Annotated in this window: 55 protein-coding genes (2 of these 55 running past the window's edge); 34 read left to right on the top strand and 21 right to left on the bottom strand. The window is 70.2% G+C overall.

Annotated elements, in window-relative coordinates:
- Positions 1-319, bottom strand: partial view of an STAS domain-containing protein gene (locus AB0J58_RS06065; protein WP_364210902.1) — the start only. 545 nt of this gene lie to the left of the window's left edge; only the first 319 of its 864 coding nucleotides appear in the window; its start codon is at positions 317-319; its stop codon lies off the left edge, out of view.
- A gap of 743 nt (positions 320-1062) precedes the next feature.
- On the opposite strand from AB0J58_RS06065, the gene hutI reads away from it, so the two are divergent.
- From hutI to AB0J58_RS06085, 4 genes are all read left to right on the top strand, one after another.
- The gene (hutI, locus tag AB0J58_RS06070; protein ID WP_343979893.1) at positions 1063-2271 is read left to right on the top strand and encodes an imidazolonepropionase; all 1209 of its coding nucleotides are present in this window, start codon (positions 1063-1065) and stop codon (positions 2269-2271) included.
- A 58-nt stretch (positions 2272-2329) separates the two neighbouring features.
- Positions 2330-3163, top strand: a complete 834-nt coding sequence (locus AB0J58_RS06075; protein WP_364210905.1) for a DegV family protein — start codon at positions 2330-2332, stop codon at positions 3161-3163.
- 414 nt (positions 3164-3577) lie between these two features.
- On the top strand, positions 3578-4249 hold the full coding sequence (locus AB0J58_RS06080; RefSeq protein ID WP_364210908.1) for a ComEA family DNA-binding protein: 672 nt from the start codon (positions 3578-3580) through the stop codon (positions 4247-4249).
- Between the two features lie 26 nt (positions 4250-4275).
- Entirely contained in the window at positions 4276-6750 is a 2475-nt protein-coding gene (locus AB0J58_RS06085) for a ComEC/Rec2 family competence protein (RefSeq protein ID WP_364210911.1), read from the top strand.
- On the opposite strand, the gene AB0J58_RS06090 is transcribed toward AB0J58_RS06085, so the two are convergent.
- Positions 6747-6902 (bottom strand): hypothetical protein, encoded by a 156-nt coding sequence (locus tag AB0J58_RS06090; RefSeq protein WP_343979879.1) that lies wholly within the window; start codon positions 6900-6902, stop codon positions 6747-6749. The genes AB0J58_RS06085 and AB0J58_RS06090 overlap by 4 nt on opposite strands.
- A 109-nt stretch (positions 6903-7011) precedes the next feature.
- On the opposite strand from AB0J58_RS06090, the gene holA reads away from it, so the two are divergent.
- Positions 7012-7983 carry a DNA polymerase III subunit delta gene (holA, locus tag AB0J58_RS06095; RefSeq protein WP_364210914.1) on the top strand — a complete coding sequence of 324 codons (972 nt, stop codon included), beginning with the start codon at positions 7012-7014 and terminating at the stop codon, positions 7981-7983.
- A gap of 118 nt (positions 7984-8101) precedes the next feature.
- Here holA and rpsT read toward each other — a convergent pair whose 3' ends face one another.
- Together rpsT and AB0J58_RS06105 are read right to left on the bottom strand one after the other, a co-directional pair.
- The gene (gene rpsT / locus AB0J58_RS06100) at positions 8102-8377 is read right to left on the bottom strand and encodes a 30S ribosomal protein S20 (protein WP_364210917.1); all 276 of its coding nucleotides are present in this window, start codon (positions 8375-8377) and stop codon (positions 8102-8104) included.
- Positions 8378-8545: 168 nt separating this feature from the next.
- A complete protein-coding gene (locus AB0J58_RS06105; RefSeq protein WP_364210919.1) occupies positions 8546-9547 on the bottom strand; it encodes a hypothetical protein in 1002 nt (333 codons plus the stop codon).
- Positions 9548-9621: 74 nt separating this feature from the next.
- Between AB0J58_RS06105 and lepA the strand changes: the two genes are divergently transcribed.
- Positions 9622-11460, top strand: a complete 1839-nt coding sequence (gene lepA, locus AB0J58_RS06110; RefSeq protein WP_343980027.1) for a translation elongation factor 4 — start codon at positions 9622-9624, stop codon at positions 11458-11460.
- A 95-nt stretch (positions 11461-11555) separates the two neighbouring features.
- A complete protein-coding gene (locus AB0J58_RS06115; RefSeq protein ID WP_364210922.1) occupies positions 11556-12191 on the top strand; it encodes an MOSC domain-containing protein in 636 nt (211 codons plus the stop codon).
- A 76-nt stretch (positions 12192-12267) separates the two neighbouring features.
- Here AB0J58_RS06115 and AB0J58_RS06120 read toward each other — a convergent pair whose 3' ends face one another.
- A complete protein-coding gene (locus AB0J58_RS06120) occupies positions 12268-13545 on the bottom strand; it encodes a glycoside hydrolase family 18 protein (protein ID WP_364210925.1) in 1278 nt (425 codons plus the stop codon).
- Positions 13546-13723: 178 nt separating this feature from the next.
- Between AB0J58_RS06120 and hemW the strand changes: the two genes are divergently transcribed.
- Positions 13724-14935, top strand: a complete 1212-nt coding sequence (hemW, locus tag AB0J58_RS06125) for a radical SAM family heme chaperone HemW (RefSeq protein WP_364210928.1) — start codon at positions 13724-13726, stop codon at positions 14933-14935.
- 13 nt (positions 14936-14948) lie between these two features.
- Here the strand turns inward: hemW and AB0J58_RS06130 are convergent, their stop codons facing one another.
- From AB0J58_RS06130 to AB0J58_RS06140, 3 genes are read right to left on the bottom strand one after another with little or no spacing between them, the layout of a single operon-like run.
- Positions 14949-15563 carry a DUF4870 domain-containing protein gene (locus AB0J58_RS06130; RefSeq protein WP_364210931.1) on the bottom strand — a complete coding sequence of 205 codons (615 nt, stop codon included), beginning with the start codon at positions 15561-15563 and terminating at the stop codon, positions 14949-14951.
- A 24-nt stretch (positions 15564-15587) separates the two neighbouring features.
- Positions 15588-16403, bottom strand: a complete 816-nt coding sequence (locus AB0J58_RS06135; protein WP_343979855.1) for a DUF3097 domain-containing protein — start codon at positions 16401-16403, stop codon at positions 15588-15590.
- Between the two features lie 58 nt (positions 16404-16461).
- A complete protein-coding gene (locus AB0J58_RS06140; RefSeq protein ID WP_364210934.1) occupies positions 16462-17202 on the bottom strand; it encodes a hypothetical protein in 741 nt (246 codons plus the stop codon).
- A 183-nt stretch (positions 17203-17385) separates the two neighbouring features.
- Here AB0J58_RS06140 and hrcA point away from each other — a divergent pair, with 183 nt between their 5' ends.
- From hrcA to AB0J58_RS06155, 3 genes are all read left to right on the top strand, one after another.
- Positions 17386-18399, top strand: coding sequence for a heat-inducible transcriptional repressor HrcA (gene hrcA / locus AB0J58_RS06145; RefSeq protein WP_030903995.1), 1014 nt, complete (start codon positions 17386-17388; stop codon positions 18397-18399).
- A gap of 14 nt (positions 18400-18413) precedes the next feature.
- Positions 18414-19553, top strand: a complete 1140-nt coding sequence (gene dnaJ / locus AB0J58_RS06150) for a molecular chaperone DnaJ (protein WP_343979848.1) — start codon at positions 18414-18416, stop codon at positions 19551-19553.
- 66 nt (positions 19554-19619) lie between these two features.
- Positions 19620-20351, top strand: a complete 732-nt coding sequence (locus AB0J58_RS06155; protein ID WP_364210937.1) for a 16S rRNA (uracil(1498)-N(3))-methyltransferase — start codon at positions 19620-19622, stop codon at positions 20349-20351.
- A 136-nt stretch (positions 20352-20487) separates the two neighbouring features.
- Here the strand turns inward: AB0J58_RS06155 and AB0J58_RS06160 are convergent, their stop codons facing one another.
- A complete protein-coding gene (locus tag AB0J58_RS06160) occupies positions 20488-21183 on the bottom strand; it encodes a hypothetical protein (protein ID WP_364210940.1) in 696 nt (231 codons plus the stop codon).
- The gene (locus AB0J58_RS06165; RefSeq protein ID WP_043655278.1) at positions 21180-21659 is read right to left on the bottom strand and encodes a SigE family RNA polymerase sigma factor; all 480 of its coding nucleotides are present in this window, start codon (positions 21657-21659) and stop codon (positions 21180-21182) included. Before AB0J58_RS06165 ends, AB0J58_RS06160 begins: the two co-directional genes overlap by 4 nt.
- Positions 21660-21941: 282 nt before the next feature.
- On the opposite strand from AB0J58_RS06165, the gene AB0J58_RS06170 reads away from it, so the two are divergent.
- The 7 genes from AB0J58_RS06170 to era all read left to right on the top strand — a co-directional run bounded on the left by AB0J58_RS06170 (position 21942) and on the right by era (position 27640).
- Positions 21942-22292, top strand: a complete 351-nt coding sequence (locus AB0J58_RS06170; RefSeq protein WP_364149410.1) for a histidine triad nucleotide-binding protein — start codon at positions 21942-21944, stop codon at positions 22290-22292.
- A gap of 92 nt (positions 22293-22384) precedes the next feature.
- Positions 22385-23449 carry a PhoH family protein gene (locus AB0J58_RS06175; protein ID WP_364210943.1) on the top strand — a complete coding sequence of 355 codons (1065 nt, stop codon included), beginning with the start codon at positions 22385-22387 and terminating at the stop codon, positions 23447-23449.
- Between the two features lie 67 nt (positions 23450-23516).
- Positions 23517-23999: an rRNA maturation RNase YbeY gene (gene ybeY / locus AB0J58_RS06180; RefSeq protein WP_343979833.1), complete on the top strand. Its 483-nt coding sequence runs from the start codon at positions 23517-23519 to the stop codon at positions 23997-23999.
- Positions 23996-25297, top strand: a complete 1302-nt coding sequence (locus AB0J58_RS06185; protein WP_364210946.1) for a hemolysin family protein — start codon at positions 23996-23998, stop codon at positions 25295-25297. Before ybeY ends, AB0J58_RS06185 begins: the two co-directional genes overlap by 4 nt.
- Positions 25298-25727: 430 nt before the next feature.
- Entirely contained in the window at positions 25728-26288 is a 561-nt protein-coding gene (locus tag AB0J58_RS06190; RefSeq protein ID WP_364210949.1) for a hypothetical protein, read from the top strand.
- 81 nt (positions 26289-26369) lie between these two features.
- Complete coding sequence (locus tag AB0J58_RS06195; protein WP_343979824.1) at positions 26370-26702, top strand: cytidine deaminase; 333 nt, start codon at positions 26370-26372, stop codon at positions 26700-26702.
- A 17-nt stretch (positions 26703-26719) separates the two neighbouring features.
- Positions 26720-27640, top strand: a complete 921-nt coding sequence (gene era, locus AB0J58_RS06200; protein WP_364210952.1) for a GTPase Era — start codon at positions 26720-26722, stop codon at positions 27638-27640.
- 52 nt (positions 27641-27692) lie between these two features.
- On the opposite strand, the gene AB0J58_RS06205 is transcribed toward era, so the two are convergent.
- From AB0J58_RS06205 to AB0J58_RS06230, 6 genes are read right to left on the bottom strand one after another with little or no spacing between them, the layout of a single operon-like run.
- Positions 27693-28502: an urease accessory protein UreD gene (locus AB0J58_RS06205; RefSeq protein ID WP_364210955.1), complete on the bottom strand. Its 810-nt coding sequence runs from the start codon at positions 28500-28502 to the stop codon at positions 27693-27695.
- A 3-nt stretch (positions 28503-28505) separates the two neighbouring features.
- Positions 28506-29174 carry an urease accessory protein UreG gene (gene ureG, locus AB0J58_RS06210; protein ID WP_364210958.1) on the bottom strand — a complete coding sequence of 223 codons (669 nt, stop codon included), beginning with the start codon at positions 29172-29174 and terminating at the stop codon, positions 28506-28508.
- Between the two features lie 27 nt (positions 29175-29201).
- Entirely contained in the window at positions 29202-29927 is a 726-nt protein-coding gene (locus AB0J58_RS06215) for an urease accessory UreF family protein (RefSeq protein ID WP_364210961.1), read from the bottom strand.
- A 27-nt stretch (positions 29928-29954) separates the two neighbouring features.
- Positions 29955-31670, bottom strand: coding sequence for an urease subunit alpha (locus tag AB0J58_RS06220; protein ID WP_364210964.1), 1716 nt, complete (start codon positions 31668-31670; stop codon positions 29955-29957).
- Positions 31660-31986: an urease subunit beta gene (locus AB0J58_RS06225; RefSeq protein ID WP_364210967.1), complete on the bottom strand. Its 327-nt coding sequence runs from the start codon at positions 31984-31986 to the stop codon at positions 31660-31662. The genes AB0J58_RS06220 and AB0J58_RS06225 overlap by 11 nt, the downstream gene beginning before the upstream one ends.
- A gap of 22 nt (positions 31987-32008) precedes the next feature.
- Positions 32009-32311: an urease subunit gamma gene (locus tag AB0J58_RS06230; protein WP_343978549.1), complete on the bottom strand. Its 303-nt coding sequence runs from the start codon at positions 32309-32311 to the stop codon at positions 32009-32011.
- A gap of 330 nt (positions 32312-32641) precedes the next feature.
- On the opposite strand from AB0J58_RS06230, the gene urtA reads away from it, so the two are divergent.
- The 7 genes from urtA to AB0J58_RS06265 all read left to right on the top strand — a co-directional run bounded on the left by urtA (position 32642) and on the right by AB0J58_RS06265 (position 39904).
- Positions 32642-33877: an urea ABC transporter substrate-binding protein gene (gene urtA / locus AB0J58_RS06235; protein WP_364210970.1), complete on the top strand. Its 1236-nt coding sequence runs from the start codon at positions 32642-32644 to the stop codon at positions 33875-33877.
- 117 nt (positions 33878-33994) lie between these two features.
- Positions 33995-34861: an urea ABC transporter permease subunit UrtB gene (gene urtB, locus AB0J58_RS06240; RefSeq protein ID WP_030903954.1), complete on the top strand. Its 867-nt coding sequence runs from the start codon at positions 33995-33997 to the stop codon at positions 34859-34861.
- The gene (urtC, locus tag AB0J58_RS06245) at positions 34858-35967 is read left to right on the top strand and encodes an urea ABC transporter permease subunit UrtC (RefSeq protein ID WP_364210974.1); all 1110 of its coding nucleotides are present in this window, start codon (positions 34858-34860) and stop codon (positions 35965-35967) included. The genes urtB and urtC overlap by 4 nt, the downstream gene beginning before the upstream one ends.
- A gap of 5 nt (positions 35968-35972) precedes the next feature.
- The gene (gene urtD, locus AB0J58_RS06250) at positions 35973-36722 is read left to right on the top strand and encodes an urea ABC transporter ATP-binding protein UrtD (protein WP_364211059.1); all 750 of its coding nucleotides are present in this window, start codon (positions 35973-35975) and stop codon (positions 36720-36722) included.
- Positions 36700-37389, top strand: coding sequence for an urea ABC transporter ATP-binding subunit UrtE (urtE, locus tag AB0J58_RS06255; RefSeq protein ID WP_364210977.1), 690 nt, complete (start codon positions 36700-36702; stop codon positions 37387-37389). Before urtD ends, urtE begins: the two co-directional genes overlap by 23 nt.
- Positions 37390-37502: 113 nt before the next feature.
- A complete protein-coding gene (locus AB0J58_RS06260) occupies positions 37503-38855 on the top strand; it encodes a transporter substrate-binding domain-containing protein (RefSeq protein WP_364210980.1) in 1353 nt (450 codons plus the stop codon).
- A complete protein-coding gene (locus AB0J58_RS06265; RefSeq protein ID WP_364210983.1) occupies positions 38852-39904 on the top strand; it encodes a hypothetical protein in 1053 nt (350 codons plus the stop codon). Before AB0J58_RS06260 ends, AB0J58_RS06265 begins: the two co-directional genes overlap by 4 nt.
- Here the strand turns inward: AB0J58_RS06265 and AB0J58_RS06270 are convergent.
- Positions 39898-40143, bottom strand: a complete 246-nt coding sequence (locus AB0J58_RS06270; protein WP_343978524.1) for a DUF2630 family protein — start codon at positions 40141-40143, stop codon at positions 39898-39900. The genes AB0J58_RS06265 and AB0J58_RS06270 overlap by 7 nt on opposite strands.
- Before the next feature lie 293 nt (positions 40144-40436).
- On the opposite strand from AB0J58_RS06270, the gene leuA reads away from it, so the two are divergent.
- The 5 genes from leuA (at position 40437) to AB0J58_RS06295 (ending at position 47096) form a co-directional block, all read left to right on the top strand.
- Positions 40437-42149, top strand: coding sequence for a 2-isopropylmalate synthase (gene leuA, locus AB0J58_RS06275; protein WP_364210986.1), 1713 nt, complete (start codon positions 40437-40439; stop codon positions 42147-42149).
- A 201-nt stretch (positions 42150-42350) separates the two neighbouring features.
- Positions 42351-44006: an FUSC family protein gene (locus AB0J58_RS06280; protein ID WP_364210989.1), complete on the top strand. Its 1656-nt coding sequence runs from the start codon at positions 42351-42353 to the stop codon at positions 44004-44006.
- A 13-nt stretch (positions 44007-44019) separates the two neighbouring features.
- Positions 44020-44523, top strand: coding sequence for a MarR family transcriptional regulator (locus tag AB0J58_RS06285; RefSeq protein WP_364149144.1), 504 nt, complete (start codon positions 44020-44022; stop codon positions 44521-44523).
- Positions 44524-45240: 717 nt separating this feature from the next.
- Complete coding sequence (locus AB0J58_RS06290; protein ID WP_364210992.1) at positions 45241-45549, top strand: SSI family serine proteinase inhibitor; 309 nt, start codon at positions 45241-45243, stop codon at positions 45547-45549.
- Between the two features lie 251 nt (positions 45550-45800).
- Complete coding sequence (locus tag AB0J58_RS06295; protein WP_364210995.1) at positions 45801-47096, top strand: FAD-binding protein; 1296 nt, start codon at positions 45801-45803, stop codon at positions 47094-47096.
- 117 nt (positions 47097-47213) lie between these two features.
- Here AB0J58_RS06295 and AB0J58_RS06300 read toward each other — a convergent pair whose 3' ends face one another.
- The gene (locus AB0J58_RS06300; RefSeq protein WP_364210998.1) at positions 47214-49385 is read right to left on the bottom strand and encodes a DUF262 domain-containing protein; all 2172 of its coding nucleotides are present in this window, start codon (positions 49383-49385) and stop codon (positions 47214-47216) included.
- A 204-nt stretch (positions 49386-49589) separates the two neighbouring features.
- Positions 49590-50288: a TetR/AcrR family transcriptional regulator gene (locus tag AB0J58_RS06305; protein ID WP_364211001.1), complete on the bottom strand. Its 699-nt coding sequence runs from the start codon at positions 50286-50288 to the stop codon at positions 49590-49592.
- 113 nt (positions 50289-50401) lie between these two features.
- On the opposite strand from AB0J58_RS06305, the gene AB0J58_RS06310 reads away from it, so the two are divergent.
- The 3 genes from AB0J58_RS06310 to AB0J58_RS06320 all read left to right on the top strand — a co-directional run bounded on the left by AB0J58_RS06310 (position 50402) and on the right by AB0J58_RS06320 (position 52687).
- Positions 50402-50746: a YrdB family protein gene (locus tag AB0J58_RS06310; protein WP_364211004.1), complete on the top strand. Its 345-nt coding sequence runs from the start codon at positions 50402-50404 to the stop codon at positions 50744-50746.
- Positions 50747-50759: 13 nt separating this feature from the next.
- Positions 50760-51704, top strand: coding sequence for an NAD-dependent epimerase/dehydratase family protein (locus AB0J58_RS06315; protein ID WP_364211007.1), 945 nt, complete (start codon positions 50760-50762; stop codon positions 51702-51704).
- A 92-nt stretch (positions 51705-51796) separates the two neighbouring features.
- Positions 51797-52687, top strand: a complete 891-nt coding sequence (locus AB0J58_RS06320) for a Gfo/Idh/MocA family oxidoreductase (protein ID WP_364211010.1) — start codon at positions 51797-51799, stop codon at positions 52685-52687.
- 25 nt (positions 52688-52712) lie between these two features.
- Here the strand turns inward: AB0J58_RS06320 and AB0J58_RS06325 are convergent, their stop codons facing one another.
- On the bottom strand, positions 52713-53996 hold the full coding sequence (locus tag AB0J58_RS06325) for a Glu/Leu/Phe/Val dehydrogenase (RefSeq protein WP_364211013.1): 1284 nt from the start codon (positions 53994-53996) through the stop codon (positions 52713-52715).
- A gap of 255 nt (positions 53997-54251) precedes the next feature.
- On the opposite strand from AB0J58_RS06325, the gene AB0J58_RS06330 reads away from it, so the two are divergent.
- Positions 54252-55787 carry an alkaline phosphatase D family protein gene (locus AB0J58_RS06330; protein WP_364211016.1) on the top strand — a complete coding sequence of 512 codons (1536 nt, stop codon included), beginning with the start codon at positions 54252-54254 and terminating at the stop codon, positions 55785-55787.
- A 286-nt stretch (positions 55788-56073) separates the two neighbouring features.
- Here the strand turns inward: AB0J58_RS06330 and rocD are convergent, their stop codons facing one another.
- Positions 56074-56328, bottom strand: the end of a protein-coding gene (rocD, locus tag AB0J58_RS06335) for an ornithine--oxo-acid transaminase (protein WP_364149138.1). It continues 957 nt past the right edge of the window; the window shows 255 of its 1212 coding nt (coding positions 958-1212); the start codon falls outside the window, past its right edge; the stop codon is at positions 56074-56076.

A 56328-nucleotide genomic window follows, 5' to 3' on the forward strand; every position in this document is an offset into this window, starting at 1 on the left:
CCTCCTCGGCCGTCTCGTAGAGCGCCTCCTTCAGGCCGAACACCACGATCGCGGTCTCAGTCGGGGTGAACCCCTGGCGGGCGCGGTCGCGGGACAGCTCGGCGAGGAGGCCGTGCAGGTCGCTGAGGTCGCCGGAGCCTTCGAACGACTGACGCAGCGCCTGGTAGAGATCACGTAGCTGGTCGACCAACCCTCCGCGATCCACCTGGCTGCCGGTGGCGGAGATGGCGATCTCAAGCCAGCGCTTGAGGACGCGGTCCTCGTGCTCCTGGAGAAGTGCTTCGATGCGACGCCGACCGGCGTCCGCAGGGACAGACAAGGCGACTCCTATACGTGTGACCTGGGGACAACTCGCAGGAAAGGCTACCCGCAGTGTCCTGCCCATGGCCTTTTCCGGGATTTGACGGGTGGATCGTGACCGGGAGCCGGGATGTCGAGCCGTCGCCCCGGGTGCTCTCACGGTGACGCGACGGCCCGTCGCCGAGGTGGAGGCGGTCAAGGATCACGGTCCGAGCCTCCCGATTATCAGCCTAGGTTGATCGCGAATCGCGTTTCAACGACGGGGCTTGCGCTGGACGGCTCCCTGAGATGCACTGTGATTGCGAAAGCGTACAAAAGCCGCGAAAGCCGCAGTGGTCGGCCGGGGTTTAGATTGCTACCATAAGGCAAATCTAGCGAGATGTTATGACGCAAGTTGCTCTGGTGACTACTGTTACGGACGATGAAGAAGTAGTCTGAGCTGTGGAAAGGTGCTCAACGTCACGCGTGACCGCCGAGCCGGCGGGCGAGGTGCGGTCGCGGTGAGGCGGCGTTCTTCCCAATTAGCCTGTACAGCGGGCTGACTTGTGAAATAACGTAACTGAACTGAAATCGCCCGATCATGATCTCGGCGATACTGTCGCCGCACAACAGATACGCGGATGAGAGCAGGAGACCCCCGATGCCGTCCGGAGTCACAGCGGGCTTGAAGGGCACGGTGCCCGGCAGTGTCAGGGGCGACTCGTCCCGTCCGGGTGTGGTCCTCCTCCAAGCGTCTTCCCCTGAACACAAGGCGGTGATGCGATGACGGTCCGCCTTCTGACCAACATCGGCCGGCTCTGGACCGGAAACGATGTGTTCAGCAACGCGGCGATCCTCGTTCACAACGACAGGATCGCCTGGGTCGGCCGAGCCGCGGACCTGCCGCAGAGCGTGCCCGGGGTCGTCGACGACATCGTCGACGTCGACCACGTCGAGAACCTGGGCGGCGCGCTGGTCACCCCCGGCCTGATCGACGCGCACACCCACCCGGTCTACGCGGGCAACCGCTACGCCGAGATGGCGATGCGCTCCGGTGGTTCCACCCCCTCCGCGATCACCGCGGCGGGCGGCGGCATCGGTTCCACCGTGACGGTCACCCGGGGCACCGATCCCTGGACGCTCTGCAACGGTGTCCGTGAGCGGCTCCGGGACTGGCTGCTCAGCGGCACCACCACCATCGAGGCCAAGACCGGCTACCACCTCACCCGCGACGGCGAACTCGCCGACGTGCGGCTCCTGCGCGAGCTGGAGAAGGAGCCGATGATGCCGCGGGTGCACGTGACCTTCATGGCCGCGCACGTCGTCCCGCCCGAATACTTCGGCCGCCAGCGCGACTACGTCGAGGCCGTGGGCTCCTGGTGCGCCGACGCCGCGGCGGCGGGGGCCGACAGCGTCGACGTCTACTGCGACGAGGGGCACTTCACCGCGGAGGAGGCCCGCTGGGTCCTGGCCTCCGGGCGCAACGTCGGCCTGCAGCCCCGCGTGCACGCCGGCGCGTACACCCGCAGGGGCGCCGTCCAGCTCGCCGCCGAACTCGGCTGCGCCTCCGCCGACCTGCTTCACCACACCACCGACGAGGACATCGCGATCCTGGCCCGCTACGGAGTCCCCGCCGTGGTCTGCCCCGGAACCGCCCTCCAGCGTGGCAGCCTGCCTCCCGTCCGCCGGATGCTCGCCCAGGGGGTCACCGTGGCCCTCGGCAGCGATCACAACCCGGGCCACTGCGGCATCACCTCGATGTCACTGGTCATCAGCCTCGCGGTGGCGGCCTTCGGTATGAGCGTCGGCGACGCTCTTCGCGCCGCCACCCTCGGCGGTGCCACGGTCCTGGGGGCTTCCGACCGCGGTGTTCTCGCCCCGGGTCGCCTCGCCGACATCGTCCAGTGGGACGCCGACCACGAGGGCGCCTTCGCCTGGGCCTTCGGCCTCAAGCCCCGCCGGGTCTGGCGTGGAGGCACCCCCGTCCAGTAGGTCCGATGTCCGTGACTCCGCCCTTCTTCGTCTGATCTTCTCCGAGTAACCTCTGGACATGTCGCCATCGGTCGCCGTCGTCACCGACTCCACCGCCTACCTTCCGCGAGAGCGGGTCTCCCGCCTGGGCATCATCGTGGTACCGCTCCAGGTGGTCGTGGGAGGCAGGTCGCTCGACGACAGGGCGCTGGACGACGTGCCCGGGGAGCGGGCTCCGGTGACGACCTCCAGGCCCGCCCCGCGGCGTTTCGCGGACGCCTACGACCAGGCGGCGGCCCGGGGCGCGACCGGCATCGTCTCCATCCACCTGTCGGCGGAGATGTCCGGCACGGTCGAGGCCGCCCGCGCGGGAGCCGAGGATTCACCGGTTCCGGTCGACGTCATCGACAGCAGGTCCATCGGCATGGGCCTGGGATTCCCCGTCCTCGCCGCCGCGGGTGCCGCCGCCGCGGGCGCGACCCGGACGGAGGTGGCGGATGCCGCCCGCCGCCGCGCGGAGTCGATCCGCAGCTTCTTCTACGTCGACACCCTGGAGTACCTGCGCAGGGGAGGCCGGATCGGCGCGGCGGCGACCCTTCTCGGCTCGGCATTGATGATCAAACCGATCCTGCACATCCGTGACGGCGCGATCGTTCCCCTGGAGAAGGTCCGTACGGCGAGCCGGGCCATCGCCCGTCTCGAGGATCTCGCGGTCGAGGCCGCGGGCACCGCCCCGGTGGAGGTCGCCGTCCAGCATCTCGGAGCAGCGGCCCGTGCCGAGGCGCTGGCGGCGCGCCTGCCCCGGCGCATCCCCGCACTCGTCGAGGTCACAGTCGTCGAGGTCGGTTCGGTCGTCGGTGCCCACGTCGGCCCCGGGATGCTCGGTATCACCGTCTCCTTCCCGCCCTCCTGACACCCGTGGGCGGGACGCCGTCCACAACCTGACCGCGTGGCTGGCCGGATATCCACAGAACGGTGTTCGGCGAGGATGTTCCCGGTGCCGCCCCGTAGCGTCCTGCGGGTGCGGACCACAGGCCAGAACATCGAGCGGTTCCGGGCCGAGTCGCGGCTGCGGATCCTGACAGGGCGTGGATCACCTGCCGCCGTGCCCCTCCCGCGCGGGTCGGCCGACCTGCTCGCTCTGCCGCGGCCCAACGATCGGTTCTCGCCGTTCCGGCCGGCAAGCCCTGCCGATCCGGGAGATCCGCTCCCTCACGGGGAGGACGAGGCCGTTCCGCCCTGTTCGGCGGGGGATGCGTGGGCCGGTGGGCGGGGTCGGCCGCAGGATGTCGCCTCCCTCGACGGTCCCGCCGCGCGTGTGCGTTCCATGCCGTCTCCCCCGGCCTTCGAGGCGCTGCGCAAGGTCGTGGCCGCACAGGGACAGGCTCTCGGTCCGGACAGGCCGGGGTTGCGCCTCCTGCTGCTCGTCGCCCTGACGGCCGCCGTCGCCGGCGGCGTGTACGCCTGGAGATCCCAGCCGGAGCCCGAGCCGCTGGCCCCGCCGGCGCCGATCTCCGGGACTCCGCCGCCGGAGCCTGGTAATGCCGCACGGCTCCGGCCCGCGCCGGCCACCGAGCTGACGGTTCACGTGACCGGAAAGGTCCGTCGCCCCGGGGTGATCACATTGCCCGGAGGTTCCCGGGTCGCCGACGCGGTCCGGGCGGCCGGGGGCGTTCGGGGGGCGGCCGCCACGGGTTCGCTCAACCTGGCGCGCAGGCTCGTCGACGGCGAGCAGATCGTCGTCGGCTCGGCCGGCCCCGCCGCCGCGGCGGCACCCGCCCCGATGGATCCGGCGGACCCCGCCACCGCCGTCGTCGACCTCAACACGGCCACGATCGAGCAGCTCGAAGGGCTGCCGGGCGTGGGCGAGGTGCTCGCCCGGCGCATCACCGAGTACCGCGCCGCCCATGGCGGTTTCCGCGCCGTTGAGCAACTCCGCGACGTGAGCGGCATAGGCGACCGTAAGTACGCCGAGATGCGCGACAGGGTCCGGGTGTGATCCGCAGGTCGGGGAGGGCGGTCGGGATGCGAGCCGGCCCGGTCGTCGAGGTCGGGCGCGCCGGGGCCACCGAGAGCCCTGACGGTTCCGGTGCTCCCGGGAAGGCCGGTGGTGTCAGGGATTCCGGAAAGGGGCGGGGCGCGCATGCCGCGCATCTGCTCCTGCCCGCGGCGGCATCGTGGGTGATCGCCCTGGTCCTGCTGGGCTGTCCGGCGGCGACGGGTGCCGTGGTGGCCGGTCTGCTGGCCGTGGGTGCCCTGGCCGTGGCTGTTCTGGTCCGGGCGGGGAGGGCGGCGGGCCGGCGTAACGCGGTGATCGCGGTCCTGGGGTGCGCGGCCGCGGTGGCCGGGTCGGTGGCCCTCCGGGTGCACGCGGCCGGTACGGGACCGGTCGCCGAGCTGGCCGGAAGGCATGCCTCGGCAGTGGCGGAGGCGGTGGTGACCGACGACCCCCGGGAGGTGGCCCGGCGTGGCGGGCTGTTCCGGCGGGAGAGCTTCGTGGTGCCCGCCCGGGTCGAGTCGGTCGGGACGGGAGCGGACAGGGTGAGGCTGCGGGCTCCGGTGCTGCTTTTCGTCTCCGGCGCGGAGTGGCGTTCGCTGCTGCCCAGCCAGCGGGTCGAGGTCAGCGGGCGCTTCGGCCCGGCGGACCCCGGTGAGCTGCTCGCGGCGGTGGTGCTGGTCAGAGGGGCGCCGCGAGTCCTGAGCGGACCCTCCTGGGAGCAACGCGCGGCCGGAGCGCTCAGATCGGGGCTGAGGAAGGCGGCCGAGGTGTTGCCGCCGGCGCAGCGCGGGCTGCTGCCCGGCCTGGTGGTCGGTGATGTGTCCCGGATGGACGACCAGGTCAGAGCCGACTTCAAGGCGGCCGGCCTCAGCCACCTGCTCGCCGTCTCCGGGGCCAACCTCGCCGTCGTGGCCGGTGCGGCGGTCGCGGTGGCCAGGACGGCCGGTCTGCCACTCGCGGCGCGGGCGGTGCTGGCGATCTCGGCCATGGTCGCCTTCTCGGTCGTCGCCCGGCCCTCGCCCAGTGTGCTCAGGGCTCTCCTGATGGGCGGGGTCGCCGCCGTGGCACTCGGTACGGGCCGCTCGCGCGACGGCGTCGCGGCTCTGGCGGCGACGGTTCTGGGACTGATCTTCTTTGTCCCCGACCTCGCCCGCTCCTACGGCTTCGCCCTGTCGGTCTTCGCCACCGCGGGCATTCTGGTCCTCGCACCGCGCTGGCGCGACCGGCTCTCGGCCCGAATGCCCCGATGGGCCGCGGAGGCGATCGCCGTGGCCGCCGCCGCCCAGGCCGCCGTCACCCCCGTCCTGGTGCTCATGTCCGGGCAGCTCGCACCGGTGGCGATCCCGGCCAACCTGCTCGCGGGCCCGGCCGTGGCCCCGGCCACCCTGCTCGGCTTCGTGGTGGCGCTGGTCGCCCCCCTGCACATGGGGCTCGCTCAGCTGCTGGTCCGGCCGGCGGGTCTGGCCACCGGATGGATCATCGAGGTGGCCGGGCACACCGCCGGGCTCCCGTGGGGCGTGCTCCCGTGGCCGGGCGGCGTCACCGGGCTGCTCCTGCTGGCCGCTGCCGTCCCGCTCGCCGTGCTGGTGCTGCGGCACCGGAGGATACGCCTGATCGCCCTGGCGGCCGTCGCCGGCCTGGTTCTCGCCGTGACGGTGGCCGCGCCGATCGTGGCTCGCTGGCCGCCTCGCGGATGGTTGCTGGTGGCCTGCGATGTCGGCCAGGGAGACGCGCTGCTGGTCGCGGCAGGGCCCGGGCGAGCCGTGGTGGTGGACGCGGGGCCCGATCCCGTCCGGGTGGACCGCTGTCTGCGTTCCATGGGAGTCGAGGAGGTGCCGCTGGTCATCCTCACCCATCCGCACCTCGACCATGTGGGAGGGCTCGACGGTGTCTTCCGCGGGCGGGCGGTGGGAGCGGTGCTGGTGACCCCGCGCGGCACCGGAGACGACGCCGGGGAGCATGAGGGGGCGAGGCTGAGCGAGGATCTCGCCCGCCGCCGCGTGGCCGAGTGGGCGGCGAGTCCGGGGGCGAGCTGGCGGTTCGGGCCCTCCGAGCTGACGGTCATCGGCCCGGTGGCCGAGGTGTCCCGGACCGGTGCGGGGAAGGGGGCGGCCGTCAACAACGCCAGCGTCGTGGTGCATGTTCGCTGGGCCGCGGGGTCGGCTCTGCTCAGCGGCGACATCGAGACCGAGGCCCAGGCGGAGCTGCTCCGCAGGGGCCTGCCGCGCGCCGAGATCCTCAAGGTTCCGCATCACGGATCCGGCAGGTACGACCCGGCCTTCTTCGCCGCCATCGGTGCTCGTGCCGCCCTCATCAGTGTGGGGGCGGACAACGACTACGGCCATCCCGCGCCGTCGACCCTGGCCACGCTGTACCGGCTCGGTGTGCGCGTCCACCGGACGGACCTGTCGGGAGACCTCGCCGTGGTGGACAGCGGGGGAGCCCTGTCCGTCATTCCCCGAAGGAGCGCTCCGGCCGGAGGGGCTCCGGTACGGGACTAGGACGTGACCTTGGCCGGGCGGCGGAACTCGGTGTCCACGTCGGCGGCGTAGACCGACCGGCTGCAGCGCGCGCAGCGGTACATGATCGGGCCCTCGTCGAGGGACGTTCCGCAGCGCGGGCAGGCGTGGCGGCGAATGGTGGAGTTCGTCATGGTTTTCACCTCCTGTGAGGTTCCCAGGGTGCCTCAGGGCACCTGCATTTCGATTGCGAACGACTTGCCGATGCCCCTCCCGTCACCGGGACGTGGCATGCTGCTCGGCATGGCGGCAACCGATCCGGCACCCGTGATCCTGATACTCGGCGACGAGGAACTGCTGGCCGACCGCGCGGTGAGTGAGGTGACCTCGGCGGCCAGGGCGGCCGACCCGACCGCCGAGGTGCACGATCTCCCCGGCGCGAAGATGGAGCCCGGGGAGCTCACCCGTATGACGTCGCCCTCGCTGTTCGGCGACAGGTCCGTGGTGGTCGTCCGCTCGGCCCAGGACCTCGGCAAGGACGTCATCGCCGAAGTCGTCTCCTATGCGGCTCACCCGGCCGAGGAGACCGTGCTGATCCTCGTCCATCCGGGGGGCGTCAAGGGGAAGGCGCTGGTCGACGGGGTCAAGAAAGCCGGGGCGCAGGTGGTCCCGGTCACCAAAATGACCAAACCGGCCGAGCGGCTGGCGTTCGTCAAGGCGGAGCTGAAACGGGCCGGGCGCACCATCGGGGCGGACGCCGCCGCCGCGCTCCTCGACGCCGTGGGCAACGACCTGCGCGAGCTCGCCGCCGCCTGCAGCCAGCTCGCCTTCGACACCCCCGGCAAGGCGATCGACGAGGCCGCAGTGGCGCGCTACCACCGGGGCAGGGCCGAGGTCAGCGGGTTCACCGTGGCCGACTCGGCAGTCGAGGGGCGCCTGGGCGAAGCCCTGGAACAACTGCGCTGGGCCCTGGCGACCGGTACGGCACCGGTCCTGCTGGTGAGCGCGCTCGCCGGAGGTCTGCGCTCGCTGGCGAAGGTGGGCGGTGCGCCCCGCAACCTGAGGGGCGGTCAACTCGCCGGTCGGCTCGGCATGCCGCCCTGGAAGATCGAACGGGTTCAGCGGCAGCTGAACGGCTGGGGGCCCGAAGGCCTCGCCCGCGCGATCCAGGCCGTCGCCACCGCCGACGCTCAGGTGAAGGGCGGCGGCGCCGACCCCGCGTACGCGCTGGAGCACATGGTCCAGACCGTGGTCGCCAGCCGCACCGGACGCTAGCCGGGCAGGGAGACGCTCGGCCCCGCGGTTGTCCGCAGCGGTGCGCCAAGCGTCACGGGCGGTTGAAACGCAAGAACGCCGCACCCCGTGAGGGGGGCGGCGTCCGCGAAACCTGGAACTACTTGGCGGCCGTCGACAGGGCGGCGGCGCGCTGGGCGATCGCCGACTTGCGGTTGGCGGCCTGGTTCTTGTGGATGACGCCCTTGCTGGCAGCCTTGTCCAGCTGACGGGCGGCGGCGCGCTGGAGCACAGCGGCCTGCTCGACGTCACCCTGGTCGGCGGCCTCGCGGAACTTGCGGATGGCCGTCTTCAGGGAAGACTTGACAGCCTTGTTACGCAGCCGGGCCTTCTCGTTCTGCCGGTTGCGCTTGATCTGGGACTTGATGTTCGCCACGAAGAAGCCTCGGTGAATGTCGTTGGATGGGGCGCGCGGGCAGAGAGGGCGCGCCACACGCAGTTGACTAGGCTACCAACTGCCGAGGTCGTCGCTCAAATCGACAGGCCGGGCAGAGGGATGCCCGATCAGTTTAGCGTGTGATTTTGATCGCTCGGACCGTAATCCTCACGGCTTGAACCAGAACTTGTCGTACTCGGCCCAGTCCTCCTTGGTGGCGGCGAAGTCGACGTAGATCGCCAGCCCGAACCGCTCACGGCGCTTGCCGTACGAGGTCAGCGCCAGCCGGGCACCCCTGGCCGCGTTCTCGACGCTCTCGGCCTCGTCGGCCCATGGGGCGTCGTGATCGTGGTAGGCGGGGGCGCCGATCAGCACCGTCTTCTCCTCGGGGACGAGTTCCAGCGCCAGCGTGCTCTGCCGCACGACGTAGCCGCCGTAGACGGCGGGGAAGGGGAGATATGAGTCGTAGGTCATGATCGCTACCTGGTCGGTAAGGTTCACCACCTGGCGGAAGTAGTCGGGCGACCAGTACTTGTCACGACCGAGGGCGGCGCGTGCGACCGGGCGGACGAGCGGGAACGGCTCGATCTGCGGGGTCGAGGTGGAGAGCAGGCCGTCGCCCACGATCACGCGGGTCCGGGTCAGCAGGTCGAGGAACTCGGTGTCGCCGTCGCCGATCGGCTCGAAGTTGTAGTGCACGCCGTCGAAGCCGAGCGCCATGATCGCGCGTGCGCCGTCCAGCACACGCTGCCTGGAGGCCGCGTCGTCGAGGTCGAGGGTGCCGTCGACCTTCTGGCCGAGCCAGGCCGAGATCCTGACCTTCGGCAACTCCTCGCGCCACCACTTCAGAAGATCGACAGCCCTGGGGTATCTCTCGATGGGCAACGTCCCGTCGCGGTCGAACGGTCCCGAGTGGAGGTAGACGTCCTTGATGCCGGTCTTGCGGAGCCTGGCGGCGAGCGTCCGCACGTCGTCGTGGGTCTTCCTGCCGTCTACCCACGCGTGGCCGAGCCACAGGGCGTCGTGGCCGGTCGTCTTCGCCCACGGGGCGGGTGTCCCGGTAAACTGCAGGGTGAGGGTGGCCACGGCCAACCCTGGAAGCGCAAGGAGCAGGGCCGCCACCACGGCGAGAAAACGCAGGCCGAGTCGTGCTCTGGTCCGGGCTATCACCCGGACATGTCACCATGGAAGGCGGCTGGCATGCCAGCCGTGTGATCGTCATCAATCTGTTGAAACGGACCCCGGTGCGCATTCAGCCTGGCCAGACCGACCCCGCGGTGCTCCGCAACTTCTGCATCATCGCGCATATCGACCATGGCAAGTCGACGTTGGCCGACCGCATGCTGCAGATCACCGGAGTGGTCGACGACCGTTCCATGCGCGCTCAGTATCTCGATCGGATGGACATCGAGCGCGAGCGCGGCATCACGATCAAGTCGCAGGCGGTCAGACTGCCGTGGCGGGTCGGCGAGACCGACTACGTCCTCAACATGATCGACACTCCCGGGCACGTCGACTTCACCTATGAGGTCTCCCGGTCGCTCCAGGCGTGCGAGGGCGCGATCCTGCTGGTCGACGCCGCGCAGGGGATCGAGGCGCAGACCCTGGCCAACCTCTACCTGGCCATGAACAACGACATGACGATCATCCCGGTGCTCAACAAGATCGACCTGCCCGCCGCCCAGCCGGAGAAGTACGCCGCGGAGATCGCCCACCTCATCGGCTGTGACCCGGAGGACGTGCTGAGGGTCTCCGGCAAGACCGGTGTGGGCGTTCGCGAGCTCCTGGACCACGTGGTCGAGAACATCCCGGCCCCGGTCGGCGACGCCGACGCGCCCGCCCGCGCGCTGATCTTCGACTCGGTCTACGACACCTACCGAGGTGTGATCACCTACGTCCGGGTCATGGACGGGCACCTGGGCAAGCGTGAGCGCATCCTGATGATGTCCACCGGCGCGGCCCACGAGACGCTGGAGATCGGCGTCATCTCGCCCGAGCCGAAGATCGCCGACCAGGGGCTGGGCGTCGGTGAGGTGGGCTATCTGATCACCGGCGTGAAGGACGTCCGCCAGTCGCGGGTCGGTGACACGGTGACCTCCGTGTCGAGGCCGGCCGCCGAGGCGCTCAGCGGATACCAGCACCCCAAGCCCATGGTCTTCTCGGGCCTGTACCCCATTGACGGTGACGACTACCCCGAGCTCCGCGAGGCGTTGGACAAGCTCCAGCTCAACGACGCGGCCCTGGTCTACGAGCCGGAGACCTCCGCCGCCCTGGGCTTCGGCTTCCGCTGCGGCTTCCTCGGCCTGCTCCACATGGAGATCGTCCGCGAGCGGCTGGAGCGCGAGTTCAACCTCTCGCTCATCTCCACCGCGCCCAACGTGGTCTATCGAGTGATCATGGAGGACGGTAAGGAGGTCGTCGTCACCAACCCCTCGGAGTTCCCCACCGGCAAGGTGGACAAGGTCTTCGAGCCGATGGTGAAGTCGACGGTGCTCGTCCCCTCGGAGTTCATCGGCGCCATCATGGAGCTCTGCCAGAACCGCCGGGGCAACCTGCAGGGCATGGACTACCTGTCCGAGGACCGCGTCGAGATCCGCTACACGATGCCGCTCGGCGAGATCATCTTCGACTTCTTCGACCAGCTCAAGTCCCGTACGCGCGGCTACGCCTCGCTGGACTACGAGCCCTCGGGTGAGCAGGAGTCCGACCTGGTCAAGGTCGACATCCTGCTCCAGGGCGAGGCCGTGGACGCCTTCAGCGCCATTGTTCACCGGGAGAAGTCCTACGCCTACGGCGTCGAGATGGCCAAGAAACTGCGCGAGCTGATCCCCAGGCAGCAGTTCGAGGTGCCGATCCAGGCGGCCATCGGCGCCCGGGTCATCGCCCGTGAGAACATCCGTGCCATCCGCAAGGACGTCCTCGCCAAGTGCTACGGCGGCGACATCTCCCGCAAGCGCAAGCTGCTGGAGAAGCAGAAGGAGGGCAAGAAGCGGATGAAGATGGTCGGCCGCGTCGAGGTGCCCCAGGAGGCGTTCGTCGCCGCGCTGTCCACCGAGTCCTCCGCGGACAAGTCCAAGAAGTAAAGGACGTCGAGGGCCCGGCCGGGCTTGGCACCGAGTAGGAAGAATCGGTGGATATCGGTTCGCCTTCCGGTTGAGGGCTCCGATACCGTCCGGTCATGCAGATTGCCTCGGTGAACGTGGGCCGTGCCGTCGACGCGGAGTGGGCCGGTCGTCTCAGGCGCACCGCGATAGACAAGACCCCCGTGGACGGCCGGGTCGGGGCCTCGGAGAGCGGTCTGGCCGGGGACGAGAGGGCCGATCTGGAGCACCACGGCTCTTCCGATCAGGCGCTCTACGCCTACGCGCGGGAGGACTACGACTGGTGGCGGGCCGAGCTGGGCCGGGAGCTGCGCGACGGCATGTTCGGGGAGAACCTCACGACGGTGGGGCTCGACGTCAACGGGGCCAAGGTCGGGGAGCGCTGGCGGATGGGCACGGTGCTGGCCGAGGTGACCGGCCCGAGGGTGCCGTGCTCGGTGTTCCGCGGCTGGATCGGGGAGCCGGGCTGGCTCAAGACCTTCACCCGGGCCGGGCGGGTCGGTGCCTACCTGCGGGTGGTCGAGCCGGGCGAGCTGGGCCGGGGCGACGCCGTCGAGATCGTCTCGCGCCCCGAGGGCAGCGTCACGGTCACCGAGTCCTTCCGTGCCTACCACGGTGACAGAGACCTGCTGCGCCGCCTGCTCGCCCATCCAGGGCACCCCGAGAAGTGGGACAGGGTCGCTGAGCGGGTGCTGGGGCGCGTGCGCGGTTAGGCGTCCGGGGACGAACGCGCGGGCGGGGCCGCAGATGACCCAGATCCTGCGGCCCCGCCCGGTATGAGAGGGTCGCTCAGCGCAGGATCCTGTAGAGCGCCGAGGTGAGCGACGCCGAGGTGTCGTCCTGGTCGATGGACCACATCATCGAGCCGCCGAGGCCCTTCAGGCGGATGTAGGCCGCCTTCTGGGCCAGCGAGGCCGGGTCGTCGTAGGACCAGAACTCGTTGCCGTCGTAGAGCCACACGGTTCCGGTCAGCAGGTCGCGGTAGCGCTTGCCCGGCTTGTTCACCAGGATCTTGTAGTCCTCGCTTCCGGCGGCGAAGGTGCCCGGCGCGGGACCGGTGGCGGTGCCGTACAGGCCGTTCCTGCCGCCGGTGACGCCGGTCCAGCCCTGACCGTACGCGGGCACGCCCACCACGATCTTCTTGGCCGGGGCACCGCGCGTCAGGTAGTCGCGGACCGTCTGGTCCACGCTGTATTTCACCGGGTTGGGGTCGCGCCGGTCGTTGAACAGGTTGCCGTTGTGGCCGGTGCTGTTCTCCCACGGGCCGTGCAGGTCATAGCCCTGGATCGTGGCGAAGGTGAGCTGCTTGAAGACGTCGCGGACCTCGAAGCCCGCGTCGATCTTCGCGGCGGCGGCGGGCAGGAAGGCGGTCAGCTCGGTGCGCCGGTCGAACTCGTTCATCTGGCGGCGCAGTTCGGCGACGAACAGGGTGAAGTTCCGCTTGTCCTCGGGACGGATGATGTTGCCCTCGTTGCCGGAGGAGCCCGGCCACTCCCAGTCGAGGTCGATGCCGTCGAACACGCCCGCTCCGGTGCCGGGGGCGGTGCCGGGCAGGTTGCCCCTGAGCCACAGATCGATGCAGGAGGAGGCCAGTCTGGCGCGCCCGGAGGGGGTCAGCACCGCGTCGGAGAAGTATTTTGAGCCGGTCCAGCCGCCGAGGGAGATCAGCGTCTTGAGGCCGGGGTGCTTGGCCTTGAGCTTCTTCAGCTGGTTCAGGTTGCCGTTCAGGGCCTGGCCCTCGGCATCGCCGACGCCGTCCACGCTCTGCTCGGCGGCCACCGGGCGCTGCCAGTCGGCCCACGGGTCGGCGGAGTAGCAGTCGCCCTCGGCGTTGACGAAGCCGAAGGCGTAGTTGATGTGGGTCAGCTTGGCGGCGGCGCCGCTGCTCTCCATGTCCTTGACGTGGTAGTCGCGGCCGTAGACGCCCCACTGGATGAAGTAGGCCACCCGCTTGAAGCGGTCACCGTTCCCTGAGGGGGTCTGGGCCTGGGCCGGGGCCGGTAAGGCCACCGCCGCGAGACCCGCGGCGAGGGCTGCCGCGATCATGTTCCGGAGGAGTCTCTGCACGGGCTTCTCCACTGCTCGGAATAGTAACTTATAGGAAACTTTCCTTTAAGTTTTCCCGGATCGTAGACCTGTGCGATCTGTCCGTCAACGGTACGCGGCGGTTTGACCGGTGGGCGGCCGGCCTTCCACAGCCGGGGCGACGTCCCGGGCATCGCGCGGGGAGCGGCAGACTTGGGGCGTGCCATCCACACTTCCCGACGGGGATCCCGTACCCGCCTCGGGCGAACTCCCCGAGAGCGCGCTCGCCGGACTCGGCGAGCGGCCCTTCGGCTTCTACGTTCACGTGCCCTTCTGCGTGACCCGGTGCGGTTACTGCGACTTCAACACCTACACGGCCTCGGAACTCGGTCCCGGCGCCGCGCAACGGGACTACGCGGACACCGCCGTCGACGAGGTGCGGCGGGCGCGGGCCAACCTCGGCGCCGCGCGCCTCCCGGTCGAGACCGTGTTCTTCGGCGGGGGCACCCCGACCCTGCTGCCGGCCGGAGACCTGGTACGGATCCTGGGGGCGATCGAGGAGGAGTTCGGGCTTGCTCCCGGCGCCGAGGTGACCACCGAGGCCAACCCCGAGTCGGTGGACCCCGCCTACCTGGCGGAGCTTCGCGAGGGTGGGTTCAACCGGATGAGCTTCGGGATGCAGAGTGCCCGCGAGCACGTGCTCGCGGTGCTGGACCGTCGCCACACCCCCGGACGCCCGGCGCGGGCCGTACGGGAGGCGAGGCAGGCGGGGTTCGAGCACGTCAACCTTGACCTGATCTACAGCACGCCAGGGGAGAGCGACGACGACTGGCGCGCTTCGCTGGCCGCGGCGATCGAGGCGGGACCCGACCATGTCTCCGCGTACTCGCTGATCGTCGAGGACGGGACGAGGCTGGCCGCCAGGATCAGGCGGGGCGAGCTCCCGATGCCCGACGACGACGTGGCCGCCGACCGTTACCTGATCGCCGACACCATGCTGGCCGAGGCGGGGTTCGAGTGGTACGAGGTGTCCAACTGGGCGACCTCCGAGGCCGGGCGATGCCGGCACAACCTGCTCTACTGGACCGGCGGAGACTGGTGGGGCGTCGGTCCGGGGGCGCACAGCCACGTCGGCGGCACCCGCTGGTGGAACGTCAAGCACCCCGCCGCCTACGCCCGGCGACTGGCCGCGGGCACCTCGCCCGCCCAGGCGCGAGAGGTGCTGGGGCCCGGGGACAGGGCGGTGGAGCGGCTGATGCTGGAGCTGCGGCTCGCCCAGGGTTTCCCGCTCGGGGAGCTCGACCGCCCCCGAGTGGTCGCCCGCGCGCTGGCCGACGGCCTGCTGGAGACGGAACCGTTCAAGGCGGGCCGGGCTGTGCTCACCCTGCGCGGCCGCCTGCTGGCCGACGCCCTGGTCCGCGACCTCACCTGAGTTCCGGCCCAGGTCAGCTGACGAAGCGGATGCTCATCGGATAGCGGTGGTTCTCCCCTCGGTTGGCCGCCACCGCGGCGATGACCGTCATGATGATCGACCCGATCCAGAGGAGGAGCATCAGCACGAAGCCGATGAGCACCAACGCCAGGATCATGCAGACGAAGTAGGCGATCAACACCGTGAGCTGGAAGTTGAGGGCCTCGGCGGCCTGGTCCCGCACGTATGGTGACTCGTCCTTCTTGGCGAGGTAGAGCACCAGCGGGCCGACGAAGCTGGTCAGCAGGCCCAGCAGGTGGGCGAGCATCGCCATGGTGGTGTCGTCGCTGCCGGGCCGCGGGCCGTAGGTCCCCGGCGGCGCCTGGTAGCCGTACCCCACCGGGCCGTACCCGCCGTACTGGGCGTAGCCATCCTGGTAGCCGCTCTGGTAGCGGTAACCGCTCGGGTCGTACGGGGGAGTGGGATGGCCCTGGCCCGGCTGCCCGTAGCCCTGGCCGGGCGGCGGGGCGCTCTGGCCGGGCATGGTGTAGCCGGGCATGGTGTGGCCGGGCGTCGTGTGGCCGGGCGGAGGATCGCCGATGCGCTCCGTCCGGTCCTCGCCCGGTGAATCCCCAAGGTTCTCGCTCATGGCCCCTCCTGATGGGTTGACGGCCTAGCCATCCTCGCCGGGAACCGTGACGAAGTCGATCAGCTCTTCGACCGGACCGAGCAGCTCGGGCTCCAGGTCGGCATATGTCGTGACCGATCCGAGGATGCGGCGCCACGCGTCGCCGGGCTCCGTCTTCCAGCCCAGCGCGGCGATGACGCCCTCCTTCCAGGGCACGCCGCGCGGCACCGACGGCCAGGAGGAGATCTTGAGCGTGTGCGGCTTGACCGCCTGCCAGACGTCCACGAACGGGTGCCCGACGATCAGCACGTGCGGAGAGGAGATCCGCGCGGCGATCCGGCTCTCCTTGGAACCGGGGACCAGGTGGTCGACGAGCACACCCAGGCGGCGGCCGGGGCCCGGGCCGAACTCCTCGACGATGGCGGGCAGGTGATCGACCCCCTCCAGATACTCCACCACCACCCCCTCGACCCTCAGGTCGTGGCCCCAGACCTTCTCCACGAGCGCGGCGTCGTGCACACCTTCGACGTATATCCGGCTCTCTCTGGCCACCTGGGCCCGCAGGCCCTCCACCGCGATGGAGCCCGACGCGCTCCGCCTGGGGCCACGTGGCGCGGCGGCCGGGCGCACGAGCGTCACCGTCCTGCCCTCCAGGAGGAACGCGGCGGGCTCCAGCGGGAATACCCGCCGGCGGCCGAAGCGGTCCTCCAGGGTGACGGCCTCCTTGTCGCAGGCCACCACGGCACCGCAGAAGCCGCCGTCGGCGTCCTCGACGACCAGGTCGAGCTCGGCGGGAATCCGGGGGATCTCCCCTCTGCGGGGGCGCCGCCAGTCTCCCGCCAGAACGTCACGCTCGTACATCACCGACCGCCCACCGTCTCTCGCAAGGGATCACGTGGGACGCTAGCAAACGCCGCGGTCACCTGCCGTAGGGCCCCGGTGCTCCCCACTGCCCCGCCGAGGCGGCGGCCAGGCGCTTGCGGGCGTTGCTCCGCTTCACCAGTACGACGATCGTCACGACGATGGCCAGCAGGATCCCGATGCCGGGCACCGCGAACAGGGCGATCACCCCGCCGACCAGTGATCCGGCGGCGAGTTCCCGGCCCACGCCGAACGTGGTGCCCTCCGCCGGGTCGGCGGTGCAGTTGACCTGGTAGTCGCCCGCCTGCTCCACGCCGATCTGCAGGCCCATCTCCCAGACGACGCCGTCGGAACCCGACACGGTCTGCTGGACGAGCGGCTTCTGCAGGCTGGGCGTGCCGGTGCCGCCGGTCAGCGTGCACTCGAAATTGGTGGGTCCACTGGTGGAGACATAGATGGCGGGCTTGTCGGCCGGGTCGAGCGTGACCGTCGTGTTTTCGCCGGGGGCGAACGTCTTCGTCGGTGCCGCGCTGGTGACCGCGCCCAGCACGCCACCCGCGAAGCCGCCGATGCCGACGATGATGCTGACCAGGGCGAGCAGCCACACCCCGACGATCCATCCGATACCGGGCTTGATCTTCCCGCTGGGGGGCGGGCTCTGCGGGGCGCCGTAGCCGGGAGGTGCGTAACCGTAGGAGGGGCCGTTCTGGTGGGGCTGCTGACCATACGGCTGCTGGGGGGAGCCGTAACCGGGGCCGCGGGAGGCGTCGCCCGGAAAAGAACCAAAATCATTGGACATGTACGAATTGTGGCGGGAACCGGTTGAAACGCGATAGCAGTTGACTTGCCAATGGCTTGGCGTCATCATCCGCACCTCTTGCTTATCGCGCCTTCCGCACGGGGGCCGTACACTTGGCACTCGGGAACACAGAGTGCCAGACCTCGTGTTTCCCATCTGAACGCAGGCAGGGAGGTGACCACGTTGGTCGACGACCGGAAGCTCGCCGTGCTTCGCGCCATCGTCGAGGACTACGTGTCCACCAACGAGCCGGTGGGTTCGAAGGCTCTCGCGGATCGGCACAGTCTGGGGGTGTCCCCGGCGACGATCCGTAACGACATGGCGGTGCTGGAGGAGCAGGGCTACATCGCCCAGCCCCACACCAGCGCCGGTCGGGTGCCCACGGACAAGGGCTACCGGCTCTTCGTCGATCGGCTCTCGCAGGTGAAACCCCTGTCGAGCGCGGAGCGCAAGGCCATCGAGAGCTTTCTCGCGGGTGCGGTGGACATCGACGACGTCGTCATGCGGACGGTGCGGTTGCTTGCCCAGCTCACCCGGCAGGTCGCCGTGGTGCAGTACCCGACACTGACCAACTCGACGGTCCGGCACGTCGAGCTGGTGCCGCTGAGCGAGCGCCGGCTGATGTTCGTGCTCATCACCAACACCGGCCGGGTGGAGCAGCGCGTGGTCGAGCTGCCCGACGTCGTGGACGAGCAGCGGGTGGCCCATCTGCGAGCGATGCTCAACACCTCCCTTGACGGGTGCGGGCTCACCAGCGTTCCCGACAAGGTCGCCGACCTGCCGGAGCGGCTGCCCGCCGAGGATCGGCCGCTCGCGGCCACGATCCTGTCCGTGCTGCTGGAGTCCCTGGTGGACAGGCACGATGAGAAGATCGTTTTTGCCGGGGCCGCCAACCTCGCGGGAGCCGACTTCACGGTCGGGCTCCGCGATGTGCTGGAGGCGCTGGAAGAGCAGGTCGTGCTCATGCGACTGCTCGGTGAGACCTCCGACCTGTCGGCGCTGACCGTGCGGATCGGCTCGGAGAACCCCTACACCGGACTCCAGGGCACGTCGATCGTCGCCGCCGGATACGGTTCTGGGGACAAGCAACTGGCCCGGCTAGGTGTGCTGGGCCCGACGCGGATGGACTACCCGGTCACGATGGGCGCGGTGCGCGCGGTGGCACGCTACGTCAGCCAGATCCTGGCTGCATCATAAGAGGTCAACGAAAAGTGGCTAAGAGCGACTACTACGGCACCCTCGGGGTGCGCCGTGACGCCAGTGCGGAAGAGATCAAGAAGGCGTACCGACGTCTGGCGCGCGAACTGCATCCTGACGTCAACCCCGACCCCGAGACTCAGGAGCGCTTCAAGGAGATCACACAGGCCTACGAGGTCCTGTCCGACTCCAGCAAGCGGCAGATGTACGACATGGGGGCCGACCCGTTCGCCTCGGGCGGCGCGGGGGCCGGTGGCTTCGGTGCCGGCTTCCCGTTCAGCGACATCATGGACGCCTTCTTCGGCGCGGCCGGTGGCGGCGGCGGGCGTGGACCCCGCTCGCGTGCCCGTCGCGGACGCAACGCCACCATCCGGGTCGAGCTCGACCTGCGCGAGTCGGGCTTCGGCACGACCCGCGAGCTGGTCGTCGACACCGCGGTGGTCTGCGAGGTCTGCACGGGGTCGGGCGCCGCCGCAGGCACCCACCCCGACACCTGTGACATGTGTCATGGCCGGGGCGAGGTATCCCAGGTCACCCGCTCCTTCCTCGGTCAGGTCATGACCTCACGGCCCTGCCCGCAGTGCGGCGGCTTCGGGTCGATCATCCGCAACCCCTGCCAGGAGTGCTCCGGTGACGGCAGGGTCCGTACCCGGCGGACCATCAAGGTCCGCATCCCCGCCGGGGTGGAGGACGGCACTCACATCCAGCTCGCCGGAGAGGGCGAGATCGGTCCAGGCGGCGGCCCGCCCGGCGACCTGTTCCTGGAGATCGTCGAGCGCCCCCACGAGATCTTCGAGCGGCGCGGCGACGACCTGCACTGCACGGTGCAGATCCCGATGACCGCGGCCGCGCTCGGCACCATCCTGACCATGGAGACGCTCGATGGAGCCGAGGAGCTGGACATCCGTCCCGGTACGCAGTCGGGGCAGACGATCCCGCTCTACGGCCGCGGTGTGCAGCGCCTGAACGAGACCGGCCGTGGCGATCTGCTGATCCACGTGAACGTGGAGACCCCCTCCCGTCTCGACGCGACACAGGAGGAGCTGCTGAGGGAGCTCGCCAAGCTCCGCGGCGAGGAGCGCCCGCCCGGCAAGTTCGCCCCCGGGCAGCAGAGCTTCTTCTCCCGGCTGCGGGACGCCTTCAATGGCCGCTGACCCGGACCGTCACCGCGCACATCGCTGCGGCAGGGTCCGTTCCGGGGCGGCCCGCTCCGACGGCTCATGACCGTTCCGGTCTTCCTGGCCGAACCCGTCGACCTGGCCAGGCCGGAGTTCGTCTTCGGTGGCCCCGAAGGGCGCCACGCGGCGGCCGTACGGCGGCTGCGGGCCGGGGAGCGGCTCGACCTGACGGACGGGGCGGGCTCCGTCGCCGAGTGCGTGGTGATCGAGGCGGGCAGGGATTCGCTCCGGGTCCAGGTACTGCGCCGTCACGAGGTGCCCGTGCCGTCTCCGCGTCTGGTCGTGGTCCAAGGGCTGCCCAAGGGCGACCGGGGCGAGCTGGCCGTGGAGATGATGACCGAGGCGGGGGTGGACGTGATCGTTCCCTGGGCCGCGGCCAGGTGCGTCACCCAGTGGAAGGGCGAGCGGGCGGCCAAGGCGCTGGCCCGCTGGCGCTCCACGGCGCGTGAGGCGGGCAAGCAGTCACGTCGCTTCCGCCTGCCCGAGGTGACCGGGCTCGCGTCCACCGCCGGGGTCGCCGCCCTGCTGTCGGCGGCGGCGCTCGGCGTCGTGCTGCACGAGGAGGCCGCCTCCCCGCTGTCCGGTCTGCCGCTCCCGGCGGGCGGCGACATCGTCGTGGTGGTCGGCCCGGAGGGCGGGGTGTCGCAGGAGGAGATCGCCGCCTTCCGCGAGGCCAAGGCGGTACCGGCGCTGCTCGGGCCGACGGTGCTGCGCACCTCGACGGCCGGGGTCGTCGCGGCGGCGGTGCTCCAGACACGCAGCGGCCGCTGGTGATCCCCGGCCGGCGGCCCTGAGCCCTGTGCCCTCCGCCTGCCGGGCCGGGCACCGGCACGTCACGGCTCCCTCCTCCGCTTCGGGAGGGGCCGTCCGGCCGGTCCTCGGCACGCCGGGATCGGCCGGACAGGAGGGTCTAGCTGCTGACCGGGGTCGGCGCGGGGATGCTCGCCTCCGTCGGCATCGGGGGCGACGCGTCATCCGACGGCCCGCACTCGTCGGCCGAGCACGGGCTCTCCGAGGGAGCCGACGGTCTCGTCTTCGTCGGCGTGGGGGTCGCCTCGGCCTCCTCGCACTGCTTGGAGATCCCGCTGGGGTCGACCGGCGGGTCGTCGAGGGGGGTGGGGCAGGTGGGCGTCGGTGTCGGCCTGTGAGTCGACGGTGCCGGGGTCGCCCTGGAGGTCGGCCTCGTGCTGGGCGTGGTGCTCCTGGACGGCGTGGGCGTCGGCGGGAGCGTGGGGCTGCCCGCCTCCGACCTGCCGACGGCGGGGAGCTGGGCGGGGCCGGACGACGGCTGGGGCGGAGCCGGGGGCCTTGAGGTGGCTGATCCGTCCGGAGGGGGAGTGGACTCGGTGAAGTTGACCGTACCGGTGCTCACCTGGGGGATCACCTGTTCGCGGAACTGGGGGACCACCATGACGATGGTCGCCGCGACCAGGAGCGCACCGGCGACGGAGGCCCCGGTCCGCCACCACGTCAGCCAGCGGAACCCGCGTCGCTCGATGCGGGCACGAATTATCTCCAGCCCGTCTGGGGAGGGAACGACCGAGTTCGCCTCCGCGCTGAGCGCACGGCGGAGCAGCTCGCCGTACTCATCCGGGGAGTCGGTCATGACAGTTGCTCCAGTGAGGTTCGTAGGGCGGCCATGCCGCGAGCGGTGTGGCTCTTGACCGCGCCTTTGCTGATGCCCATCGCGTGGGCGATCTGCGCCTCGGACAGGTCTCCGTAGTAGCGCAGGACCAGGGCCTCCCGCTGGCGCGCGGGCAGCCCGCGGAGCGCCTCGATGACGGCGGACCGCTCGAACTCGCCGATCGCCCCGTTCTCGGCGCTCGGCGCGTCGGGCATGCCCTTGGGCGCGTACTTCTCGACGACCGCCCGGTGCCGAAGCACCGAACGTGATCGGTTCACGACCGACTGCCGCAGGTAGGCCAGTGCCTTGTCGGTGTCGCGCAGGCGGCGCCAGGCGCCGTGGATGGCGACGAACGCGTCCTGCACGACCTCCTCCGCGGTCGCCATGTCGCGAACGAGCAGTACGGCGAGACGGACAAGAGACCGATAGTGCGCGCTGTAGAGCGCGGTAACGGCCATGTCGGCATCCCATCCGACGGGCGCCGCCCCGAGCGATCTGTCTGCCACGAGGGTCTCGGTGGTCACATCAGTGGGACGCTCGGCCTTCCCAGAGGGTTTACGCTCTTCCGGTTCATTAAGGGGCATGACCCAGTCGTGTCCTCGCCAGGCGGCCATATGGTGCTGTGCGCAAAGGCTGTCTTGGTTGAAGTTTTGCACAACCACCATATCCGGGCGGATCTTTGTTTGCCGGCGGGAACCATCACCGATTCGCAACGTCCTCGGCGGTAAGGTGCCTGCATGGTGAGCGAAGCCGACTGCCTGTTCTGCAAGATCGTGGCCGGGGAGATCCCCGCGGAGATCGTCTATGAGACCGATCGCACGCTGGCCTTCCGTGACGTCAACCCCCAGGCGCCGACCCATGTGCTGGTGGTCCCCAGGGAGCATCATCGGGACGCCGCGGCGCTGGCGGCCGCCGACCAGGGGCTGGCCGACGAGGTGCTCAAGACCGCGCACGCGGTCGCCAGCCAGGAGGGAGTCGCGGAATCGGGTTACCGGCTGGTGTTCAACACCGGACCCGAGGCCGGTCAGACCGTCTTCCACGTGCACGGACACGTGATCGGGGGGCGGGGCCTGAAGTGGCCGCCCGGCTGAAAACCGGCAAGCGCGATCCTGGCGATCACGGATACGATGGCGTTGAAGTTCCACGCCTATATCTGGAGGCGAACAGGCCGTAAGGCCAGCTCATGTCCGAGACAAACGATTCCAGCAGAACGTCGCCGAGATCCAGGGGTTCCAGCCGGACTCAGGCGAAGGTGGTGATTCCGGACGATCAGTCGATGGTCAGCCTGCTGGGCTCGCGCGATGAGCTGTTGCGCGTCATCGAAGGTGCCTTCCGCGCCGACATCCACGTCCGGGGCAACGAGATCACCGTCACCGGCAGCCCGGAGGAGAGCAGCACCGTGGTGCGACTCTTCGAGGAGATGTCCGAACTCGTCCGCGGAGGCGCGCAGCTCACGGTCGACGCGGTCGAGCGCAGCATCGCCATGTTGCGGATGACCTCCGACCGTCCCGCCGAGGTGCTCTCGCTGGACATCATCTCCTCACGGGGCCGGACCATCCGCCCGAAGACCGTGAACCAGAAGCGGTACGTCGACGCGATCGACAAGTTCACCGTCGTCTTCGGCATCGGCCCGGCCGGCACGGGCAAGACCTACCTCGCGATGGCGAAGGCCGTGAAGGCCCTCCAGGAGAAGAAGGTCAACCGGATCATCCTCACCCGCCCCGCGGTCGAGGCGGGCGAGCGGCTGGGCTTCCTGCCGGGCACGCTCTACGAGAAGATCGATCCTTACCTGCGCCCGCTCTACGACGCGCTGCACGACATGCTCGATCCCGAGTCGATCCCCCGGCTGATGGCCGCGGGCACGATCGAGGTGGCCCCTCTCGCCTACATGCGGGGCCGCACCCTCAACGACGCCTACATCATCCTGGACGAGGCGCAGAACACCTCGCCGGAGCAGATGAAGATGTTCCTGACGCGGCTGGGGTTCAACTCGAAGATCGTCGTCACCGGCGACGTCACCCAGGTCGACCTGCCGAACGGCACGCAGAGCGGTCTGCGGGTCGTCCAGGACATCCTCGAAGGCATCTCTGACATCCATTTCAGCCGTCTGACCAGCGCCGACGTGGTGCGCCACAAGCTGGTGGGCGACATCGTGGACGCGTACGGGCGCTATGACGAGACGCAGCGCCAGAGCGCGCCGCAGCAGATCAAGGGCATGATCAAGCAGCGTCCCCGGGAGAGGACATGAGCGCGGGACGACTCCGGCGCGGGGCGCGGGCCGGGTCGCGCGGCACGTGGGAGACTGGGGGGGAGCTGTGAGCGTCGAGGTCAACAACGAGTCCGGTGTCGAGATCGACGAGGGGCTCATCGTCTCGCTGGCCGGGCATGTGCTGGAGCGGATGGGCATCAACCCGCTCGCCGAGCTGTCGATCCTGGTCGTCGACGAGGAGACCATGTCGGTTCTGCACGAACGGTGGATGGGGGAGCCGGGTCCCACGGACGTGCTCGCCTTCCCGATGGACGAGCTGCGGCCGGGGCCGGGCGCGGGGGCGCGGCAGGAGGGTGACTCACCCACCGACCCGGCGCTCCTCGGTGACGTGGTGCTCTGCCCGCAGGTGGCCGCCAAGCAGGGGGCCGAGGCCGGGCACGGCACCGAGGCCGAGCTGGAGTTGCTGTGCACGCACGGCATCCTCCACCTGCTCGGCTACGACCACGCGGAGCCCGAGGAGCACAAGGAGATGTTCGGCCTTCAGGGCGAGCTTCTGGAGTCGTGGCAGGAGGTGCGCCCCCAGCGGTGAACCTCGCCAACGGGTGGTTGTTCTCCGCCGTCGTCCTCGTCGTGGTCGGCGGGTTGATCGCCAGCGCGGAGACGGCTCTGACCCGCATCTCAAGGGTTCGCGCGGAGGAGTTCGTCCGTGACGGCCGCCGGGGCGCGGTGCGTCTGCAGGCCATCGTCGCCGACCCGCCGCGCTACCTGAACCTCCTGCTCCTGCTCCGGCTGAGCTGCGAGCTGATCGCCACGGTGATCGGTACGCTGCTCTTCATCGACTGGCTCGGTGACCAGGGCTGGGCCTACGCCGCGGCGGCGGCGGTCATGATCGTCGTCAGCTACGTGATCGTCGGAGTCTCCCCGCGCACGCTGGGCCGCCAGCACGCCGAGCCCATCGCGCTCGCCAGCGCCCCCGTGGTGTACGGCCTGACCCGGATCTTCGGCCCCCTGCCCAAGCTGCTCATCCTGCTCGGCAACGCGGTGACGCCGGGCAAGGGCTTTCGAGAGGGCCCCTTCACCTCCGAGGCCGAGCTGCGGGACCTGGTCGATCTGGCCGAGGAGCGCCGGGTCATCGAGCCCGACGAGCGGGAGATGATCCATTCGGTCTTCGAGCTCGGCGACACCCTGGTCCGCGAGGTCATGGTGCCCCGCACCGACATGGTGTTCATCGAGCGCGGCAAGACGCTGAGTCAGGCCATGTCCCTCGCGCTGCGCAGCGGTTTCTCCAGGATTCCGGTGGTCGGCGAGAACGAGGACGACGTCATCGGCATCGCCTACCTCAAGGACATCGCGCGCCGGGTGCAGGACACCGGTGACGACGGGCGCGCCGAGCCGGTGGAGTCCATCATGCGCCCGGCCACCTACGTGCCGGAGAGCAAGCCGATCGACCAGTTGCTGCGTGAGATGCAGGCCCGCCAGATCCACCAGGCCATCGTCATCGACGAGTACGGTGGCACGGCCGGTCTGGTCACCATCGAGGACATCCTGGAGGAGATCGTCGGTGAGATCACCGACGAGTACGACCAGGAGGTCCCCAGGGTGGAGCCGCTTGAGGGCGGCGCGGTGCGGGTGACCGCCAGGCTCCCGGTGGACGATCTGGAAGACCTGTTCGGCATCGAGCTGGAGGTCGACGACGTCGAGACCGTCGGAGGGCTGCTGGCGCACGCGCTGGGCCGGGTGCCGATCGCCGGTTCCCAGGCGGTGGTGGAGGGTCTCAGCCTGACGGCCGAGAGCCTCGCCGGGCGTCGCAACCGGATCGGCACGGTCCTCGTCACCAGGATCGCCCCCGCGGAGCCCGACTCGGTTCCGGCCTTCCCCGACCAGTGACGGGCCGGGGCGGTGGATTCGCCCCAAGTCGTCCGCAAGTGCTCTGCAAGCGGTACAGGCGATGCTTCTCGTACGGCACCTGGTCGCGCGGGAGCCGGTGGGAGATCTCCGCGTCCGGAGGGGTTCGTGGCGCGAGGGTCGGCCCACGGGGGAGAAGAGTTCACGCGGGCTTCGTGGCTGTCCTGCGTCACTCGCTTAGGGGTGTTCTCGACCGTGAAATACGGTTGAGGGCACCCTTAGGCGTTTCTTAATGATTGCCGCTTTTGCCGACGGGGAAGAAAGCGAGTCGGCGGGGACGAGACGCCTCGCACATGACATCGGGGGGATGCTCATGACGCGGGGGATGAATATTGTCGTTTTTGCGGTGTTATGTGGATTTGTCGCGGGCGGCGCAGCCGGATGTGGTGGCGGAGCGGGGCCCGGTGACGCGATGGACGGCGCCGCGGAGCTGAACCGGCTGCGGGGAGTGCTCGACGAGGCGCGAGCGCTGCCCGACGGGTTCTCGGCCCGCCCGCGCGACGGCTGGCGCGCCCCGTTCCAGCCGGTGAACGAGGACTGCCGGCTCGTTCTCGACACCGCGGGAGGCAGGCCGCCGCAGCGGGCACTGGGGGCGTGGGCGGCCGTGACCTACCAGGGTGACGGGGTCGGGGAGCTGGCCGGGTTCGGTCTGGCCTCCTACCGCGGTGACGACGCCGAACTTCACTTCAACGAGCTCACGGAGGCACTGAGCGGCTGTCCGGTCGCACGTGCCCAGGTGGCGGGCCGCGGCACCGCTCTTCGGGTATCCCCCCTGAACCTGACAGGGGTCGGCGACGAGGTGCAGGCCAGGCGGCTGAACGGCAGGCTGAACGGATATCCGTACGAGATGCACCTGGTGTTCGCCCTCAGCGGCCACACCCTGATCTCACTGGTGCACGCCGGTGTCAGGGACGTCGACGTCGAGCGCACCCGGGAGCTCGCCCGCCTGCTGGTCGACGAGGTCGCAGCCTGAGCGGGGCCGCGCCGGTGTCGTTTTGGTGCCGGGGCCGCACCGGTGTCGTCCTTGGCACCGGAAGCTGAATACCCTTGTGCTGTGAGCGACGCGACCCTCGATCCCGAGGACAAGAAGATCATCGTGCTGGCCCGGTCCACCCGTGCACGCAACGGAGCCGCCGAGGGCGCGGCCGTACGGGACGAGACGGGCCGGACCTACTCGGCGACCAATGTGGCGCTGCCGTCGCTGACCCTGTCGGCGATCCAGGTCGCCGTGGCGATGGCGGTGTCCGGTGGAGCGGAGTCGCTGGAGGCGGCCGCGCTGGTCACCGCGGGTGCGGGGCCCTCCGACGACGACCGGCGGGCGGTCCGCGACCTGGGTGCCGAGACCCTGCTGGTGGCCGGTCCTGACGGGACACCGCGTCAGAGCTGAGTCCGGTATCGGCGACAATGGTTGACGTGAGTTCCTCAGCTGCTGATTTCCATGCCGGTTTCGCCTGCTTCGTCGGTCGGCCCAACGTCGGCAAGTCCACGCTGATGAACGCGTTGGTCGGCATGAAGGTGGCGATCACCTCCTCCAAGCCCCAGACGACCCGCCGGGCCATCCGTGGCATCGTGCACCGCCCCGACTCCCAGCTCGTCATCGTCGACACGCCGGGCCTGCACCGGCCCCGCACGCTTCTGGGTGAGCGGCTGGACAGCCTGGTGCTCTCCACCCTCACCGAGGTCGACGTGATCGGCTTCTGCGTGCCCGCCAACGAGCCCATCGGCAAGGGTGACCGGTTCATCGCCGAGAAGCTCGCGGGCGTCAAGAAGACCCCGGTGGTCGCCGTGGTGACCAAGTGCGACCTGGCGGCCCGCGAGCAGATCGCCGCGCAGTTGCTCGCGGTCTCCCAGCTCGCCGAGTTCGATGACATCGTGCCGGTCTCCGCGCAGTCGGGTGAGCAGCTCGACGTGCTGGCCGACGTGCTGGTCCAGCGCCTGCCGCAGAGCCCGCCGCTGTACGAGGGAGGACAGCTCACCGACGAGCCCGAGCAGGTGCTGGTCGGCGAGCTGATCCGGGAGGCGGCCCTGGAGGGGGTGCGTGACGAGTTGCCGCACTCGATCGCGGTGGTCGTCGACGAGATGCTGCCCAGACAGGGGCGTGACGACCTTCTCGACATCTACGCTCACATGTTCGTCGAGCGTCCGTCCCAGAAGGCCATCGTGATCGGGCACAGGGGCTCCCGGCTGAAGGACGTCGGCAGCCGCGCCCGCCGGCAGATCGAGGCGCTCCTCGGCACCCGCGTCTACCTCGACCTGCGCATCAGCGTCGCCAAGGACTGGCAGCGCGACCCCAAGCAGCTCCGCCGCCTGGGTTTCTACGACTGACGGGTCCGGGCGGGGGCGCGCGGCCGGGCTCCGGCAACCGTGGCCGTGCTTCTCAGCGGCGGCCGGTGACGGCTTCCTCCCCGTGCCCGAGTCGTCGCCGCAGCTCGACGGCGTCCCGGCCGAGCGCGGAGACCAGGGTGGCCGGCCCGGCCAGGGGCAGGACGGCCCAGCCCTGGCCGACCACCGTCTCCGGTGCCCGGCCGGTGACCAGGACGCTGCCCACGCAACGGGCGTCGCCGTAGACGGCGGGACTGTCGTCGATCTCCGCGTCGCCCACCACGAACTCCTGCCGGAGCAGCGGGCCCCCTCCGAGAACGGCGTCGAAGCGCGAGTGGCAGCGTCCGGGGCGCTCGCCGTACCGGCCGAAGACGATCTCCTCGCGCCAGCGCACCCGCGCGTCCTCGGCCAGGTCGAGCCGGACGACCATGCGGTGCAGACAGCCCGCCGCGAGCACCGTCGGTTCCGGCACGAAGCTGAGCGAGGCGCCCGCGCCGACCCGGGCCGTGATCGTCATCAGGGACTCGGCCCCGGCGGGGCCGGGCAGCACCAGGGTGCTCGCGACCGACCGCACCTCCAGTTCGGTTCCCGGCGCCACCTCGATGTCGAGGGCCAGGTCGTCACCGCCCAGCGGACCCGCCGCGGTGGACACCAGGTGCACCCGGCCGGGCGCGGTCGCCCGCAGAGTGAGCGGTGGGCCGGAACGCATCGTGGCGAGGACGGTCCGGCCGGCCGCGTCCCGCCGGGTGGCGATCGCCGCCCGCGCCCTCATCGCCCGCCGACCTGCCCGCTCCGGCCGTGGCACGGACTCCGCCGGCGCCGGAGCGGGCAGGACGGGCGCGGGGACCGGGTTGCTAAGGGACATGGGTCAGGCGTGGGAGTGCTCGTGGGTCCAGGACTCGACGAGGCCGGTGACCCATTCGGAGACCGCGTACGCTCGTGGATCCTCCCTGATCGAGGTGAAAAGCACGGGTTTGCCGTCCCGGACGGCCGCAGCGTCGCGTGACATGACCGTGAGGTCCGCGCCGACCATCGGGGCCAGATCGGTCTTGTTGATCACGAGCAGGTCGGCCGTCGTCACGCCGGGGCCGCCCTTGCGCGGGACCTTGTCGCCGCCGGACACGTCCAGCACGAAGATCTGCCGATCGGCCAGGCCCCTGCTGAAGGTGGCGGTGAGGTTGTCCCCGCCGCTCTCCACGATCACCAGGTCGAGCGGGCCGAACCGCTCCTCCAGGGTCTCCACCGCGTCGAGGTTGGCCGCGATGTCGTCCCGGATGGCGGTGTGCGGGCAGCACCCGGTCTGCACGGCGACGATCCGCTCCGGGTCGAGCACGCCCGCCCTGCGCAGGAAGTCGGCGTCCTCGGTGGTGTAGATGTCGTTGGTGACCACGCCCAGGTGCATGAACGGGCCGAGCGTCCGGCACAGCGCCGCGGTCAGCGCGGTCTTGCCGCTGCCGACGGGGCCTCCGATGCCCAGGCGTAACGCCCGGCCGGCAGGGTCGGCCGCGTGGTGGTGGTCGTCGTGGTTGGCGCCCATGTGGGTCACCGTCCTTCCAGGTGGTCGTCAGGAGACGAAAAGCCGCATATCTGCACGAATATGGTGTTCGGCGAGCAGGTCGAGCGCGGGGGAGGCGTGCGCGGGCAGTGCCTCCCAGCAGGACTCCCAGCGGGCCTCCCAACCGGCCTCCCCGCGGGCCTCCCAGCCGGTGGGAACGGTGGCCGCGGCCCTTTCCACGGCCGGGGCGAGATCGGCGAGCAGTCGGTGGACGGCGACGGGGTCGAGGCCGAGCAGCCGTACCGCCGCCGTGGCGGGTCCGGTGACGGAGGTGTAGGCCGCCGCGAGGGCGGCCTCGGCGGGGGAGCATCCCGCCACGGCCGCCACCGCGCCGAGCGCGAGGGGGTGGTGGGCGCCCTGGGGCAGGGCCCCGGCCAGCGTGTCGAGCACCGGGGAGGGCCAGATCCTCCGCGAGGTCCGCAGCAGCAGCCTGCCCTGGGTGCGGCTCGCCTCCCGCTGGGCGGGCGCGGAGATCCTGGCGTCCGCCTCCGCGTCCAGCCGCGTCCACTCCGAGCGGCCGGTCGCCGCGGCGGGAGACGCGCCGAGATCGCAGGCCGCGGCGGCGAGGGCGGCCGTCACCAGGCCCGCGGTGGCCAGCCGGCCCCGCAGGAAGGCGGCGAGGCCGGCGAGGTCGCGGATCGCGCCGATCCTGACCGCCTCCTCGGCGCCACCGGAGTGGCCGTGCCCCCCTGCGGGCAGCCGGGAGTCGGCCAGTAGCAGCAGCGCGGCGTTCAACTGGGGCTCCCTTCGGCCGGGCGGGGGTCAGAACAGGAAGTAGCGCTGGGTCATGGGCAGGGTCTCGGCAGGGGCGGGTTCGACCAGGTCGCCGTCGACGCTGACCGCGAAGGTGTCGGGGTCGACGTCGATCCTGGGCATGGCGTCGTTCAGCGGCATGCTCTCCTTGCCCCTGCGGCGGACGTCGGCCACCGGCAGCAGGCGCCTGCGGACGGCCAGCCGGTCGGCGAGGCCGTCCTCGATCGCCTGCGGGGCGACGAAGTGGACGGACGTGGCCGCGGCGGTGACCGGGGCGGCGCCGAACATCGGGCGCGGCATGACCGGCTGCGGGGTCGGGATGGAGGCGTTCGCGTCGCCCATCTGGGCGTAGGCGATGACACCGCCCTTGACCACCAGGTTCGGTTTGATACCGAAGAAGGCCGGGTCCCACAGGACCAGGTCGGCCAGCTTGCCGGTCTCCACCGAGCCGACCTCGCCGTCCAGGCCGTGGGCCACGGCCGGGCAGATCGTGTACTTGGCGATGTAGCGCCGGGCCCGGTGGTTGTCGGCGGGGCCGTCACCCGGCAGAGCCCCCCGGCGGCGCTTCATCACGTGCGCGGTCTGCCAGGTCCGGATGATCGTCTCGCCCACCCGGCCCATCGCCTGCGAGTCCGAGCCGATCATCGAGATCGCGCCCATGTCGTGCAGGATGTCCTCGGCCGCCATCGTGGACGGCCGGATCCGGGACTCGGCGAACGCCAGGTCCTCGGGGATGGACGGGTTGAGGTGGTGGCAGACCATCAGCATGTCGAGGTGCTCGTCGAGCGTGTTGACGGTGTGCGGGCGGGTCGGGTTGGTCGAGGACGGCAGGATGTTGCCGTAGGAGGCGACCCGGATGATGTCGGGTGCGTGCCCGCCGCCGGCCCCCTCGGTGTGGTAGGCGTGGATCATCCGGTCGCCGATCGCCGCCAGCGTCGACTCCACGAACCCGGCCTCGTTGAGGGTGTCGGTGTGGATCGTGACCTGGGTGCCGGTGGCATCGGCCACCGACAGGCAGGCGTCGATGGCGGCCGGGGTGGTGCCCCAGTCCTCGTGCAGCTTGAACCCCGAGGCCCCGGCGCGGAGTTGTTCCAGCAGCCCCTCGCGGCTGACCGTGTTGCCCTTGCCGAGCAGCGCGACGTTGATCGGGTAGGAGTCGAGAGACTCCAGCATCCGGGCGAGGTACCAGGTGCCGGTGACGGTGGTGGCCTTGGTGCCCTCGGCGGGTCCGGTGCCGCCGCCCACGATGGTCGTCACCCCGGCGGCGAGGGCCTCGTCGAGGATCTGCGGGCAGATCAGGTGGACGTGGGAGTCGATCGCCCCGGCGGTCAGGATCTTCCCGTTGCCCGCCAGGATCTCGGTCGAGGGGCCGATCACCAGGTCCGGATGGACTCCGTCCATGGTCTCGGGGTTTCCCGCCTTGCCGATCGCCACGATGCGGCCGTCCCTGACGCCGATGTCCGCCTTGACCACGCCCCAGTGGTCGAGGATCACCGCACCGGTGATCACCAGGTCGGGCGCACCCTCGGCCCTGGTGGTCCTGGCCTGGCCCATCGACTCCCTGATGACCTTGCCGCCGCCGAAGACCGCCTCGTCGCCCGCTCCGGCGGGGCCCGTCGACAGGTCCTCGGTGACCTCGATGAGCAGGTCGGTGTCCGCCAGCCTGATCCGATCCCCGACGGTGGGGCCGTAGAGCGCGGCGTAGCGGGATCGTTCAACGAACACCGGGACTCCCATCGAGAGGTCCGGCCCATTCGGGACGGAGACCGGGGACGATCCGCAGCCCGCCGATCGGCACGAGGGTCACGTCGCGCTCCACACCGGGTTCGAACCGCACCGCCGTACCCGCGGGGACGTCGAGCCGGGTGCCCCAGGCCGCCTGGCGGTCGAACTCCAGGCCGGGGTTGCACGCGGAGAAGTGGTAGTGCGAGCCGACCTGGATCGGCCGGTCCGCGGTGTTGACGACGCGGACGGTGACGCGCTCACGGCCCGGGTTGAGCGGGATGGGCGTGTCGCCGTACAGGATCTCGCCGGGTGTCATCGGCGCTCACCGCTCCTTGGGGTCACGGGATCGGCTGGTGGACGGTGACGAGCTTGGTGCCGTCGGGGAAGGTGGCCTCGATCTGCACGGACGACAGCATCTCGGGCACCCCCTCCATGACGTCGTCGCGGGAGAGCACCTTGCGCCCCGCCTCCATCAGCTCGGCGACGGTCCGCCCGTCCCTGGCCCCCTCCATGAGGAAGGACGCGATGATCGCGGTGGCCTCGGGGTGGTTGAGCCGGAGGCCACGTGACCTGCGGTCGCGGGCGAGACCGGCGGCGACGTGGATGAGCAGGCGTTCCTGCTCGTGTGGTGTGAGCCGCATGCCCGGACCATAGGAACCGGCGGTTTCGGTGACGTTGCGCGTCGATGTCATGCCTGTTTCCAGAGGACGTGAGCTGCGCGAAAGAGGAGGAACCGTCCATCGGCGCTCCTTCCTTGCGGGCCCGCCGAGGCGTTCTGAAGTTAATATCACGAAATTTGTTGATTTATCGGGACAAATATTTGGGGGTTATTCGCGGCGCCGCGTCCTGTCACGGCGGTGATATCCCGGTAAGACGCAATTAACAACCGCGAACTAGGCGGGAAACCTCACTCAGTCACCTTGGCGGCAGATAGATCGGTGCGGGGGCCGTACCGGCAAGGAGGAAAGTCATTGAGGAAGACAGCATGGTGCTCCGCGGTGGCCGTCGCGGCACTGGTCGCGACGCTGACCGCCTGCGGCGGTGAAGCCCCTGCGAACAAGGACGCGGCCGCCGCGAGCGGCGGTGAGGGAGACATCAAGGTCGGCGTCCTGCACTCGCTGAGCGGCACCATGGCCATCAGCGAGGTGACCGTCAGGGACGCCGAACTGCTCGCCATCGAGGAGATCAACGCCGCCGGGGGAGTGCTCGGCAAGAAGCTGGTCCCGGTGGTGGAGGACGGCGCGTCCGACTGGCCCACCTTCGCGGAGAAGGCCACCAAGCTCATCCGCCAGGACAAGGTCGCCACCACCTTCGGCGGGTGGACCTCCGCCAGCCGCAAGGCGATGCTGCCGGTCTTCGAGCGGAGCAAGGCCCTGCTGTGGTACCCGGTGCAGTACGAGGGCCTGGAGAGCTCGCCGTACATCTTCTACACCGGCGCCACCACCAACCAGCAGATCATCCCGGGCCTCGACTATCTCAAGGAACAGGGCAAGAAGAAGATCTTCCTGGTCGGCAGCGACTACGTCTTCCCCCGGACCGCCAACAAGATCATCAAGGCGTACGCGGCGGCGAACGACATGGAGATCCTCGGCGAGGAGTACACCCCGCTCGGCCACACCGAGTACAGCACGCTGACCAACAAGGTCCTCCAGGCCAAGCCGGACGCCGTCTTCAACACCCTCAACGGTGACAGCAACGTCGCCTTCTTCAAGCAGCTCAACAGCGCCGGGGTCACCGCGGAGAAGATGCCCGTGCTGTCGGTGAGCGTCGCCGAGGAGGAGGTCAAGGGCATCGGCGTCGACAACATCGCCGGCCACCCCGTCGCCTGGAACTACTACCAGACCACCGACAACGCGGCCAACGAGAAGTTCGTCGCCGCGTTCAAGGCCAAGTACGGCGCGGACAAGGTGACCTCCGACCCGATGGAGGCCGGATACAACGCCGTCTACCTCTGGGCCGAGGCGGTCAAGAAGGCCGGCAGCGTCGAGGTCGAGGCGGTCAGGAAGGCGGCGGGCGGCATCGCGCTGGACCGTCCCGAGGGCCTCGTCACCATCGACGGTGAGAACCAGCACATGTACAAGACGGCCAGGATCGGGGTGATCCAGCCCGACGGTCTCATCAAGGAGGTCTGGAACTCCGGTGAGCCGATCAAGCCCGACCCCTACCTCAAGGGCTACCCCTGGGCGAGTGGCCTGGCCACCGGCTGACCCCCCAAGACCGGCTCCGGACCGGGCCGTGACCAGATCACGGAAAGTACCGTGGCGCGCCCACGACGCGGCGCGGCCCGGCTCCGGAGCCACACACTCGTAGGAAGGGGACCTTCGGTGGAGGCCTTTCTCAACCAGCTCCCGATCGGCCTGTCCATCGGCGCCGTGCTGCTCCTCATCGCCCTCGGGCTGACGTTCACGTTCGGCCAGATGGGCGTGATCAACATGGCCCACGGCGAGTTCATCATGGCCGGGGCGTACACCGCCTACCTGCTCCAGGACCTCACCGGCCGGATGGCGGTGATCGTGGCCCTGCCCGTCGCCTTCCTGGTCGCCGGGCTGATGGGGCTCATCCTGGAACGGGCCGCGATCCGGCACTTCTACGGCCGCCCGCTCGACACCCTGCTGCTCACCTGGGGCGTCAGCCTCGTGCTCCAGCAACTCGCCCGCGACCTGTTCGGGGCGCCCAACGTGCAGGTCCAGGCACCCACCTGGCTGCAGGGCGGCATCGCGTCCCTGCCGTACAACCGGCTGTTCATCTTCGGCCTGGCCGTCGCCACGGTCATCGGCATCTGGGCCTACATGAACCGCACCGGCGCCGGCCGCCGGATGCAGGCCGTGATGCAGAACCGGCAGCTGGCCGCGGTCAGCGGCATCAACACCGCCCGGGTGGACCAGCGGACCTTCTTCATCGGCTCAGGGCTGGCCGGGGTCGCCGGGGTGGCGCTCACCCTCATCGGCCCCGTAGGCCCGGCGCTGGGCACCTACTACATCGTCGACGCCTTCCTGGTGGTCGTCGCCGGAGGGCTCGGCCAGCTGCGCGGCGCCGTCATCGCCGCCGCGGGCCTCGGCCTGCTCAACTCCTACGCCGAGTTCTGGAGCGACGCCAGCCTGGCGAAGGTCATCGTGTTCGCCGCGATCATCGCCTTCCTCCAGTTCCGCCCGCAGGGCCTGTTCGTACTCCGATCGAGGGCGCTCACATGAACCTCGCACGTCTCAGAGGGCCCGGGGTCTTCGCGGTGGTGGCCGTGCTCGCCCTGGTCGTCGCACCGCTGGTGCTGGAACCCTTCCGCCTCGGCCTGCTGGCCAAGTACCTCTGCTTCGCGATCATCGCCCTGGGCATCGGCCTGGCCTGGGGGCAGGGCGGCATGCTCGTCCTCGGTCAGGGCGTGTTCTTCGGCCTCGGCGGCTACGCCATGGCGATGCACCTGAAACTGGTGGACGCCCAGGGAGACCTGCCCGACTTCATGGTGTGGAGTGGGGTCGAGCAGCTGCCCGCCCTGTGGAAACCGTTCGCGAACCCGGTGCTCGCGCTCGCCATGGTCGTCGTCGGGCCGATGCTGATCGCCACGGTGCTCGGCCTGCTGGTGTTCAGGCAGCGGGTGCGCGGCGCCTACTTCGCGATCCTCACCCAGGCGCTCGCCGCCGCGTTCGTCATCCTGCTCGTCGGCCAGCAGGGCCTGACCGGCGGTACCAACGGCCTGACCAACTTCTACGACCTGTTCGGCCAGGACCTGGCGGCCGACTCCACCCAGCGCGGACTGTACTTCGTGGTCGCGGTCGTCACCGGGCTGCTCTACCTCGGTGCCCGCCAGCTGGTGGGCAGCCGCTTCGGGCGGCTGCTCGTCGCGATCAGGGACGGCGAGGACCGCGTCAGGTTCCTCGGCTACGACCCGGCCAGGGTGAAGACCGTCGTCTTCGCGATCTCAGCGGGCATGGCCGGGCTGGCGGGTGCCCTGTTCGTGCCGGTGGTCGGCATCATCTCGCCCGCGCTGCTGGGGGTGGTCCCCTCGCTCGAACTGGTCGTCGCCGTCGCGGTGGGCGGCAGGTTCGCCCTCGCCGGGGCCATCCTCGGCGCGGTCGTCATGGGGTACGCCAAGACATCCTTCAGCGAACAGTTCGCCGACGGCTGGCTCTACCTGCAAGGTGCGCTGTTCATCCTCGTCATGACCCTGGCCCCCAAGGGGATCCTCGGCCTGGCGGCGTCGGCCCGCGACGCCCTGGCCCGGCGGTCGAAGCGGCCCACGGCTCCGGAATCCCCGCACACGGACGACGCCCCCAGCAGGAGAGTCATGGAGGAAGTCGGATGAGCCCGATGATCGAGGTACGCGGGCTGTCGGTGGTCTTCGACGGCTTCCGCGCCATCGACGGCATCGACCTGACCGTCGAGGAGGGGGAACTGCGCTTCCTGATCGGCCCCAACGGGGCGGGGAAGACCACGCTCATCGACGTCATCACCGGCCTCACCCGGCCCACCGCCGGCGAGATCGTCTTCGCCGGCCGCAGCCTGGCCGGCCTGCGCGAGCACAGCATCGTCAGGCTCGGTGTCGGGCGCACCTTCCAGACCTCGGTGGTCTTCGAGGAGCTCACGGTCTCAGAGAACCTCGACCTGGCGGCCTCCTTCCGGCGTCCGCTCTGGTCGCTGGCCCGGCGCAGGCGCGGGATCTCCGAGGCCGTCGCCGACGCACTGGAGACCACGGGGCTGCGGGAGCTGGCCGACCGGCCCGCGGGGGTGCTCTCCCATGGGCAGCGGCAGTGGCTGGAGATCGGCATGCTGCTCACCCAGGGCCCCAAGCTGCTCCTGCTGGACGAGCCGGTGGCCGGGATGTCGAAGGACGAGCGGGAACGGACCGGTGAGCTGCTGACGTCCGTGGCCGACGACCACACGGTGATCGTGATCGAACATGACATGGAGTTCCTGCGCAGGTACGCCTCGCAGGTCACCGTCCTGCACGAGGGCAAGGTGCTGATCGAGGGCTCGGTGGACCAGGTCCGCGACGACCCGCGCGTGCAGGAGGTCTATCTCGGAAGGAAGCGCGGCGATGCTGTCAGTACAGGATCTTGACGCCGGGTACGGCAGGGCCCGGGTGCTGTTCGGGGTCTCCCTGCGGGTGGAGCCAGGGCAGCTGGTGTGCGTGATGGGCCGCAACGGGGTGGGCAAGACCACCCTGCTCAACACCGTGATGGGCGTGCTGCCCGCCACCGCGGGTTCGGTCACCTTCGAGGGCCGGGACGTGACGCGCCTGCCGCCGCACGAGCGGGTACGGCTCGGCATGGCGTACGTCCCCCAGGGGCACGAGACCTTCCCTCAGCTCAGCGTGCTCGGCAACCTTCAGGTCACGCTGGAGGCCTCCGGCGGCCCGCAGCAGGCGCTGGAGGAGGCGCTGGAGACCTTCCCCCGCCTGAAGCCGCTGCTCAAGCGGCGTGCCGGATTCCTGTCCGGCGGACAGCAGCAGCAGCTCGCGATCGCCCGCGCGCTCGTCACCCGACCCAGGCTGCTCATCCTGGACGAGCCCACCGAGGGCATCCAGCCCTCGATCATCATCGAGATCGAGGAGGCGATCGAGCGGCTGCACGCCTCCGGCCTGTCGCTCCTGCTGGTCGAACAGTATCTGGACCTGGCGCTCCGTCTCGCCGACCGTTTTCTCATCCTCGACGCCGGGCACGTCGCCCATTCGGGAGCGGTGGAGGAATTACACGGAGAGGAAATTCACCGCCTTCTTGCCGTGTGAGCCGCACTATTCCATATCAAGAAGGTCGTATTTGATCTCTTCTTGATGAAGAACCTCCCGCTGCGGGCGATGGCGACATAACCTACCCAGCAAAAAGGGAGTCCGGGGGTGTCATGACGGAGGAACCTGCGGACGGGGGGGCGCGAGCGGAGGGGGCGCCGGGCCCTTCCGGGAATCACGGTCGCTCCGACCGGCGACCCGGCCGCGAGGCCGGCAGGCCGGCCGACGACGAGCGCGAGGGGCGATCCGGCGGCGAGACCGGCGGATCGCCCGGTGACGGGCGTGACCGGTGGTCCGACGATCGACATGACCGTGAGCGGCGCCTCGACGGCCGGCCGGAGCGGTACGGTCATGAGCGCCGGTTCGACGAGCGGTACGAGCATGACCGATGGGACGACGACAGGTACGGACGTGACCCGCGGCCCGAGGATGCGCGGCCCTTCGAGGACGCCTACCCCGGCGCGCGGATCGATCCGCCGGGGACGCCGGCCAGGCGTGGGTTCCGCCGGTTCCGGCTGACGGCCTGGATCGCGCTGGTCGTCGCCGCGGTCGTGGTCGGGGTGTCCATCGCCTGGGTGAACGGGCCGCCCACCGAGGCCGAGCTACGGGAGAAGGCGGGGCTTCTCAGCAAGGACAGGCTCCGGATCGGCGTGAAGGACGACACCCCGGGCATCGCCCTGAGGTCGAAGGACGGGAGCGGCTTCGAGGGCTTCGACATCGACATCGCCTACATGATCGCGGCGGATCTGGGCTTCCGGCGCGACCAGGTCGAGTTCATGTCCATCGAGACCGAGGACAGGGCGCGCATGCAGGCCCGGAACGAGAACGGGGAATTCGTCAGGGTCGACCTCGTGGTGGCGACCTTCAGCGTGACGCCCGACCGCAGGGCGGACCCCTCCGTCGGCTTCTCCACGCCCTACCTCTTCACCGAGCAGTCGGTGGTGACCAGATCCGACTACGAGGACGAACACGTCGCCTCCCTGGGGCAGCTTGAGGGCAAGAAGGTCTGCTCGCTCGGGACCTCGACCTCCCTGGTCGAGTTGAGCAAGGCGATAAAGGGCAACCCCATCGCCGAGGGCCTGATCAGCAAATGCGTGGAGCGTCTCCGGAGGGGCGACATCGACGCGGTGACCACCGACGCGGCACTCCTGGCCGGGTTCGTCACGCAGGACAGGAACCTGCGCCACCACGACATCGCGCTGGAGAAGACGGAGATGTGGGCTGTCAACGCGGGGCCCAACGCCGCGCTGCGCACCCTGGTCGACCTCGCGCTCTACCGTTCCTACGCCGATCCGCAGAACCAGCGCTGGGAGGAGGCGTACAAGACCCACATCGAGCCGCTGCTGAGGACCAACCCGGGAGTGAACGTGGCCCAGGCGGAGCAGCCGTGCGCGCTTCCCCCGCCGGTGCGCCGCTGGCCGTGGGAGCGGACCCTCCCCCTCCAGGATTGTCCCTCCGCGCCTTGAAGACCGACAGGCGGGTCAGGGACGCGCCGAGGAACCAGGAGTGGTTCCTCACACTGCTGCCGGTGTTCCCGATCGTCCTGCTGGTGATGCGGCTGTGGTACGCCAGCAGGCAGGACACCCAGACGCTGCTCCTGCTCGTGCAGACCATCAGCCCGCTGGGCATGCTGAGCGCGATCCTGCTGACCACGGTGTGGGTGCTGCCCGTCGTCGTCGTCGGTGGCCGGCTCCTCGGCACCCTCTACTGGATCAGCACGGGCCGTTCCTCATGGCTGGTGCGCGCGGCCCGGCGGCTGCCCGGCTGGGTCGCGGGCCTGGCCGTCGTGGTGGGCGTGGGCACCTGGCAACTGCGCTTCCTGCCCACGCTGATGATGCTGTCGCTCGCGCTGGCGGGCCTGACCGTGCGCGAGCGGTACCCGGCCCACGAGGAGTTGCGGACCACGTTCTGCTACGCGCTGCCGCTGATCGCCGCGGTGCTGTCGTACGTGCTGCTGTGGCCTGCCGTCGTCACCGCGTTCGCCGAGCGGGACGTGGCGACCGCGATCCTGCTGACGCTCCCCCCGGTGTGCGTGCCGCTGCTGACCGGCCCGGTGCCCGCGGCGTCGGCCAGGGTGCTGACCCACGGCATCGCGATCGCGATGGCGGTGTTCACCCCGTTCCTGGTCGGCGCGGTGGTGATGAGGGCGCCGATCCTCCCGCTGATCGCGCTGGAGATCACCGAGGAGGACTCCTCCGAGGTGCTCGTGGGCTACATGGTCGCCAGTGACGACCTGATGACCACGGTCCTGCACCGCGACGGTGCGGTGAGCTTCATCTCCAACGAGCGGCTGCGGTCGAAGGTGCTCTGTCCCGACCCCGGCGAGGTGCCCAGGACATGGGCGAACCTGCACGGCTGGTACGTCGAACAGAGTGTGATCTCCTGGCTCGCCCCGGTCTCGCGGCGGACCCCGGCCGATTCACGCTGCGAGGGCCGCCCGGCCGCGGAACCCGCTCCCGTCTCCCCGTCCCCGTCCCCGACTCCGGCAGGGGCCTTGGGAGCGGGCGGTCACTGACGGTAGTCCTCGACCTCGTCGATCGGGCGGGGCGCGGCGGAGTCGGGGTCCTCGCCGAACTCGCGGCGTGCCCGGCGCTGCCTGAGCAGGTCCCATGCCTGGTCGAGAGCCTCCTCCAGCTGCTGGATCCGGTTGTTCTCCTCATGCGAGGAGATCGAGTGCGAGGTCAGTCTCTTCCGGAGCTCGCGCTCCTCGGCGATGAGCTCGTTGATGTGGGCGAGGATGTCGATGTCCTTCACGGCGGTTCCCCCCGTCAGAGTTCTCCTCTGGTGACCGTACCGTCGGAAGCCGAGCCGGTGGCGCCGGTGCGGTTCGCGTCGCGCGCCTTCCTCGGACGGCGTCCCGGAGATCTTCGAGTTCCGCCATGTGAGACCTGGGCTCGGGCATTCGAAGCCGTCTGGTAGCGTGCAATGCATGCTGCGCGGGCTGCTTCTTAGCTGCCGCGACGAGGGCCTGTAAAGGCCGGCTCCCTCGTCGCGGAGCGAGCCATGCGTGTCGGCCACGATTGTTTTCCCAGTCGAGGAGCCTTTGCATGTATCCGCAGCAGCAACCCAGCCCCATGCCGTTCAAGCGCTACGAGTCCTTCGAGCCGATCCGGCTGACCGACCGGACCTGGCCGGACAAGGTCATCGAGCGGGCACCCCGGTGGTGTGCCGTCGACCTGCGTGACGGCAACCAGGCGCTGATCGACCCCATGGACCCCCACCGCAAGCTCAAGATGTTCGAGCTGCTGGTGAAGATGGGCTACAAGGAGATCGAGGTGGGCTTCCCCGCCGCCTCCCAGACCGACTTCGACTTCGTACGGCAGATCATCGAAGAGGGGCTGATCCCCGACGACGTGGTGATCCAGGTCCTGACCCAGGCCAGGCCCGAGCTGATCGAGCGGACCTTCGAGTCGGTGCGCGGGGCCAAGCAGGCGATCATCCACCTGTACAACTCCACCTCCACCCTCCAGCGCAGGGTCGTCTTCGGCCAGGACCGCGAGGGCATCACCGCGATCGCGGTCGAGGGCGCCAAGCTCTGCAAGAAGCTGGCCGCCGAGATGGACGACACGGAGATCTACTTCCAGTACTCCCCGGAGTCCTTCACCGGCACCGAGCTGGAGTACGCGGTGGAGGTCTGCGACGCCGTCAACGACGTGTGGCAGCCCACCCCCGACCGCAAGGTCATCGTCAACCTGCCCGCCACCGTCGAGATGTCCACGCCCAACATCTACGCCGATCAGATCGAGTGGATGCACCGCAACCTGGCCTATCGCGACTCGATCGTGCTCTCCCTGCACCCCCACAACGACCGGGGCACCGCCGTCGCCGCCGCCGAGCTGGGCTACCTGGCCGGGGCGGACCGGATCGAAGGCTGCCTGTTCGGCAACGGCGAGCGCACCGGCAACGTCTGCCTGGTCACGCTGGGCATGAACCTGTTCTCGCAGGGCATCGACCCGGAGGTCGACATCTCCGACATCGATGAGATCCGCCGGATCACCGAGTACTGCACCCAGCTGCCCGTCCACCCGCGCCACCCGTGGGGCGGCGAGCTGGTCTACACCGCCTTCTCCGGATCTCACCAGGACGCCATCAAGAAGGGCTTCGAGCACCTGGAGCGCGACGCGGCCGCCGCGGGCGTCCCGGTCGGGGAGTTCACCTGGGCGGTCCCCTACCTGCCGATCGACCCCAAGGACATCGGCCGCACGTACGAGGCGGTCATCAGGGTCAACAGCCAGTCGGGCAAGGGCGGGGTCGCCTACATCATGAAGGCCGACCACCAGCTGGACCTGCCGCGCCGCCTGCAGATCGAGTTCTCCCGCGTCGTCCAGAGCCGTACCGACGCCCTCGGCGGCGAGGTGAGCCCGGCCCAGATGTTCGAGATCTTCAGCGACGAGTACCTGCCGAACGAGGCCGGCCCGTGGGGACGGCTGGGCCTGCTGGCCCACCGCACGGTCTCCCAGGGCGACGAGAAGGACGCGATCAGCGCCGACCTGCGGATCGACGGGGAGATCCGGGAGATCGAGGGTGTCGGCAACGGCCCCATCTCCGCCTTCTGCGAGGCCCTGGCCAGGGTCGGCGTCGAGGTTCGCGTCCTCGACTACGCCGAGCACGCAATGAGCGCCGGCACCGACGCCAAGGCCGCCTCCTACATCGAGTGCGAGATCGCCGGTCAGGCCCTGTGGGGTGTCGGCATCGACGCCAACACCACCGCCGCCGCGCTCAAGGCCGTCATCTCCGCGGTCAACCGCGCCAACCGCTAGCCCCCGGCACGACCCGCCGGGGCGACGCGCCCGACAACGACCCACAAGGTCACCTGTCGTCCACTCGACCGCGCCTCCCGCGTGACCCGCGGGCGCGCGGTCGAGTCGTCTCGGCGGGTGGCCGGGGCCGTGGGGAAACCGGTCGTCCTGGCACTATATGATTTACAAGTAAAACACTTGCTAACCATATGAACGGGGATCATGAAGGAACGGCCGGGGCGGCGACTGCCGCTGAGGGGGGTGTTCCGGCTCGGCCGGTTCGGCGACATCTGGCACAAGCACGCGCTCAGCGCGGTCATCGCGCTGGCGATCCCCGACCTGGTCCTTCTCGCCGTGGGCCGGCTGGATCTGGCGGTCTACACCTCCGCCGGAGCGATGTGCGCCCTGTACGGGCACGGCCTGCCGTACGCGGCGCGGGCGCGCGGCCTGATCCGGGTGGCGCTGGGCATGATCGGCGGGGTGGGGGTGGCGCTCGTCGCGTCCGGCCTCACCCGGTCCACCGCGATCCTGATCATCGTGTCCGCGGTGCTGGCCGCCCTGCACAAGGTGGTCTGCGACGCCACCCGGATCGGCCCACCCGGGAATCTGATCTTCACCTTCATGGCTGCGACCTGTGCCTTCATCCCCCAGCGGCTCACCGAGGTGCCCTTTCACCTGGCGCTCGCCGCACTGGGCGCCATCCTTGCCTGGCTGGTCTGCATGGCCCCGGCGCTCGTCCGGCCCGAGGGGCCCCAGCGGATCGCCGTCGCCCGCGCGCTGGAGGCGGTCGCGCGGCTCCCGCACGCGGCCTCCACCGGCGGCACCCCGACACCCCGGGCCCGCCACGACGCCGCCGCGGCGGTGAACGCCGCCTGGCGCACTCTCCTGCCGGTGCCCGCGAGCCCGAACCGCGGCGCGCTGGAGCGCCTGCTGGTACACGCCGAGGAGACCCTCGCGACAGGTTTCACCACCGAGGCCGCCCGGCTGACGGGCTGGGCCACCGACCTGCGCCGGAACCGGCCGCTGCCCCGCACGAGCCTCACCGAGGACGAGGCCGCCGAGCTGGCCGGCATCGCGATGGAACGGGCCGTCCGGAGCCGCGAGCCGAGCCTGCTGCGGGCGTTCCATCCGGCCTCCGCGCTGTTCCCGATCGGGATCAGGGTCGCCGTCGGCTCCGCGCTGGCCGGGTTGACCTCGATGGCACTGGGGGTCAGTCACCCCTACTGGGCGGTCGTGATGGCCGCCTCCGTCCTCCAGGCCAACGCCACGCTGTCCTGGCAACGGGCGCTGCAGCGCACCCTCGGCAGCGTGTTCGGACTTCTCGTCTTCACCCTGCTGCTGCCGATCAGCCGCACCGGGCAGCTCACGCTGGTGCTGCTGGTGCTGTTCCTCCAGTTCTGCGCCGAGGCGTTGATCACTCGTAACTACTGGCTCGGCACGGTGTGCGTGACCCCGATGGCCCTCCTGCTGACCGAGTTCTCCGGATACCAGCCCGCCGGGCAGCTGATCGCCGACCGCTGGCTGGACACCTGTGTGGGCGTCGCGGCGGGACTGCTCGGCTGCCTGCTGGTGACCAACCGCCGTACCGCCGGCCGGATCGACGCCGCCCTGCACCGGGTGGCCGTCACCCGGGCCGCGGCGGGACATCTGCTGGCGAGCGGCTCGGCGGGGCCCGGCGACATCTCCCGGGCCCGAGGCCTGCTCGTCGCCGCCCTGGTGGAACTCCGGGAGGCCGCCGAGGTCGCGGCCGGCGAGTGGTGGCAGCGTGTGCTGCCGGCGGAACGGATCGCCCACGCCGAGCAGGAGGGCCACCGTACGCTCGCGTGCCTGAGGGGACCCGTCCGGGATAGAGTCGCCTCAAATTCGATCAACGGGTGAGGGAAGCGGGGGCGTGGAGGACATCGTCGCGCAGGTGATGCGCCAGTGGCGCGGTGTCCACCCGGGGCTGGACACCGCGCCGATGGCCGTGATCGGCCGCCTCAACCGCTGTTCCCTGCTGATCCAGCAGGCCGCCGACGCGCCGCTGCGCGAGCACGGTCTGACCCGGTCGGAGTTCGACATCCTCGGTGCGCTGCGGCGGCTGGATCGGGAGCTCACCCCCAGCCAGATCGCCAGGGAGACCTTCGCCTCCGGCGCCGCCGTCACCAAGCGGTTGCGGTTCCTGGAGGAGCGCGGACTGGTGGCCCGCCGCCCCGACGACCGGGACGGGCGGGTGTCCCACCTCTCACTCACCGGGCAGGGCCGTACGCTCATCGACCAGATGCTCCCCGAGCAGGTCGACTACGACGCGTCGCTGCTGGCCGGCCTGGCCGTGGAGCGGCAGCGGGAGCTGGCGGAACTCCTCGGCGAGCTGCTCCTCCTGCTGGAGGGGCGGCTGGGCGTCCGTTCGCTCTGACCGCGCGCTCCTCCGCCCGCGGCGGCGACCGGCGGTACGAACCGGATGTGCCCGGCAGCCGAGCACTTTCCAAACTGGTGAATTCATAGCATTCCACGGCGAGTCGCTCCGAGGTGCCCCATCATTAGCGACATAGCATTTTTGCAGCTCAGGGTGTAATTCGCTCCCCCCGAACAAACCGAAAGCGACATTTTCGGCTATGTACGAAATTCGTATTTATCGGGGGAATTCATGCGATGTATCTTCGGCCTGGCCACCGCCGGGCTCGTTCTTCTCAGTGGCACGACGGCTGCCGCGGACGCGCTGCCGCAGCCGCCGGGCCGCGGGCCCGACCCGGCCGCGGGCCGGCCGATCGCCGACCCGCCTCCGTGGCCGCCGCGGCCGATGCCTCCGGGACCCGGATCGATCACGCTGCCCCCGCGACCGCCGATACCTCCGGGGCCGATGCCTCCGGGACCTGGGCCGCTGCCTCCGGGGCCCGGGTCGATGATCCCGCCCCCGAGACCTCCGTTCCCGCCACGGCCTCCGCTCCCGTGGCCGCCCGGCACGTGGGGTCAGCCGATTCCGCCTCGCCCGACCCCGCCTCCGCCGTGGCCGACTCCGTGGCCGCCGCGCCCGTTCCCGCCAAGGCCGACCGGATGGCCGCTTCCGCCGTGGCCGACTCCGTGGCCGCCGCGCCCGATTCCACCGCGCCCGATTCCGCCGTGGCCCGTGACGGTGGGCGTACCACTGGGCAGGGATCTCTCGCTGACCGTCGCGGGCAGGGCGGGCACCCGCAGCGTCCAGCTCAGTTGCTCGCCGGTCTTCGGGACGCACCCGCGCGCGGCGGACGCGTGTGCGGCGCTCTACCCGGCGCAGGGCGACCCGGCCCGGGTCAGCCCGACATGGATGGGGTGCGCGCGGGTGTACGACCCCACGACGGCGAGTGCGACCGGCACCTGGGACGGCCAGTACATCCAGTACCGGCGGACCTTCAGTAACGCGTGCGACATGCACGCCGCGACAGGTCCGGTCTTCGAGTTCTAGGTGCTCACCCTCGCGGGGCCGGAGGCGGTGAGCATCCCCCGTCGGCGCCCGTCATGAAACGGCGGCCCGATCGCCGGTGAGGGTGCTCACCGCCCCCCCGGCGGCTCCTACGCCGGCGGGGCATTCCGCCACCGTAGGAGTCTGAAATACCCTTGGGGCGGCGATGCCGTCGTCGCGCCCTCGCACGGCCATCCATATGCGGCGCGCGTTCGCCGTGCACGGCCTGGCGCGAGGCGTAGAGAGGGCACGATGTGACCGGACGGCTGCTGAACTGGGCGGGCAACATCACCTACGGCGCCGTGCGGTTCCACCGCCCCGGCAGCGTGGAGCAGCTCCAGGAACTGGTCGCCGGTAGCGACGCCGTCCGTGCACTCGGCACCCGGCACTCCTTCAACGAGATCGCCGACCGCCCCGGCGGTGATCTCGTCTCGCTGGAGGGTCTGCCGGGTGGGCCCGAACTCGACCCGGCACGCGGCACGGTCACGGTCGGCGCCGGGGTGCGTTACGGCGAGCTGAGCCGCCATCTGCACGGTGCGGGCTACGCGCTGCACAATCTCGGCTCGCTGCCGCACATCTCGGTCGCCGGTGCCTGCGCCACGGCCACGCACGGCTCGGGCGACGCCAACGGCAACCTGGCGACCGCGGTCTCCGGCCTCGAACTGGTCACCGCCGACGGTGAGGTCATCTTCCTCAGCCGGGATCGGGACGGCGACCGCTTCGCGGGGGCGGTCGTCGCGCTCGGCGCGCTGGGTGTCGTCACCAGGGTCGTCCTCGACGTCGTCCCGGCCTTCGAGGTGCGGCAGCACGTCTACGAGAACCTGCCCTGGGCGCGCCTTGAGGAGCACTTCGAGGAGATCACCTCGGCCGGGTACAGCGTGAGCATGTTCACCGGATGGAACGGCCCGGTGATCGACCAGGTGTGGGTGAAGCGGCGCGACGGCGAGCCCGGCCCGTGGGAGCCGGCGGCGCGCTGGCTGGACGCCATGGCCGCCCCGGCCGACCGGCACCCGCTGCCGGGGCTGTCCGCCGTCAACTGCACCGCGCAGCTGGGGGTGCCCGGCCCCTGGTACGACCGGCTGCCGCACTTTCGCCTGGACTTCACTCCGAGCAGCGGGGAGGAGCTCCAGTCGGAGTATCTGTTCCCGCGCCACCACGCCCTGGCCGCGCTCCGCGCGCTGGACGGGGTCAGGGACGTCGTGTCCCCCGTCCTGCAGGTGTCGGAGATCCGCACCGTCGCGGCGGACGAGTTGTGGCTGAGTCCCTCCTACCGCCAGGACGTCGTCGCGGTCCACTTCACCTGGAAGAAGGACTGGCCCGCGGTGCGCCGGGTGCTCACCGTGATCGAGGACCTGCTGGAGCCCTTCGAGGCCCGCCCCCACTGGGGCAAACTCTTCCTGATGGGCCCCGAGCGCCTGGCGTCCCGGTACGACCGGCTACCGGACTTCCGGCGGCTGGCCGCCGACCTCGACCCCACGGGCAAGTTCCGCAACCCGTTCGTGAACGATCGTCTCTTCGCGGACGGTGCCACCTCATCGGTGTCGAGGTGACGGTCTGTCCGCCGGCCGGTCGCCTCGCCGAACGGGACACTCCGGCACTGCCCCTGCTCCACGGCGCTGCCGGGTAGCGCCGACGTCGGACTGCGCCTCGCCCCCCCGACCGGTTCGTCACTTCCTGGAAACGAGGCCGCGGGTGATGGCCTCCTCGCGGAGGCGTTTCAGCGGGATCGCCGTGCCGTCGCGGTCGATGCGCCAGACGTCCCAGCCGGCGCACGCCTTGCTCCCCGCGGCCGCCGCCCCGGCGGCGGACAGGGAGTGGTAGGCCTGGTCCGTCGCCGCCAGCCTGATCCTGCCGTCCTCCTCGATCGTTGCGTGGTGGACCTCGCCCCTGACCGTACGGAAGATCTTGGTGTTCGCCGCTATCAGTCCGTGATCGATCAGGTCGATGACCTCGACGCCGTAGTGGCGGCGGCCGGAGAGCGGCTCGGGGGGAGGCGGGAGGGGGATCACCGGGAGACGGAAACCGAGTCTGGCCGGGTTCCAGATCTCCTCGCAGAGCAGCCGGTAGAGGTGCTGGCGCTCCTCGATCTCCCGCACACCGAACTCGGGGCAGGGCCGGAACGCCTTGTCGAGCCCCGAGTCCTTGAGGTAGTGCGTGAACGGGGTGTTGCGCACGCGGCTCTTGGGATGCAGGGAGGCGGCGAGCCGGTTCTCCGCGTAGTAGTGCTCGATCTTCTTGGCGTAGGGGTCGTCCCGGAAGCTCGCGTTGACCGACTTGGGCAGGAGCAGCAGGGCGCCGAGGCGGTTGCGCCGGATGTAGAACTCCGCGGTGGTCTTGACGGCGTCCCGGTACCGTTCGAAGCGGTTGGCCCAGATGTGCTCGATCTCGTAGTCGCGCCGTCCCCGCAGGAAGTCGTACTCGTGCTGTCCGCCCTCGCAGGCGCGCTGGACGTGGGCGGTCATCCGGGAGAGCAGGTAGCGGACCACGCGGCGGTTGTTGGCCCGCAGCCCGAAGGAGGCCAGTTCGCGGAAGTCGTGGTCGAGCAGGGAGGTCTCCCGGCCGAGGACCGTGGCGACGTCATCGACGGTCCGGCAGATCCGCAGGACGGGAATCAGCCGGTGGATGATCTCGTCGAGGTCGCGGCGCTGCACGGGAAGGTTGTTGACGCACCTGCGCACGTAGAGGAGGTCGAGGAAGGACGCGACCATCGAGGTCTTCCGGGTGAACGTCTCGTCGGAGTCGTCGGGGGAGACGACGGAGAGCAGGAGGGTGAACTGGCCGTCGATGCCGTTGTAGCCGTTGAAGTAGACGGCGGCCAGGGCGGGGCTGAACTCCCGGCAGGCGCGGAGCAGTTCGCAGTAGCGTTTCGACACGTCCGTGAGCCTCCGCACGAACTTTTCGGCCTCTGCCGGGCGGCCGAGGCCCAGCTGGACGTCGTTGCGCAGGATCCACTCGTGGACGGCCCGCCCGATCTCGGCGGCGTCCTCGGAGTCCTTGTCGAGGTGCGCGTACTGCGCCAGCAGGAACGAGCGGACGTACGCGCTGGGTGTGTTGGCCTCGGGGGAGTCGGTCTCGGCGGTGGTGAGCCGGGCCAGCATGTCGGCCCACTCCCTGCCCAGGCCCTCGCGTGCCTGCTCGCCGATCCGCCGGAAGAGGTGGCCCTTGAGCAGGTCCACGTGGCTCAGCCGGAGCCCGCGGTCGTTCATCGACACGAAGATCTCGCGGCCGTTCTCCTGGTCGAGGGCCCGGATGCCGACCAGGCAGACCCGGTCCAGCAGCCACCGGACGAAGGGCACCAGGGCCTCGCCGCGCAACTTCTCGGGGAACTCCCCGTCGATCTCCCTGCTCCGGTCGTGCAGGTTGCGCACCGAGACGTGCGCGTCGTCGGGCAGGGTGAACCCCTTGAGACCGTTCCAATCGGTGACCAGGGAGTTGAGCAACTGTGCGCGGGACAGTTCCTCGGAGCTGCCGACCTTGAAGCTCCGCCTGCCGTGCCGCGCCGTGTAGGTGAGCCCTTCCAGCTCGTCGACGTTGATCGGCATCTCCTGGTCGAGCAGCAGTTGCCGGAGATAGATCAGTACGAGGTGGAGGGTGGTGACGCGCTGCTGGCCGTCGACGAGGAAGGTGCGGCCGTCGCTCTCGTGGTAGACGTAGGGGCCCAGGAAGTACGGGGCGTAGCGGCCGGCCTCCTCCTGGTCGTGCAGGGGGTTCCACTGGCTGAGGAAGCGCTGACTGAGGTCGTCGATCAGCGTGCTGACCTCGTGCCGGGTCCAGGTGTACTCCCGCTGGTAGTAGTCCAGTGCGAAGGAGTTCCGCTCGAAGAGGGCACGAACCGTCACACCCTCACCGTGAATAGGACTTTCCACCATGAAGTCGGCAGTGCCTCTCGCTGGGGGCGACTCACTCAAGAGCTGATTATTCTCATTTATCACTTTGAACCGGCGAGCGTTACCGACCGCCGCGAAGTCGTGACCTGGATCTCCGAAAGGGGCGGGTCCGAAGGGACCTCGCGCTGTGACGGTCGCCCCTTCGGAGGCCGGGTGTCAGGCGGGTAGGCCGAGCATGGCCGCGTGGCAGCGCATGGTGTGGTCGAAGGCCGCGGTGCGGTCCATAATCGTGTTGTTGAACTGGCCGAACAACTCGAAGCTGATCCAGCCGAACAGGCCGGTCCAGGCGATCAGGCTGCGGACGATCACGTCGTCGGGAACGTCGGGCATCAGCTCGCGCACGCGTGCGGCGTCCTCGCGGAAGGACGGCGGTACGGGCGGGTGGTCGCCGGGCGGGTTCAGGGCTCCGGCCCGGTGGGCGTCGGAGACGATCCGGCCGTAGACGACGGTGTCGCGGATTGCGGCGGGGACGGTGTCCTGCGGGGCCTGGTAGCCGGGGACGGGGGAGCCGTACAGCAGGGCGTACTCGTGCGGGTGGACCAGCGCCCAGTCCCGTACGGCGTGGCAGACCGCCATCCACCTGCCCGCGTGTTCGGTGTGCGGGACGGCCGCGTCGGCGTTCTCCACGGCCTCGCCGAGGGCGTTGTAGCCGTCGATGATCAGGGCCGTGAGCAGGTCGTCCTTGGAGGGGAAGTAGCGGTAGATCGCGGAGGAGGCCATGCCCAGCTCGCGGGCGACCGCGCGCAGGGACAGGCCGCTCGCGCCGTCGACGGCCAGTTGCCGGCGGGCGACGTCGGTGATCTCGCGGGTCAGCTCGGCCCTGACCCTCTCGCGTGCGGTGCGGCTCGAACTCATGCCGCGACCATATCAGAGCACTGGAAAGAAACGAGAGCACTGCTCTTGACGAGCGGTGCTCTTTAGCGAGAGCATTGCTCTCAGAACGGAACGGCAATCTCTGAGGAGCCTCCATGATCTCCCTGGCCAGGAACGCCAACCTGCTCGTCATGTTCCTGCTGGAGCTGGGCGTGCTGGCCTCGGTCGGCTACTGGGGTTTCGTCACCGGCTCGAACTGGCCGGTGAAACTACTCCTCGGCCTCGGTGGCCCGGCGCTGTTCGTCGCGGCCTGGGCGATCTTCGGCGCGGCCAACGGCGCGATGATCCCGCTCACCGGTCTCGCCCGCGCCGTCCTGGAGGTGCTCTGGTTCGGCGGCGGCGCCGCGGCGCTGGTCATGGCCGGCCGCGTCGTCCCCGGGATCGCCTTCGCCACCGTCTTCGTCGTCAACGCCGCGCTGCGGCTCATCTGGAACCAGTGAAGGAAGAACCATCATGGCCAAGCACGTCATCGCGGGAGCCGGTCAGGTCGGCTCCGAGGTCGCCCGGTTGCTGGCCGGGCGGGGACACGAGGTGGTCCTGGTCAGCCGCTCGGGCTCCGGACCCGAGCTGCCGGGCATCCGCAGGGTCGCCGCCGACGCGGGCGACCGCGCGGGACTGACCGCCCTGACCGAGGGCGCCGCGGTCCTCTACAACTGCGTCAATCCGCCCTACCACCGGTGGGCGCGCGACTGGCCGCCGCTCGCCGCGTCGCTGCTGGGCGCCGCCGAGGACACCGGCGCCGGATATGTCATCCTCGGCAACCTCTACGTCTACGCCGCGCCCACCGGGCCGATGCGGGAGAGCGACCCGCTGACCCCGCCCAGCGCCAAGGGCGAGGTGCGGGTCCGGATGTGGCAGGAGGCCCTGGCCGCGCACCGGGCGGGCCGGGTCAGGGTGACCGAGGTGCGCGGGTCCGACTACTTCGGCCCCGGCTGCCTGGACCAGTCGCACCTGGGAGAGAGGCTCGTCCCCAGACTGCTGGCGGGCCGGACCGTCCGCGTCATCGGTGACCCCGCGCAGCCGCACAGCTGGACGTATGTGCCCGATGTCGCGCGGGCCCTGGTCGCGGCGGGCGAGGGCGACCGGGCCTGGGGCCGTGCGTGGCACGTCCCGACGAACGAGCCGATGGCGGTGCGCGAGGTCGCCGGGCGGCTGTGCGCGCTCGCCGGGATCCCCGACCCGGGGGTCAAGGCCATGCCCCACTGGCTGCTACGCGCCGCCGGGACCTTCTCCCCGATGCTCGGCGAGCTGGAGGAACTGCGCTACCAGTTCGTCCGGCCCTTCGTCCTGGACTTGGATGACTTCCAGGCGGCCTTCGGCATCGCGCCGACCCCGATGGACGAGGCACTGACCGCGACGATCGCATGGTGGCGCGACCGCCTGGCCGCGGCGGCGTAGCGACGCGGGCCGCGTGCCGTACGGCGCGTGCGCCGGCGCGGGGGCGCGACGCGCGCGCCGAGGAGGGGCGCACGTCTGAGTACGCTCTCAACATGAAGATCGCTGTCATCGGCCTCGGGGACATCGCGCAGAAGGCATACCTGCCCGTCCTCGGCGCGACCCCCGGCCTCGACCTGCACCTGTGCACTCGCGACCGTGCCACACTCGACCGCCTGGGCGACGCCTACCGGGTCGAACGCCGGCTCTCCTCGGTGGACGAGGTGCTCGGCGCGGGGGTCGAGGCGGCCTTCGTGCATGTCGCGACGGAGGCGCACGGAGGGGTCGTCGAGTCGCTGCTGCGAGCCGGCGTCCACGTCTACCTGGACAAGCCGATCGCCTACACCCTCGCCGAGGCCGAGCGCCTGGTGCGGCTCGCGCGGGAGAGCGAGCGGTCGCTGCTCGTCGGTTTCAACCGCCGCAGGGCGCCGTCCTACGCCGCTCTGCGCGATCTTCCCCGCGACCTGGTGGTGATGCAGAAGCACCGTGCGCGCCTTCCGGACGACCCGCGGACCGTCGTCTACGACGATTTCATTCACGTTGTGGACACGCTCAGGTTCCTGATGCCGGGCGAGGTCGAGCACACCGTCGTCCGCACCCGGGTCAGGGAGGGGCTGCTGGAGCACGTGACGCTGGAGCTCTCCGGGGACGGCTTCACCGCCTTCGGGATCATGAACAGGGTGGGCGGCCTGGCGGAGGAGAGCGTGGAGGTCATGGGCGGTGGGGCCAAGCGCCGGGTGGTCAACATGGCCGACGTGACCGACCACACCGGCGCCGAGACCCTGACCAGGCGGGGCGACTGGACCCCGGTCTCCCGGCAGCGGGGTATCGAGCAGCTCTGCCTGGAGTTCCTCGACGCGGTCCGCTCCGGCACCGTCCTCGACGCCGGCGACGCCCTGGCCACCCACGCGATCTGCGAGGACATCGTCACCGCCGCGGCCCGGTAGCGTGCGACGGGACGCGACCTCGGGATCAGAGCCCGCGCGAGCGGTGCGCCTCGGCGACCCGGCCGACGCCGATCACATGGGCGGCCTGGCGCAGAGTGATCCCGCACTCGGCCGAGACCTCCGCGACCGTGTCGAACGCGTTCTCCACGAGGCCGCGGAGCCTGGCGTCCACCTCGCGAGCGCTCCAGGAGCGAGCCTGTGCCTCCTGCAGCCACTCCAGGTAGGAGACGATCACACCGCCCGCGTTGGCCAGGATGTCGGGGACCACCGTGACACCCGCGTCGGCGAGGATCCGGTCCGCCCCGGGCGTGGTGGGGCAGCTGGCGCCCTCCACGATCAGGCCGGCTCTGATCCGGGGGGCGTTCTCCTCGGTGATCGCTCCCTCCAGAGCCGCCGGAACGAGCACGTCCACGTCGAGTTCCAGCAGGTCGTCGTGGGACAGCGGGTCCGCCTCGGGGTATCCGCGCACCCCGCCGGTCTCCTTCGACCACGCCCGCAGACCGTCGACGTCCAGGCCCGAACGGTTGACCACGGCCCCGGTGCTGTCGGAGACCGCGACCACGAGAGCGCCCGCGTCGGCGAGGTGGCGCGCGGCGGGGGCGCCGACCTTGCCGAAGCCCTGGACCGCGACGGTACGGCCCCCGGGGGAGCCGCGCATCGCCCTGAGCGTGGCGAACCGCACGCCGCGTGAGGTGGCCTCCGCCCGCTCCGGCGCGCCGCCGCAGGCCGCCGATCCGTCGGCCATCACGCCGGGCACCGGGTAGCCCGCGTTCACCGAGTAGGTGTCCATGATCCAGGCCATGGTCCGCCTGTCGGTGCCGACCTCGGGGGCCGGGACGTCCCGCTCGGGGCCGACGATCGGCAGCACCTCGTTGACGTAGCGGCGGGTGACCCGCTCCAGCTCCCGGGCGCTCAGCGAGGCGGGGTCCACCGAGACGCCGCCCTGGGCGCCTCCGTACGGGATGCCGGCCAGCGCGCACTTCCACGTCATCCCCATGGCCAGCGCGGTGACCTCGTGTACGTCGGTGCCAGGGTGGAAACGGATGCCGCCCTTCGCCGGGCCGCGGGTGATGTTGTGCTGCACCCGGAAACCCTGCACGACGTCCATCCGGCCGTCCTCACGGCGGACCGGGACCGACACGGTGAGCGAGCGGCGGGGAGTGGCGAGCACGGCGCGCAGGCTGTCGTCCAGGTCCAGCCGGTCGGCCGCCTGGTCGAGCTGGAAGAGCGCGGAGTCGAGGGCCTGCCGGCCTGGGCTGACGGGAGCGGTGGTGGCCGGCGTCGTCGACGGCACCGTGAGCGTCCTCAAGGGAAACCTCCGTACGGAGCACATGGTCACGATCAGAGTAGGTGTGGTTTTTTGCCTGCGGGGACGGGCAGTGTTTCGTTCTCGTGACCGCTCCGAGGCCCGGTCGCGTCACCGCGACCGGATGGTGCGTTGTTATCTGCCCGCGTCTCTGGGCAATCTGGGGGGAAGGTAAGGATCTGGTGGGCTTCCAGTAAGGATTCCTGCCGTCATGCGGTGACTGAGGGGATGAAGGTGCCGGAACTTGTAGTCGGACCGATGCTGCGTTACGTCGACGAGACGAGCGCGTCGGTATGGCTGGAGACGAGCGAGCCGTGCGAGGTGACGGTCGAGGTCGACGGCGCGAGCTCGCAGGCCAGGACGTTCACGGTGCACGGTCACCACTACGCGATCGTTGACGTGGCGGGTGGCGGGACCTACCAGGTACGCCTGGGTGCCGAGACCGTGTGGCCGTTGCCCGACCAGCCGCCCAGCCGCATCCGCCTGCTCGGCCCCGACGGGCCGGACCGGGTGATGTTCGGCTCCTGCCGGACCAGCGTGCCGCACGACACCCTGCACACGATCTCCCACGGGGTGGACATGCTGCGCGCGTACGGCTGCACCCTGATGGAGACGCCCGAGGATCGCTGGCCCGACCTGCTGCTGCTCCTCGGCGACCAGGTCTATGCCGACGAGCCCTCCGCCGAGATGCTGGAGTTCATCGGAAACCGCAGGGACAGCGAGCCGAAGAAGGAGATCGCCGACTTCGAGGAGTACGCCGAGCTGTACCGCCTGGCGTGGACCGACCCGGAGATCCGCTGGATCCTCTCCACGGTGCCCACCGCGATGATCTTCGACGACCACGACCTGCGCGACGATTTCAACACCTCCAGCACCTGGCGCGAGCAGATGGAGCACGTTCCGTGGTGGCGGCGCCGGGTGATCTCCGGAATCGGCGCCTACTGGGTCTACCAGCACCTGGGCAACATGTCGCCGGCGGAGCGCGCCGCCGACGAGCTGCTCAGCAAGGTCTGCGCGGCCGAGGCCGACGGCGCGGAGGTCCTCGACGCCTTCGCCGACCACGCCTACGACGTACCCGCCGACAGCCGGTGGAGCTACGCCCGCGACCTCGGCGACACCCGTCTGATCATGCTCGACTCCCGTTGCTCCCGCCAGCTCACCCCCGGCGACCGGCGCATGATCGACCCGGTGGAGTGGGAGTGGCTCACCGAGCAGCTCCGCAGGGACGGCGCGAAGCGCTACGTGATCGGCTCCTCGGTGCCGTTCCTGCTCCCCGCGGGCATCCATCACATCCAGAACTGGAACGAGGCGCTGGCGCAGGGGGCCTGGGGCGCCAGGGTGGCCCGCTGGTCGGAGGCGCTGCGCCAGGGGCTGGACCTGGAGCACTGGGCGGCCTTCCGGCGCTCCTTCGAGGACCTGTCCAGGCTGCTGGCCGGGCTGGGCAGGCCGGTGATCATACTCTCCGGAGACGTGCACTACTCCTATGTCTCGAAGGCGCGCGGGCTCCCCATCTACCAGCTGGTCTGCTCGCCGATCCGCAACCCGCTGAGTCGCACACTCCGCCTGGCCAACATCGTCGCCCAGTTCGGCGTCGCCAGCCTGATCGGACGCTCCCTGTCCCGCCTGGCCAAGATCCCCAAGGCGCCCTTCAAGTGGCGGATCACCAACGGCCCGTGGTTCTCCAACGCGGTGGCCGTGCTCTCCCTGGACACCGCCCCGACGTCCGTCCGCTGGGAGACCGCCACCGGAACCGACATCTCAGAGATCGCCACGGTGGAGTTGGAGGGGATCTAGCAATACTTCGCTGGTTCGTCACGGTGGTCGTTGACAGCAGGTGGGGCACAAGCCGGTCCAGGCCGCCAACAGAATCTGAAGCATACGCAAGCGCGAAGGAGGTGAACACCTCGCCCGCGAAGTCCTCAAGACGGCCTGGAACATCGGCCGGCTCGGCCGGAGTCATCCGGAGACCATCTAATACAGGATCATCTCGAACCGAGAAAGTACCGCCGGGAGCCGCCCCCTGGTCCCCATCTGGGAGTCAGGGGCGGCTCCCGGTGTTCGGCCCGTCAGGGCCGGTGGCTCACTCCGCCAGCTCGGCGAGGACGGCGCCGAGCTGGTCGATCGCCCAGACGAGGTCCTCCTCGGAGATGACGATCGGCGGGGCGAGACGGACCGTCGAGCCGTGAGTGTCCTTGGCCAGGACGCCATGGGCCATGAGCGCCTTGGAGACCTCACGCCCGCTGGCCAGGGACGGGTCGATGTCGACGCCCGCCCACAGGCCGCGGCCGCGGACGGTGACCACGCCCTGGCCGATCAGGCCGCGCAGCCTCTCGTG

Source organism: Streptosporangium sp. NPDC049644 (assembly GCF_040675205.1).
GTDB classification, from domain to species: domain Bacteria; phylum Actinomycetota; class Actinomycetes; order Streptosporangiales; family Streptosporangiaceae; genus Streptosporangium; species Streptosporangium fukuiense.

What these genes read in the sequence shown, in the direction of transcription:
- urtD (WP_364211059.1), top strand. Translation starts at nt 35,973, where the DNA reads ATGATCGAGGTACGCGGGCTGTCGGTGGTCTTCGACGGCTTCCGCGCC.
- AB0J58_RS06075 (WP_364210905.1), top strand. Translation starts at nt 2,330, where the DNA reads ATGTCGCCATCGGTCGCCGTCGTCACCGACTCCACCGCCTACCTTCCG.
- AB0J58_RS06115 (WP_364210922.1), top strand. Translation starts at nt 11,556, where the DNA reads ATGCAGATTGCCTCGGTGAACGTGGGCCGTGCCGTCGACGCGGAGTGG.
- holA (WP_364210914.1), top strand. Translation starts at nt 7,012, where the DNA reads ATGGCGGCAACCGATCCGGCACCCGTGATCCTGATACTCGGCGACGAG.
- AB0J58_RS06320 (WP_364211010.1), top strand. Translation starts at nt 51,797, where the DNA reads ATGAAGATCGCTGTCATCGGCCTCGGGGACATCGCGCAGAAGGCATAC.
- AB0J58_RS06230 (WP_343978549.1), bottom strand. Translation starts at nt 32,311, where the DNA reads ATGCGGCTCACACCACACGAGCAGGAACGCCTGCTCATCCACGTCGCC.
- urtC (WP_364210974.1), top strand. Translation starts at nt 34,858, where the DNA reads ATGAACCTCGCACGTCTCAGAGGGCCCGGGGTCTTCGCGGTGGTGGCC.
- era (WP_364210952.1), top strand. Translation starts at nt 26,720, where the DNA reads ATGGTTGACGTGAGTTCCTCAGCTGCTGATTTCCATGCCGGTTTCGCC.
- AB0J58_RS06330 (WP_364211016.1), top strand. Translation starts at nt 54,252, where the DNA reads ATGCTGCGTTACGTCGACGAGACGAGCGCGTCGGTATGGCTGGAGACG.
- AB0J58_RS06260 (WP_364210980.1), top strand. Translation starts at nt 37,503, where the DNA reads ATGACGGAGGAACCTGCGGACGGGGGGGCGCGAGCGGAGGGGGCGCCG.
- AB0J58_RS06315 (WP_364211007.1), top strand. Translation starts at nt 50,760, where the DNA reads ATGGCCAAGCACGTCATCGCGGGAGCCGGTCAGGTCGGCTCCGAGGTC.
- AB0J58_RS06190 (WP_364210949.1), top strand. Translation starts at nt 25,728, where the DNA reads ATGGACGGCGCCGCGGAGCTGAACCGGCTGCGGGGAGTGCTCGACGAG.
- AB0J58_RS06080 (WP_364210908.1), top strand. Translation starts at nt 3,578, where the DNA reads ATGCCGTCTCCCCCGGCCTTCGAGGCGCTGCGCAAGGTCGTGGCCGCA.
- AB0J58_RS06140 (WP_364210934.1), bottom strand. Translation starts at nt 17,202, where the DNA reads ATGTCCAATGATTTTGGTTCTTTTCCGGGCGACGCCTCCCGCGGCCCC.
- AB0J58_RS06135 (WP_343979855.1), bottom strand. Translation starts at nt 16,403, where the DNA reads ATGTACGAGCGTGACGTTCTGGCGGGAGACTGGCGGCGCCCCCGCAGA.
- AB0J58_RS06130 (WP_364210931.1), bottom strand. Translation starts at nt 15,563, where the DNA reads ATGAGCGAGAACCTTGGGGATTCACCGGGCGAGGACCGGACGGAGCGC.
- AB0J58_RS06225 (WP_364210967.1), bottom strand. Translation starts at nt 31,986, where the DNA reads ATGACACCCGGCGAGATCCTGTACGGCGACACGCCCATCCCGCTCAAC.
- ureG (WP_364210958.1), bottom strand. Translation starts at nt 29,174, where the DNA reads ATGGGCGCCAACCACGACGACCACCACCACGCGGCCGACCCTGCCGGC.
- leuA (WP_364210986.1), top strand. Translation starts at nt 40,437, where the DNA reads ATGTATCCGCAGCAGCAACCCAGCCCCATGCCGTTCAAGCGCTACGAG.
- AB0J58_RS06160 (WP_364210940.1), bottom strand. Translation starts at nt 21,183, where the DNA reads ATGACCGACTCCCCGGATGAGTACGGCGAGCTGCTCCGCCGTGCGCTC.
- AB0J58_RS06305 (WP_364211001.1), bottom strand. Translation starts at nt 50,288, where the DNA reads ATGAGTTCGAGCCGCACCGCACGCGAGAGGGTCAGGGCCGAGCTGACC.
- AB0J58_RS06155 (WP_364210937.1), top strand. Translation starts at nt 19,620, where the DNA reads ATGACCGTTCCGGTCTTCCTGGCCGAACCCGTCGACCTGGCCAGGCCG.
- AB0J58_RS06090 (WP_343979879.1), bottom strand. Translation starts at nt 6,902, where the DNA reads ATGACGAACTCCACCATTCGCCGCCACGCCTGCCCGCGCTGCGGAACG.
- hutI (WP_343979893.1), top strand. Translation starts at nt 1,063, where the DNA reads ATGACGGTCCGCCTTCTGACCAACATCGGCCGGCTCTGGACCGGAAAC.
- urtE (WP_364210977.1), top strand. Translation starts at nt 36,700, where the DNA reads ATGCTGTCAGTACAGGATCTTGACGCCGGGTACGGCAGGGCCCGGGTG.
- AB0J58_RS06175 (WP_364210943.1), top strand. Translation starts at nt 22,385, where the DNA reads ATGTCCGAGACAAACGATTCCAGCAGAACGTCGCCGAGATCCAGGGGT.
- AB0J58_RS06280 (WP_364210989.1), top strand. Translation starts at nt 42,351, where the DNA reads ATGAAGGAACGGCCGGGGCGGCGACTGCCGCTGAGGGGGGTGTTCCGG.
- AB0J58_RS06310 (WP_364211004.1), top strand. Translation starts at nt 50,402, where the DNA reads ATGATCTCCCTGGCCAGGAACGCCAACCTGCTCGTCATGTTCCTGCTG.
- AB0J58_RS06205 (WP_364210955.1), bottom strand. Translation starts at nt 28,502, where the DNA reads ATGTCCCTTAGCAACCCGGTCCCCGCGCCCGTCCTGCCCGCTCCGGCG.
- AB0J58_RS06165 (WP_043655278.1), bottom strand. Translation starts at nt 21,659, where the DNA reads ATGGCCGTTACCGCGCTCTACAGCGCGCACTATCGGTCTCTTGTCCGT.
- AB0J58_RS06085 (WP_364210911.1), top strand. Translation starts at nt 4,276, where the DNA reads ATGCGAGCCGGCCCGGTCGTCGAGGTCGGGCGCGCCGGGGCCACCGAG.